Annotated in this window: 52 protein-coding genes and 4 tRNA genes (1 of these 56 running past the window's edge); 32 read left to right on the top strand and 24 right to left on the bottom strand. The window is 61.3% G+C overall.

The annotated features are described in order from the left end of the window. Both H8S23_RS02050 and H8S23_RS02045 read right to left on the bottom strand, forming a co-directional pair. Window positions 1–221, bottom strand: the 5' portion of a protein-coding gene (locus H8S23_RS02050; protein ID WP_186886642.1) for a BlaI/MecI/CopY family transcriptional regulator. Its footprint begins 169 nt before the window's first position; 221 of the gene's 390 nt are visible here — the first part of the coding sequence; the start codon lies at window positions 219–221; the stop codon falls past the left edge of the window. A 284-nt stretch (window positions 222–505) separates the two neighbouring features. Continuing rightward, the gene (locus H8S23_RS02045) at window positions 506–1093 is read right to left on the bottom strand and encodes a TetR/AcrR family transcriptional regulator (RefSeq protein WP_243165804.1); all 588 of its coding nucleotides are present in this window, start codon (window positions 1091–1093) and stop codon (window positions 506–508) included. A 151-nt stretch (window positions 1094–1244) separates the two neighbouring features. On the opposite strand from H8S23_RS02045, the gene H8S23_RS02040 reads away from it, so the two are divergent. Further along, complete coding sequence (locus tag H8S23_RS02040; RefSeq protein ID WP_186886641.1) at window positions 1245–2309, top strand: NAD-dependent epimerase/dehydratase family protein; 1065 nt, start codon at window positions 1245–1247, stop codon at window positions 2307–2309. Window positions 2310–2647: 338 nt separating this feature from the next. After that, window positions 2648–2734, top strand: a tRNA-Leu gene (locus H8S23_RS02035). Between the two features lie 242 nt (window positions 2735–2976). On the opposite strand, the gene pnuC is transcribed toward H8S23_RS02035, so the two are convergent. The 6 genes from pnuC to H8S23_RS02005 form a co-directional block, all read right to left on the bottom strand. Continuing rightward, on the bottom strand, window positions 2977–3603 hold the full coding sequence (pnuC, locus tag H8S23_RS02030; protein ID WP_279289054.1) for a nicotinamide riboside transporter PnuC: 627 nt from the start codon (window positions 3601–3603) through the stop codon (window positions 2977–2979). 128 nt (window positions 3604–3731) lie between these two features. Continuing rightward, window positions 3732–4565: an amidohydrolase family protein gene (locus tag H8S23_RS02025; RefSeq protein ID WP_186886639.1), complete on the bottom strand. Its 834-nt coding sequence runs from the start codon at window positions 4563–4565 to the stop codon at window positions 3732–3734. A gap of 353 nt (window positions 4566–4918) precedes the next feature. After that, complete coding sequence (locus H8S23_RS02020; protein ID WP_186886638.1) at window positions 4919–5521, bottom strand: thymidine kinase; 603 nt, start codon at window positions 5519–5521, stop codon at window positions 4919–4921. A 93-nt stretch (window positions 5522–5614) separates the two neighbouring features. Further along, window positions 5615–6250, bottom strand: coding sequence for a redox-sensing transcriptional repressor Rex (locus tag H8S23_RS02015; RefSeq protein ID WP_186886637.1), 636 nt, complete (start codon window positions 6248–6250; stop codon window positions 5615–5617). Window positions 6251–6295: 45 nt separating this feature from the next. Then, the gene (locus tag H8S23_RS02010; protein WP_186886636.1) at window positions 6296–7453 is read right to left on the bottom strand and encodes an isocitrate/isopropylmalate family dehydrogenase; all 1158 of its coding nucleotides are present in this window, start codon (window positions 7451–7453) and stop codon (window positions 6296–6298) included. A gap of 2 nt (window positions 7454–7455) precedes the next feature. After that, window positions 7456–9390 (bottom strand): aconitate hydratase, encoded by a 1935-nt coding sequence (locus H8S23_RS02005; protein ID WP_186886635.1) that lies wholly within the window; start codon window positions 9388–9390, stop codon window positions 7456–7458. Between the two features lie 200 nt (window positions 9391–9590). On the opposite strand from H8S23_RS02005, the gene H8S23_RS02000 reads away from it, so the two are divergent. The 8 genes from H8S23_RS02000 to H8S23_RS01965 all read left to right on the top strand — a co-directional run bounded on the left by H8S23_RS02000 (window position 9591) and on the right by H8S23_RS01965 (window position 18742). After that, window positions 9591–10418, top strand: a complete 828-nt coding sequence (locus tag H8S23_RS02000; protein ID WP_186886634.1) for a ClpP family protease — start codon at window positions 9591–9593, stop codon at window positions 10416–10418. Between the two features lie 239 nt (window positions 10419–10657). Beyond that, window positions 10658–11536: an undecaprenyl-diphosphate phosphatase gene (locus H8S23_RS01995; protein ID WP_186886633.1), complete on the top strand. Its 879-nt coding sequence runs from the start codon at window positions 10658–10660 to the stop codon at window positions 11534–11536. Between the two features lie 110 nt (window positions 11537–11646). Next, entirely contained in the window at window positions 11647–14238 is a 2592-nt protein-coding gene (locus H8S23_RS01990) for an FtsK/SpoIIIE family DNA translocase (RefSeq protein WP_186886632.1), read from the top strand. A gap of 172 nt (window positions 14239–14410) precedes the next feature. After that, complete coding sequence (locus H8S23_RS01985; RefSeq protein ID WP_186886631.1) at window positions 14411–16354, top strand: YgiQ family radical SAM protein; 1944 nt, start codon at window positions 14411–14413, stop codon at window positions 16352–16354. Continuing rightward, window positions 16309–17295 carry a ComEC/Rec2 family competence protein gene (locus tag H8S23_RS01980; protein WP_186886630.1) on the top strand — a complete coding sequence of 329 codons (987 nt, stop codon included), beginning with the start codon at window positions 16309–16311 and terminating at the stop codon, window positions 17293–17295. Before H8S23_RS01985 ends, H8S23_RS01980 begins: the two co-directional genes overlap by 46 nt. 3 nt (window positions 17296–17298) lie before the next feature. Then, window positions 17299–17511, top strand: a complete 213-nt coding sequence (locus tag H8S23_RS01975; protein WP_186886629.1) for a DUF3006 domain-containing protein — start codon at window positions 17299–17301, stop codon at window positions 17509–17511. Window positions 17512–17667: 156 nt separating this feature from the next. After that, window positions 17668–18006, top strand: coding sequence for a helix-turn-helix transcriptional regulator (locus H8S23_RS01970; RefSeq protein WP_186886628.1), 339 nt, complete (start codon window positions 17668–17670; stop codon window positions 18004–18006). Between the two features lie 205 nt (window positions 18007–18211). Then, entirely contained in the window at window positions 18212–18742 is a 531-nt protein-coding gene (locus H8S23_RS01965; protein WP_186886627.1) for a GNAT family N-acetyltransferase, read from the top strand. A 255-nt stretch (window positions 18743–18997) separates the two neighbouring features. Here H8S23_RS01965 and H8S23_RS01960 read toward each other — a convergent pair whose 3' ends face one another. The 7 genes from H8S23_RS01960 to H8S23_RS01930 all read right to left on the bottom strand — a co-directional run bounded on the left by H8S23_RS01960 (window position 18998) and on the right by H8S23_RS01930 (window position 24538). Then, entirely contained in the window at window positions 18998–19582 is a 585-nt protein-coding gene (locus tag H8S23_RS01960) for a P-loop nucleotide/nucleoside kinase family protein (protein ID WP_186886626.1), read from the bottom strand. Between the two features lie 123 nt (window positions 19583–19705). Then, window positions 19706–20053, bottom strand: a complete 348-nt coding sequence (locus H8S23_RS01955; protein WP_186886625.1) for a YqfO family protein — start codon at window positions 20051–20053, stop codon at window positions 19706–19708. A gap of 61 nt (window positions 20054–20114) precedes the next feature. Further along, window positions 20115–20798: a Crp/Fnr family transcriptional regulator gene (locus H8S23_RS01950; RefSeq protein WP_186886624.1), complete on the bottom strand. Its 684-nt coding sequence runs from the start codon at window positions 20796–20798 to the stop codon at window positions 20115–20117. Window positions 20799–21276: 478 nt separating this feature from the next. Further along, a complete protein-coding gene (locus H8S23_RS01945) occupies window positions 21277–21777 on the bottom strand; it encodes a hypothetical protein (protein ID WP_186886623.1) in 501 nt (166 codons plus the stop codon). 14 nt (window positions 21778–21791) lie between these two features. Then, entirely contained in the window at window positions 21792–22490 is a 699-nt protein-coding gene (locus H8S23_RS01940; protein ID WP_186886622.1) for an ATP-binding protein, read from the bottom strand. Between the two features lie 150 nt (window positions 22491–22640). Then, complete coding sequence (locus tag H8S23_RS01935) at window positions 22641–23168, bottom strand: CarD family transcriptional regulator (RefSeq protein ID WP_186886621.1); 528 nt, start codon at window positions 23166–23168, stop codon at window positions 22641–22643. Between the two features lie 476 nt (window positions 23169–23644). Then, window positions 23645–24538, bottom strand: coding sequence for an AraC family transcriptional regulator (locus H8S23_RS01930; RefSeq protein WP_186886620.1), 894 nt, complete (start codon window positions 24536–24538; stop codon window positions 23645–23647). A gap of 279 nt (window positions 24539–24817) precedes the next feature. Between H8S23_RS01930 and H8S23_RS01925 the strand changes: the two genes are divergently transcribed. Next, window positions 24818–25993 carry an MFS transporter gene (locus H8S23_RS01925; protein WP_186886619.1) on the top strand — a complete coding sequence of 392 codons (1176 nt, stop codon included), beginning with the start codon at window positions 24818–24820 and terminating at the stop codon, window positions 25991–25993. A 481-nt stretch (window positions 25994–26474) separates the two neighbouring features. On the opposite strand, the gene H8S23_RS01920 is transcribed toward H8S23_RS01925, so the two are convergent. The 3 genes from H8S23_RS01920 to H8S23_RS01910 all read right to left on the bottom strand — a co-directional run bounded on the left by H8S23_RS01920 (window position 26475) and on the right by H8S23_RS01910 (window position 26776). Further along, window positions 26475–26549: transfer RNA gene (locus H8S23_RS01920), tRNA-Gln, on the bottom strand. Window positions 26550–26616: 67 nt separating this feature from the next. Next, window positions 26617–26693, bottom strand: a tRNA-His gene (locus H8S23_RS01915). A gap of 6 nt (window positions 26694–26699) precedes the next feature. After that, window positions 26700–26776 (bottom strand) — tRNA-Arg (locus H8S23_RS01910). Window positions 26777–26989: 213 nt separating this feature from the next. Between H8S23_RS01910 and H8S23_RS01905 the strand changes: the two genes are divergently transcribed. From H8S23_RS01905 to H8S23_RS01840, 15 genes are all read left to right on the top strand, one after another. Further along, window positions 26990–27268, top strand: a complete 279-nt coding sequence (locus tag H8S23_RS01905; RefSeq protein WP_186886618.1) for a DUF1294 domain-containing protein — start codon at window positions 26990–26992, stop codon at window positions 27266–27268. 91 nt (window positions 27269–27359) lie between these two features. Then, window positions 27360–28382: a LacI family DNA-binding transcriptional regulator gene (locus tag H8S23_RS01900; RefSeq protein ID WP_186886617.1), complete on the top strand. Its 1023-nt coding sequence runs from the start codon at window positions 27360–27362 to the stop codon at window positions 28380–28382. A 138-nt stretch (window positions 28383–28520) separates the two neighbouring features. Then, window positions 28521–30167 (top strand): hypothetical protein, encoded by a 1647-nt coding sequence (locus H8S23_RS01895; RefSeq protein ID WP_243165802.1) that lies wholly within the window; start codon window positions 28521–28523, stop codon window positions 30165–30167. A 285-nt stretch (window positions 30168–30452) separates the two neighbouring features. After that, entirely contained in the window at window positions 30453–30866 is a 414-nt protein-coding gene (locus H8S23_RS01890) for a cytidine deaminase (protein WP_186886616.1), read from the top strand. Between the two features lie 597 nt (window positions 30867–31463). Then, window positions 31464–32111, top strand: coding sequence for an HAD hydrolase-like protein (locus H8S23_RS01885; protein WP_186886615.1), 648 nt, complete (start codon window positions 31464–31466; stop codon window positions 32109–32111). 124 nt (window positions 32112–32235) lie between these two features. Then, entirely contained in the window at window positions 32236–33411 is a 1176-nt protein-coding gene (locus tag H8S23_RS01880; RefSeq protein ID WP_186886614.1) for an SGNH/GDSL hydrolase family protein, read from the top strand. Between the two features lie 15 nt (window positions 33412–33426). Next, window positions 33427–34389: an NAD(P)H-dependent glycerol-3-phosphate dehydrogenase gene (locus tag H8S23_RS01875; RefSeq protein ID WP_186886613.1), complete on the top strand. Its 963-nt coding sequence runs from the start codon at window positions 33427–33429 to the stop codon at window positions 34387–34389. A 164-nt stretch (window positions 34390–34553) separates the two neighbouring features. After that, window positions 34554–35288, top strand: a complete 735-nt coding sequence (locus tag H8S23_RS01870) for a YjjG family noncanonical pyrimidine nucleotidase (RefSeq protein ID WP_186886612.1) — start codon at window positions 34554–34556, stop codon at window positions 35286–35288. Further along, complete coding sequence (locus tag H8S23_RS01865) at window positions 35257–36207, top strand: alpha/beta hydrolase (protein WP_186886611.1); 951 nt, start codon at window positions 35257–35259, stop codon at window positions 36205–36207. Before H8S23_RS01870 ends, H8S23_RS01865 begins: the two co-directional genes overlap by 32 nt. Before the next feature lie 194 nt (window positions 36208–36401). Beyond that, window positions 36402–37520, top strand: coding sequence for a sodium ion-translocating decarboxylase subunit beta (locus H8S23_RS01860; protein WP_243165861.1), 1119 nt, complete (start codon window positions 36402–36404; stop codon window positions 37518–37520). A gap of 13 nt (window positions 37521–37533) precedes the next feature. Beyond that, the gene (locus tag H8S23_RS14080) at window positions 37534–37656 is read left to right on the top strand and encodes an OadG-related small transporter subunit (protein ID WP_279289044.1); all 123 of its coding nucleotides are present in this window, start codon (window positions 37534–37536) and stop codon (window positions 37654–37656) included. Window positions 37657–37790: 134 nt separating this feature from the next. After that, window positions 37791–39866: a hypothetical protein gene (locus H8S23_RS01855; protein ID WP_186886609.1), complete on the top strand. Its 2076-nt coding sequence runs from the start codon at window positions 37791–37793 to the stop codon at window positions 39864–39866. 24 nt (window positions 39867–39890) lie between these two features. Beyond that, entirely contained in the window at window positions 39891–41786 is a 1896-nt protein-coding gene (locus H8S23_RS01850) for an ABC-F family ATP-binding cassette domain-containing protein (protein ID WP_186886608.1), read from the top strand. Window positions 41787–42225: 439 nt separating this feature from the next. Then, window positions 42226–42750, top strand: a complete 525-nt coding sequence (locus H8S23_RS01845) for a PadR family transcriptional regulator (RefSeq protein WP_186886607.1) — start codon at window positions 42226–42228, stop codon at window positions 42748–42750. Window positions 42751–42761: 11 nt separating this feature from the next. Then, window positions 42762–43178 (top strand): YjdF family protein, encoded by a 417-nt coding sequence (locus H8S23_RS01840; protein WP_186886606.1) that lies wholly within the window; start codon window positions 42762–42764, stop codon window positions 43176–43178. Between the two features lie 835 nt (window positions 43179–44013). Here the strand turns inward: H8S23_RS01840 and H8S23_RS01835 are convergent. The 5 genes from H8S23_RS01835 to H8S23_RS01815 all read right to left on the bottom strand — a co-directional run bounded on the left by H8S23_RS01835 (window position 44014) and on the right by H8S23_RS01815 (window position 48628). Beyond that, the gene (locus H8S23_RS01835; RefSeq protein ID WP_186886605.1) at window positions 44014–45255 is read right to left on the bottom strand and encodes a DHHW family protein; all 1242 of its coding nucleotides are present in this window, start codon (window positions 45253–45255) and stop codon (window positions 44014–44016) included. A gap of 15 nt (window positions 45256–45270) precedes the next feature. After that, window positions 45271–46659 carry an MBOAT family O-acyltransferase gene (locus H8S23_RS01830; protein ID WP_186886604.1) on the bottom strand — a complete coding sequence of 463 codons (1389 nt, stop codon included), beginning with the start codon at window positions 46657–46659 and terminating at the stop codon, window positions 45271–45273. Between the two features lie 137 nt (window positions 46660–46796). Continuing rightward, the gene (locus H8S23_RS01825; RefSeq protein ID WP_186886603.1) at window positions 46797–47300 is read right to left on the bottom strand and encodes a DUF4358 domain-containing protein; all 504 of its coding nucleotides are present in this window, start codon (window positions 47298–47300) and stop codon (window positions 46797–46799) included. Between the two features lie 94 nt (window positions 47301–47394). After that, a complete protein-coding gene (locus H8S23_RS01820) occupies window positions 47395–47898 on the bottom strand; it encodes a DUF4358 domain-containing protein (RefSeq protein WP_186886602.1) in 504 nt (167 codons plus the stop codon). Window positions 47899–48178: 280 nt separating this feature from the next. Further along, on the bottom strand, window positions 48179–48628 hold the full coding sequence (locus H8S23_RS01815; protein ID WP_186886601.1) for an FMN-binding protein: 450 nt from the start codon (window positions 48626–48628) through the stop codon (window positions 48179–48181). Between the two features lie 249 nt (window positions 48629–48877). Between H8S23_RS01815 and H8S23_RS01810 the strand changes: the two genes are divergently transcribed. The 3 genes from H8S23_RS01810 (at window position 48878) to H8S23_RS01800 (ending at window position 51407) form a co-directional block, all read left to right on the top strand. Further along, window positions 48878–49930, top strand: a complete 1053-nt coding sequence (locus H8S23_RS01810; RefSeq protein ID WP_186886600.1) for an FAD:protein FMN transferase — start codon at window positions 48878–48880, stop codon at window positions 49928–49930. 129 nt (window positions 49931–50059) lie between these two features. Next, window positions 50060–50602, top strand: coding sequence for a Gx transporter family protein (locus H8S23_RS01805; protein WP_341479875.1), 543 nt, complete (start codon window positions 50060–50062; stop codon window positions 50600–50602). A gap of 262 nt (window positions 50603–50864) precedes the next feature. Further along, a complete protein-coding gene (locus H8S23_RS01800) occupies window positions 50865–51407 on the top strand; it encodes an NADH peroxidase (RefSeq protein ID WP_186886599.1) in 543 nt (180 codons plus the stop codon). Window positions 51408–51520: 113 nt separating this feature from the next. On the opposite strand, the gene H8S23_RS01795 is transcribed toward H8S23_RS01800, so the two are convergent. Then, window positions 51521–52228 carry a YetF domain-containing protein gene (locus tag H8S23_RS01795; RefSeq protein WP_186886598.1) on the bottom strand — a complete coding sequence of 236 codons (708 nt, stop codon included), beginning with the start codon at window positions 52226–52228 and terminating at the stop codon, window positions 51521–51523. 234 nt (window positions 52229–52462) lie between these two features. Here H8S23_RS01795 and H8S23_RS01790 point away from each other — a divergent pair, with 234 nt between their 5' ends. The 3 genes from H8S23_RS01790 to groL all read left to right on the top strand — a co-directional run bounded on the left by H8S23_RS01790 (window position 52463) and on the right by groL (window position 56157). Continuing rightward, window positions 52463–53425, top strand: coding sequence for a diacylglycerol/lipid kinase family protein (locus H8S23_RS01790; RefSeq protein ID WP_186886597.1), 963 nt, complete (start codon window positions 52463–52465; stop codon window positions 53423–53425). Window positions 53426–54184: 759 nt separating this feature from the next. After that, a complete protein-coding gene (locus H8S23_RS01785) occupies window positions 54185–54469 on the top strand; it encodes a co-chaperone GroES (RefSeq protein WP_186886596.1) in 285 nt (94 codons plus the stop codon). A 53-nt stretch (window positions 54470–54522) separates the two neighbouring features. Beyond that, window positions 54523–56157 (top strand): chaperonin GroEL, encoded by a 1635-nt coding sequence (gene groL, locus H8S23_RS01780; RefSeq protein ID WP_186886595.1) that lies wholly within the window; start codon window positions 54523–54525, stop codon window positions 56155–56157. Window positions 56158–56201 lie beyond the last annotated feature (44 nt).

Raw genomic sequence — 56201 nt, 5'->3', positions numbered from 1 at the left:
ACAAGAGGGCGGTAAAGATAGCCGCGTCCCTGCTTTTCATGGGAGACGAAGCCCCGGTTTTCCAGGCGGATCAGCAGCGCCACGACCGTGCTCACCGTCCAGTTTTTCTGTCCGGCCAGCCCCGCGTCGATCTCAGGGCGGGTAAGCGGTTTCCCGGCCCTCCAAAACACCTGCATGACCGCCAGTTCAGAGTCCGGCAGATGGGCGATGGGTGATCTCACAGAACATCCCTCCTTTTATCTATGACAAATGTAATTGCTTTTTGTGTTTATATTACAATTGTCATAAGTAAAAGTCAAGACCTCTGTCCCTATCTTTTTGCGTATGCCGCGGCCGACCTCTTTTCCGGGAGGCCGGGGAGCGGAAAACAGGAGCTTCGCCCCGCTGCTTTCCCCGAGATCCTGGTGCCTTTCCCGGAAAGCCGGAGTGCAAAAAAACGCCTGTCCCCAAGGGCGCATCCGTTTTTTGCGGAGGAAAAGCGCGCCGTCAGGACTGCGCGGGTCCCTCAGCGCTCCTCCTGCAGAAAGGAAAGGCCGCGCATCATGATGTTTTCCGCCATCTCGGCCAGTTCGCCTGCGGGCAGCAGCATGCCGTCGTCCAGCCAGCGCCGCAGCAGCCCGATGCAGCCCGCGCTGACAAAGGCGTAGTAATATTCCACCTGCCGCGGTGAGGCGCCCTTGAAATACTGCAGATAATTTTCCACACAGCACTCCCGCCCGCGCTGCAGCAGCTTGAGCGCGAAAGCTTTGTCCCCGTAATCGCTGAGGGTGACGGTGCACAGGTCGGAGTTGTCCTTGAGACACTGAAAGACCTCGGTGGTGACGGCCACCGGCTCGGGACCTGCCGTGCCCGGCTGATACAGGGTCTCCAGCGCCTTTTCGAAGTCGGCGAACATCTCGTCCTCGATCTGCTGCAGCAGGTCGTGCAGGTCGGTGTAGTGGGCGTAAAAGGTGCTGCGGTTGATCCCCGCCAGCTCGCAGAGCTCTTTCACCGAAATGCTCTGGATCGGTTTTTGCGCAAGCAGGGACATCAGCGCGCGGCGGATGAGCATCCGGGTCACGCGGGTGCGGTGGTCATTTGTTAATTTTTTCAAAACAGGCCTCGCTTTCCCACAAAGTCTGTGGTTTGTGTCGGTTTGCCGGGCATCAGGCGGCAGAGTGTTCGTTGTATCAGTATGCCTGTTTATATTATAATACAGAGGGGTAAGTAAAACAACATGGTGTCGGAAATTGGAGATGAAAAAGATGAATGAACTTTATATCGTGACCGGCGCCACAGGCCATTTGGGGGGCTCGATCGTCCGTTTGCTGCGCGCGCAGGGGGAAGAAGTGCGGGGTCTGGTACTGCCGGGCGAGCAGCCCCCACAGGGGGACGGAACGACCTATTGCCACGGGGACGTGCTGGACCCACAGAGTTTGCAGGCGCTGTTCAGCGGCGCCGAGGGACGGCGGGTGATCGTGTTCCACACGGCGGGGGTGGTGGATATTTCTTCCGACCGGGTGACCGAGGCGATGGAACAGGTCAATGTGCAGGGGACGAAGAACATCCTGCAGTTGTGTGAAAAATACCGGGTGGCGCGCCTGGTGCACGTCAGCTCGGTGCATGCCATCCCGGAGGGAGATCCTCTGGGCGTGATCGCCGAGACAAGAAACTTTTCGGCGGACGCGGTGGTGGGCGGTTATGCCAAGACCAAAGCGGAGGCCACCTGCGCCGTGCTGGCGACTGAAGATGTGGATGCGGTGGTGGTCCACCCCTCGGGCATCCTGGGGCCGTATGCGGCAAAAGGCAATCATCTGGTGCAGATGGTCGCGGATTATCTGGGCGGGCGGCTGCCCACCTGTGTGCGCGGAGGATATGACTTCGTGGATGTGCGGGACGTGGCGGAAGGCTGTCTCGCGGCGGCGCGCCGGGGCCGCAGGGGAGAGTGCTATATCCTTTCCGGGCGGCACTATGCGGTGCGCGAGGTGCTGGACATGGCGCGGCGCGAGGGCGGGGCACGGCGTCTGCCCGTGCTGCCGCTCTGGCTGGCGCGCGCAGCCGCACCTTTGTTGGAATGGTACGCACGCCGGCGTGGCAGGCGGCCGCTGTACACCCGGTATTCCCTTTATACGCTGTCCAGCAACGACCGCTTCAGCCATGACAAGGCGACGGCCGAACTGGGATACCGCCCGCGGGACCTGCGCGAAACAGTCCATGACACGGTGCTCTGGCTGCGCGGGCATGACGAACGGCTGAGAGAAAAACAGGCACGCCAAAAAACGCGAAGAAAACACCGCCGCGTGGGAAAGACACTGCCTGCGGCGGGATAAGCCCAGGGGGCAACAGAGGGACATAGGAAAAAGGTGGTTCTGGCCGCCGCTGCCGCAAAAGCGAACTGTTTTTGACGGGGAGCGCAGGCCGCCTTTCCCCCGGGCAGCGCGGCGGTGCTGAGATGTTGGGCCGGTCAAGCGCTGCACGCGTCCTGAAAAAGCGATCGGCGGCCGGATCGCGGCCGCCGGTTTTACCTCTCCTGCAAACGCGCAAAGGAGCCGGCAAAATCGTCTTTCAAAAAATTTAAAAATTTTGGAATTTACTGTTGACATTTTGAGTTGCCTTTGGTAAAATAAATAACGTCGCCGAGAGAGAAACCTCTCACAAACGACCACATGCGGATGTGGCGGAATTGGCAGACGCGCTAGATTCAGGTTCTAGTGAGGGCAACTTCATATGGGTTCAAGTCCCTTCATCCGCACCAAAGTGAAAAAGCTCCCAGAATGACTTTTAAAGTCATTCCGGGAGCTTTTTTTATGCCTGTAAAAATCTGCAGAGACCACACTTTTGACCACACTCTCAGGCGTGAGTAAGAATTCTGTCAAAAACGTCTCCCAGGTCCTCGGCGGTCTGCTGGACTTCGCCGGTGAGAAGATGACCGTTATGTGCATCGATAACGGCAGACCGCAAACCAATGGAAATGGGCGATGCGCTGCCTTTCTTTAACTAAAACACGATCTTATCCTGGATCGTATTGTGTACTTTGGTATAGGTGAACCATTTATATACGCCGTAAAAGGTCACCGCCAACATGGCAAAATCGTCAATCAAAAGGCCATAGGCGCCGGCGGAAATATCCATCACCAGATATAAAGTGGTGGTGATGATCCATGCATACCAGTGTTCACTGTAGCGCAGCATGAGCAATACCCCGTTCACCATCCCCATAGCGGTAGCGAAAGCTTCCAGGTAAGAGTCCTGAGAGCCGGGGATGCTGGACATGATGCTGCCCATAACAATGCTGAAAATTACCACAATGGTCAAAAGTACAAACGACTTTCTCCAGGATAAGCGCTTGACCACTGTGATGTTTTCGTCCTCGCGGTCTATATTTTTGCTCCATTTTATAAAACTGAAAACATCGACAGGGATCCAAAAGAAGATACAGCTCAGCATAAGAGTATACCATCCCAAATTCCAGGCCAGGATGATATAGGTCAGTTCAATGGCAAATATATCGAATATAAAGTTGCCGCGAAACTGTTTTGATACCATGATCTCACACATTGGATTGGCGATCACGTTGATGACCGAGCAAGACAGCAATAAGGTGCTGCTGGTATTTGTCAGCATAAGTTCGGGGAACAGTATCACCATTCCAAGCGCTACGACAATGACGAAAGCCATGTAACAGGACTCCAGCTTTGTAAACGATCTGAAAAATCGTACGATGTTTGGCAATTTTATTCGGGACATCAGGATCAGCCTTTCTTCTTCAGATATTCTGCTACTTTGGGATAAGCACGCAGAGGGGTGTGCCAATATATATCTCTAAACTGTTTTTCTTCAAATATTTTTTTGATCGTATCATCGTATTTTTCAATTTCGCTTAAAAGTATCGGCGGACAGAAGTCCGTGCCGTAGATGATCTGTTTATAGCTGTCTGGAAACTGGTGGATGGCATGAGAGAATTCAGCTATTGTTCCCTCTTCGTCCTCGGCCACTTTTGTACCCGGCTCAAAGGCGCCGGAAAAATCTGTAAACATATTCGGTACATCGTGCATCAGCTGCAGGCAGGCGTCATAACGCGGGTCATCCATATGGGCGACAATAAAGTTGACCGCAGGATATTTCAGAGCCACATTTTTTACATACCGGGCATTCGAACCATCCATATCATAATCATTGGGCAGGTGCAGAGAGGGCAGACCCGTATGAAAGGTAACAGAAAACCCGTGTTTTTCTGCAAAATCATAAATGGGTGACATCCTTTCGTCATCGGCCCTGCCCGCCTGATAGGTGAGAAAGATCTTCAGCCCTACGACCCGGGAACCGGGATGTGCCAGCATCTTCTTTTCTATTTCTTTTAGTTGTTTGGGGATATCGCCATGGATATCCACAGAGGGGCAGAGAAATAGGCGTTCGCTGCCGTCGCATAGAGACCAGGATTTATCGGGCATATTTTCTTTGGCCATATGGGGCAGAAATTCCATGACCAAGGCATAGTCGCCACATCCGGACGACCGGCAATATTGCGAGTAGATCTCACGGTTAACAATATGAGTGTGGCAATCAATTTTTTGCAGTTCAGACATTCGCATATTCCAACTTTCATGGTAGTGATACGCACAAAGTCGACTTTTGCGCGCTTATTGAGTATAGCATATTTTTTGAGTATTGGGTATGCCGCCGATATTTCAAAATAGAAGATCTTATCAGTCCCCACCGTCCCGCCTTTCTGCGTCCGCAGCCGCGGGTGCGGAGGAGAGCCTGCGGCCCTCCATTACAAAGAAGCGCCGCCGGAGACGGGCCCCAGGGCCAATCTCCGGCGGCGCTTTTCTGCACACGGCAACGGAAAAGGACGCGGCGTCCCCAAGGCGCCGTCTATCCGTTTTGCTTTGCGCGCGGCGGCAAAGCACGGGGCGGGGCGGCAGCTGCGCGCCCCGCTTTACGGTTCTCCCCCCAGCGCTTTTTTTCGCGCCGCATAGTAGCAGCTGGCGCAGAGGGATTCATATTCCACCGCGTCGCCCTCGTCGATGACGATCTGGTCGCCCTCAAACACGTATTCGCCGTTTACTCTGCGCGCGTTGAACACCGCCTTGCGGCCGCAGGCGCAGATGGTTTTCATCTCTTCAATGGTGTGCGCCAGTTCCAGCAGGCGGGTGCTGCCCTCAAAGCCCCGGGTGGCAAAGTCGGCGCGCAGCCCATAGGCGAGCACCGGGACTTCCAGCTCCACCGTCACCGCCATCAGCTGGTCCACCTGGGCGCGGCGCAAAAACTGGCTCTCGTCCACCAGCACGCAGGCAAGCGCGCCGTTTTGGGCAATGTCCCGGCGGACCTCCGCCAGCAGGTCCATCTCAGGGATCACCAGCAGGTCGGCCGTGCGGCTGACCCCCAGCCGGCTCACGATGCGGCCGCCGCCCCGGGTGTCCACCCGGGGTTTGAGCACCAGTACCCGCATGCCGCGCTCTTCATAGTTGTGGGCCGCCTGCATCAGCGCGGTGGACTTGCCGCTGTTCATCGCCCCATATCGAAAAAAGAGTTTTGCCATCTGTAAAGACCCTCCTTTTGCCGCCTGGACGCGGCCGGAATAAAAAGGCGGCCCTGTCAAAAACCAAGGCCGCCGCGGCGTGCCGTGACGCCGTCACAAATTGTTGTTCACCTCGTAGCTCAGCGTGGCTAGGCTGTCGCCCAGATGCACGTTTTCCACGATGATGTCGGGGTACTCAATGGAAAAATCATAGTGGCTGAAATTCCAGAAAGCGCGGATCCCCAGGTCGATCAGCTTTTGGGCCACCTGCTTTGCCGCCTCGCGGGGCACGCAGATGACTGCGACCTTTGGCTTGTGCTCGGCGCAGTAGGATTCCAGCTCCGCCATATCCCGGATCGCCACCCCGCACAGGGTCAGGCCGATCATCTCCGGCTTCACGTCAAAGGCGGCCAGCAGTTCAAAGCCCTGGGTGTCCTGGCGGAAATAGTTTGCCATCGCATGCCCCAGGTTGCCCGCGCCGATGAGGATCGTGGGCACGGGATGGCGCGCAAAGATCAGTTTGCCGAGTTCTTCGTGCAGCAGCTTGACATTGTAGCCGATGCCCTGTTGGCCGAAGCCGCCAAAGCAGTTGAAATCCTGCCGCACTTGGGAAGCCGTCGTTCCCATCACCCGCGCCAGTTCGGAAGAGGAGACCTTGGTCACGCCCTCTTTTTCCATCTCGCCCAGATAACGGTAATACTTTGGCAGCCGCTTGATGACCGGCAGGGAGGGCTTGTTCTGAGTGGGCATTGCTTTTGTCACCTTGTATCCTTAAATTTTACGGAAAGGGCGGGATCATTCCGCCGCTTTCACGGTCGCCATCACATAATCGCCGAATTCCTCGCAGGTGCAGCCGGTGTCGCGGCCGGTGATCGTCAGGCGCTTTTCGGTGAACATGCAGGTGTCCAGCGCTTTTTCCAGCGCGTCCGCCTGCTTTTGGCGGCCGATATGGGACAGCAGCAGCACCGTGGCCCGCAGCATGCTGCAGGGGTCGGCGTATTTGGCGCGGCCCTCGGCCACCATGCGCGGCGCAGAGCCGTGGATGGCTTCAAACATGGCGTACTTTTTGCCGATGTTGGCGCTGCCGGCCGTGCCGACGCCGCCCTGCATCTCTGCGGCCTCGTCGGTGACGATGTCCCCGTACAGGTTGGGCAGGACCAGCACCTGAAAATCCCCGCGGCGCTGCTTGTCGATGAGCTTTGCCGTCAGGATATCAATGTACCAGTCGTCGGTGACAATGTCGGGGTAGCGCTTGCCCACCTCCTGGCAGAGCTTTAAAAACTTGCCGTCGGTGGTCTTGATGACGTTGGCCTTGGTGATGATGGAGACCCGGTTTTTGCCGTTCTTTTTGGCGTAATCATAGGCGAGCTCCGCAATGCGCTGGGTGCCCTCGGTGGTGGTGACGGTGAAGTCGAAAGCGACGCCGTCGTCCAGCTCCAGCCCCTGGCTGCCCAGGGCATAGCCGCCCTCGGTGTTCTCGCGGAAAAAGGTCCAGTCGATGCCCTCCTCGGGGATCTTCACCGGCCGCACATTGGCGAACAGGTCCAGCGCTTTGCGCATGGCCACGTTGGCGCTTTCGATGTTGGGCCAGCCGTCGCCGGCGCGCGGGGTGGTGGTGGGGCCTTTCAGGATGACGTGGCAGGCTTTCAGCTCGGCCATGACGTCGTCGGGGATGGCCTTGCCGCAGGCGGCACGGTTTTCAATGGTCAAGCCGCCGATCTCTTTGAACTCCACCTTGCCGGCCGCGACTTCGTCCGCCAGCAGAAAGCGCAGCACCCGCTCGGCTTCCTGCGTGATCACAGGGCCGATGCCGTCGCCGCCGCAGATGCCGATGACGATCTTGGGCAGGCGGGCATAGTCCACGAAATCGCCCTGGGCGCGCATCTCAGCCGCGCGCCGCTCCTGGCTCTCCAATACCTTTTTAAAATGTTCGACAGCGGTGTTGATCTCCATTTTTATCCCTCGCTTTTCATTTTGGTGTAGCCCAGCAGGCCGCCGGCGGCGATCATGCCGCACTGGCGCTCAGAGAGCGCGCAGATCAGCGGATAGCATTCGTCCCGGGTCAGGTTTTTCAGGGTCATGCGGCCCTCGCGGATGCCGGCCAGCACGCCGTCCAGTTCGATCTCGTCCCCCTGCTGGAGCCGGTCATAGTCGGCGGCGTCGGCGAACTCCAGCGGCAGGATGCCGGCGTTGACCAGATTGGCCTTGTGGATGCGGGCAAAGCTGACCGCGATGACGGCGCGGATGCCCAGATACAGCGGCACCAGGGCCGCGTGCTCCCGGCTGGAACCCTGGCCGTAGTTGGAGCCGCCCACGATGACGCCCCCGTCTGCGGCCAGCGCCCGGTCGTGAAAGGTCGGGTCGCATTTTTCAAAACAGAAGTTGGCGATCTTGGGGATATTGCTGCGGAAAGGCAGCACCTTGGCGCCGGCGGGCATGATGTGGTCGGTGGAGATGTTGTCGCCCACTTTCAGCAGCACCGGCAGCGCCATGCGGTCCTCCGGCACCATGGCCTTGGGCAAAGGCTGGATATTGGGGCCGCGCAGGATCTCCACCTGCTCGTATTCCGCCTCCGGGGCGGGCATCGAGATCATGTTGTCGTGCAGCAGATAGCGCTGCGGCAGCGCCGGTTTTTCGATGGGGGGCAGGGTGGTGGGGTCGGTGAAATAGCCCGACAGCGCGCTGGCGGCCGCGGTCTCCGGGCTGACCAGATAGACGCTGGCGTCCTGCGTGCCGCTGCGGCCCTCGAAATTGCGGTTAAAGGTGCGCAGCGACACCCCCTTGCTGTTGGGGGAGAAGCCCATGCCGATACAGGGGCCGCAGGCGGATTCCAGGATGCGGGCGCCCGCGTCGATGAGGTCGGCCAGCGCGCCGTTTTCCGCCAGCATGGTCAGCACCTGCTTGGAGCCCGGGCTGATGGACAGCTCCACATCCGGGGCGATGGTCCTGCCGCGGAGCATCGCGGCCACGGTCAAAAGGTCCGCCAGGCTGGAGTTGGTGCAGCTGCCGATGCAGACCTGGTCCACCTTCATCAGGCCAAGTGAGCGCACCGGCTTGACGTTGTCGGGGCTGTGCGGGCAGGCGGCCAGCGGCTCCAGGGCGGACAGGTCGATCTCGATGACACGGCTGTACTCGGCGTCCGGGTCCGCGTCCAGCGGCACCCAGTCCGCCTCGCGGCCCTGCGCCGCCAAAAAGGTGCGGGTGGCCTCGTCAGAGGGGAAGATGCTGCTGGTGGCGCCCAGCTCGGCGCCCATGTTGGTGATGGTGGCGCGCTCGGGCACCGAGAGGGTCTTGACGCCCTCGCCGCCGTATTCGACCACCTTGCCCACGCCGCCCTTGACCGACAGGATGCGCAGCAGTTCCAGGATGACGTCTTTGGCGCTCACATAAGGCCGCAGCCGGCCGGTCAGGTTGACCCGGATGATCTCGGGGCAGGGGATGTAATAGGCACCGCCGCCCATGGCCACCGCCACGTCAAGGCCGCCGGCCCCGATGGCAAGGCAGCCGATGCCGCCCGCCGTGGGGGTGTGGCTGTCGCTGCCGATCAGCGTTTTGCCGGGGACGGCGAAACGCTCCAGATGGACCTGATGGCAGATGCCGTTGCCGGGGCGGGAATAGCGCACCCCGATGCGCTTTGCGATGGAGCGGATGAAATTGTGATCATCCGCATTTTCAAAGCCGTTCTGCAGCGTGTTGTGGTCGATGTAGGCCACCGAGAGCTCGGTCTTGACCCGGGGGATGCCCATGGCCTCAAATTCCAGATAAGCCATGGTGCCGGTGGCGTCCTGGGTCAGGGTCTGGTCGATCCGCAGGCCGACCTCCCTGCCCGGGGCCATCTCGCCGTCCACCAGATGGGCGGCGATGATCTTTTGCGCGATGCTTTTTCCCATTGTGTTCCCCTCGCTTGTGCCGGCGGCGCGCGGCCGGGGCCAAAAACGCCGGCGGCTTGGGCCGCGCGCGCAGCCGGATAGATTTATACCACTTAATACTATCTATTTTCACTGCGCTTGTCAATGTTTTAACAGGTTGCGGAGGGGGGAATAATTCCCCCAAAACCGTTGAAACTAAAGGGGTAGAAAGGCGGTGCGGCATGTTGCAGGAAAATCTTCAAAGCGCTGGACAGGAAGAAGAGAAGAAAAAGGGCGGGGGCGAGGCCCCGGACGGGGCCGAGATCGACCGCGCCCAGCTGGAAAAGGACTATATCCTGGAGACTGGGTCGGTGCTCAAAACGCGGGGGCGGCACGCCATCCACTGCCTCACCGTGATCGGGCAGATCGAGGGGCATGTGGTGTCTCCCCCTACCCAGAAAACCACAAAATACGAGCACGTTATCCCGCAGCTGGTGGCGGTACAGGAGGACCCGGAGATCGAGGGGCTGCTGATCATCCTGAACACGGTGGGAGGCGACGTGGAAGCGGGCCTGGCCCTGGCGGAGCTGATCGCGGGGGTGGCTAAACCCACCGCCTCGCTGGTGCTGGGGGGCGGGCATTCCATCGGCATCCCGCTGGCCGTTTCTGCGCGGCGCAGCTTTATCGTGCCCACGGCGACCATGACCGTGCACCCGGTGCGCCACTCGGGGATGATGCTGGGGGTGCCCCAGACCATGAGCTACTTTGAGCGCATGCAGCAGCGGATCACCGGCTTTGTCACCGGCCATTCGCGCATCCCCGAGGCCCGCTTTACCGAGCTGATGATGAAGACGGGCGAGATGGTGATGGACGTGGGCTCGGTGCTGGACGGCGAGATGGCCGTGCGCGAGGGACTGATCGACGAGCTGGGGTCGCTGGAAAACGCCCTGCGCTGGCTGTACGCCGAGATCGAGGGCCGCGCCGCAGGCAGCGCCGGGGCGCCGGGACAGAAAAAGCAGGCGGGCGGCAGTGCGGGCCGGCGGACCACGGGCAAGGGAAAAGGAAAATGATCCCTTTTGCCGGCAGCGGCAGAGGCCATAGATCAAAAAAAGCGCGGTTTTACCGGCAACCAGCCGGAGGCCGCGCTTTTTTTCGTCCCCTGCCCGTGGGGGCGTCGACGCTTTTTGTTTTACAAGGGCTGGTTTTGGTGGTAAAATAAGATATCTGGGCCCACCCGGGCAAAGAAATGGCGGGAGGGGCCGTTTTCATCCTGCGAGAGGGAGAAAAAATATCAGCCGGAGGCGCGTATATGTCGATTTGGGACGGACTTTTTCAAGGCATCATCCAGGGGGCGACCGAATTTTTGCCCATTTCCAGCGACGGCCATCTCACCCTTTACCAGCACCTTACCGGCAACTCGGGCGAGGGCGCGCTCTTTTTCAACCTGATGCTGCATCTGGGCACCCTGGTGGCGGTCTTTGTGGCCTATCGCAAGGATATCTGGGCGCTGATCAAGACCTTTTTCTCCATGGTGGGGGATGTTTTCCGGGGAAAATTCAGCTTTAAAACCAAAGACGAAAACCGTCGCATGATCTTTATGTTTGTGATGGCCTGTGTGCCGCTGCTGGCCTTTTTGCTGGTAAAGGACTGGGTCACCGCCATCACCGAGGACGACGACATCGTGGTGGAGGGGTTCTGTTTTCTCTGGACGGCGGCGCTGCTTTTTCTCGCCTCAAAATGTGTCAAGGGCCGCAAGACCGCCCGTGAGATGAAAGTGCGGGACGCCTTGATCGTCGGCGTGTTTCAGGGCACGGCCATCATGCCGGGCATCTCCCGCTCCGGCTCCACCATTTCCAGCGGGCTGCTGCTGGGCTTTTCCAAAGAGTACTGCGTCAAATTCAGCTTTATCCTGGGCATCCCGGCCATTTTGGGCGCCAGCGTGCTGGAGGCCAGGGACGCCTTTGCCGCGGGGCTGGAGATCGAATGGGCGCCGGTGCTGGTGGGCATCATCACCGCCGCGGTGGTGGGTTATCTCTGCATCCGGCTCATCCAATACCTGGTGGCCAGCGATAAATTCATCATCTTTTCCTATTACACCGCCGCACTGGGCCTGGTCACCCTTGCAGCGGGTATTCTGGAGCATGTGTGGGGCAGCAACATCGTAGAGCTGGTCTCGCGGCTTTTTTAAGCGTTGGGCGCGGGCACAGCGGCGTCACGGCCGGCGGCCCGCGGACCGGAAAGGCCGCTCAAAAGGGACGAAACAAAAAACAGAAGTAAAACTACAGGAGTAATCAGCGAATGGCAGCGAAGAGTCAAAACGGCAGGACGGCGACCAAAAAACGGGGAAGGCCCTCAAAAAAACAGCAGCCCGAGGTGAACAAATCCTGGAGCATCCTGCTTTTCGGCGTCGGGGCGGTGCTGCTGGCGCTCACTTTTATCAAAGGGGCGCCGGCCTGGAACGCGCTGTCCGGCTGGCTGTTCGGTCTGTTCGGCGTCATTACATATGCGGTGGCCCCGGTGGTGCTGTACCTGGCGGTCCTCATCGCGGCGGGGCGGCCCGCCAAGGCCAAACTCTGGCAGGGGGCGCTTCTGCTCTGCTTCGCCTCGGCACTGGCGCTGATCTTTTCCCGCCTTGACCTCTCCGGCGGCAAGCTGTGGGAGACCTTTCTCTCACTGGGCGCGGCCGGGCAGGAGCTGCGGGGCGGCGGGCTGCTGTCCGCGCTGATCGGCTGGCCGCTGCTGGCCCTCTGCGGCCGCCCGGCGGCAAACGTGATCATCGTGGTGGTGGTGGTGATGTTCTTCATGCTGCTCACCAGCACCACACCCGTGGACATCTACCGCTTTTTCCGGGAAAAGGCTTCGGGCGCAAGGGGGCGCTTTGACGAGTACGAGCGCAATGCGGCCGCAGCCCGCGCCGCGCGGGAGGAGCGCCGCCGCCGGGAATTGGCGGAGGCGGCGGCGGAGCTGGAAGCCGAGGAGGCCGCGCGCACGGCGGCCCGCAGCGCAGAGATCGATATCCCGCTGGGCGGCGGGGCGGCCGTGCCGGGCGCGTCCCTCTTCGGCGGCGACGGCATCGACATCCCACTGGACGGCGAAAAGCCGGGCCCCAGGGATTACGGCTCCGCCCCGCCGCCGCCGGGCATCGACATGAGCGCGCCCTTTGACCCCGGCCCCGCTGCGGCGGGCCAGGGGAGCGGAAAAGAGGCCGGCGGCGCGCCCTTTGACCTGGAAAGCGGGCCCGCTGCCCCCGGGCCGGAGAAAGGGCCGGACGGCCTGTTTGAGCATGCCGCGCCCGACGTGGAGCAGCTCATCAAAAAAGCGGTCGCCCCCAGGGCGGCCGAGCCCGCAAGACCCGCGATCGACCCCAGCGGGCAGGTGCTGCTGTCCCCCGGCGCGCCGGGGCAGAACGCCTATCGCTATCCGCCGCTGGAGCTGTTTGAGAGAAGCGGCCCGGCGCGGGGCGGCGCCGATGAGACGGAACTCAAGCGCAACGCGGACCTGCTGGTAAACACGCTGGCCAGCTTCGGCGTACAGACCAAGCTGATGGATATCAGCCGCGGCCCCTCGGTCACCCGCTATGAACTGCAGCCCGCGGCGGGGGTCAAGATCAGCCGCATCACCGGCCTGGCCGACGATATCGCCCTGAATCTGGCGGCGGCGGGGGTGCGCATCGAGGCCCCCATCCCCGGCAAGGCGGCAGTGGGCATCGAGGTGCCCAACAAGCACGCCAGCGCGGTGGACATGCACAGCATCCTCAGCTCGGCGGAGTTTAAAAACAGCAAAAGCCCCATCGTCATCCCGCTGGGCAAGGATATTGCGGGCAGCGTGCAGGTGGCGGACCTCACCAAAATGCCCCATCTGCTGATCGCCGGCTCTACCGGCAGCGGCAAATCGGTCTGCATCAACGCCATCATCATCAGCATCGTCTACCGCTGCAGCCCGGAGGACGTGAAGATGATCCTCATCGACCCCAAAGTGGTGGAGCTGTCCGACTATAACGGTATCCCCCACCTGCTGATGCCGGTGGTCACCGAACCGCGCAAGGCCAGCGGCGCGCTGGGCAGCGCGGTGGCGGAGATGGAGCGCCGCTACCAGCTCTTCGCCCAGAACAATGTGCGCGATATCAAAAGCTATAACAAACTGGCGGCGGAGAGCGGCGAGCTGGAGCATCTGCCCTATATCGCCATCGTCATCGACGAGCTGGCCGACCTGATGATGGTCGCGGGCAAAGAGGTGGAGGACTATATCTGCCGCATCGCCCAGAAAGCGCGCGCGGCGGGCATGCATCTGATCGTCGCCACCCAGCGCCCCAGCGTGGACGTGATCACCGGCCTGATCAAGGCCAACATTCCCAGCCGCATCGCTTTTGCGGTCTCCAGCCAGATCGATAGCCGCACCATCCTGGACGGCGCAGGCGCTGAAAAGCTGCTGGGCATGGGCGACATGCTGTTTATGCCGGTGGGCGCGAACAAGCCGGTGCGCATCCAGGGCACCTATGTCAAGGACGGCGAGATCACGGCGGTGATCGATTACGTCAAGCAGGACAATGCCGCCCAGTACGACGAGAACATGATCTCGGATATGGAAAAATATGCCTCCGCAGCCTCCGGCAAGGGGACGGCGGCCGGGGATGGGGAGGACAGCGACGCCCACGACCCCATGCTGCAGGCCGCCATCGAGACGGTCATCGAGGCGAATATGGCCTCCACCTCGCTGCTGCAGCGCAGGCTGAAACTGGGCTATGCCCGCGCGGCGCGCATTATGGATACCATGGAGGAGCTGCACGTCATCGGCCCCTATGAGGGCTCCAAGCCGCGGGAGGTGCTCATCAGCCGCCAGCAGTTCATCGAGATGTTCACAAACGGCTCGTCCGAGGAGATCAGCGGGTAGGCCGGGGCAAAAAAACAGGGCTCCCGGCCGGCAGGGCCGGGAGTCCTGCGCCGTTGCGGGGCGCGGGGGGACCGGGGCGGGCGACCGCCGGGACCGCGCCGGGGCCGGAGCGCCCGCGGCGGCCCCGGGACGCCGCAGACGCGGAAAAAAGGCACGTCACAGGAGGAGGACTATGAACGATTTTCTGCCCATCACGGGCGATGAGATGCGGGCGCGGGGCTGGCAGTACTGCGATTTTGTGGTGGTATCCGGCGACGCATACGTAGATCACCCCAGTTTTGGCCCGGCCATCATCTCCCGTCTGCTGGAGAGCCAGGGCTACCGGGTGGGCTTTTTGTCCCAGCCGGATTTCACCACCCCGGAGAGCTTCCGGGAGTTTGGGCCGCCCCGTTATGCCTTTCTCATCGGGGCAGGCAACGTGGACAGCATGGTGGCCCACTACTCGGTGGCAAAGGTGCGGCGCGCGGAGGATGAATACACCCCGGGCGGCAGGGCGGGCAGGCGGCCGGATCGGGCCGCCACCGTGTACGCCCGGCTGGCAAAGCGGGCGTATCCCGCTGTGCCGGTGGTGCTGGGGGGGCTGGAAGCGTCCTTGCGCCGGTTTGCCCATTACGATTACTGGTCCGACACGGTGATGCCCTCGATCCTGGAAGATTCCGGCGCGGACCTGCTCACGTTCGGCATGGGCGAGCACCAGACCACCGAGATCGCGCGGCGGCTGGCGGCTGGCGAGCGGCCCGACGCCCTCACCGACATCCCGGGTACCTGTTATCTCACCGACAGCCTGGGGCTGCCGGCGGGCTATGCGGAGTGTGCCGGCTTTGCCAGGGTGGCGGCGGACAAGACCGCCTACGCCAGGGCGTGCCGCATCCAGATGGACAACCAGGACCCGCTGACCGGCAAACCGGTGGTGCAGAAGCAGCGGGAAAAATATCTGGTGCAGAACCCGCCCAGCAGGCCCCTTTACCGGCCGGAACTGGACAGGGTCTACGCGCTGCCGTTCACCCGTACCTGGCACCCCAGCTATGATGCGCTGGGGGGCGTGCCGGGCCTTGCGGAGGTGGAGTTTTCCATCGCCCAGAACCGCGGCTGCTTCGGCGGCTGCAATTTTTGCGCCATTACGCTGCATCAGGGGCGGCAGGTCACCAGCCGCAGCGCAGAGTCCATTTTGGCAGAGGGGGAGCGCATCACCCGCAGCCCCAATTTTAAGGGGTATATCCATGACGTGGGCGGCCCCACGGCGGATTTCCGCTTGCCCAGCTGCCGGGAACAGATGACCCGCGGCACCTGCGCCGACCGCAAGTGTCTGGCGCCCACGCCCTGCCCCAGGCTGCTGGTGGACCACACCGAGTACGTCTCGATCCTGCGGCGGCTGCGGGCGCTGCCAGGCGTAAAAAAGGTCTTTATCCGCAGCGGCATCCGCTATGATTACCTGATGCTGGACAAAGACGAGACCTTTTTCAAAGAACTGGTACGGCACCATATCTCCGGCCAGCTGAAAGTCGCGCCGGAGCACTGTGCCCCCGCGACCCTGGCCGCCATGGGCAAGCCGCGCATCGAGGTCTTTGACCGCTTTGTCAAACGGTTTTACGAGCTGACGAAAGAGGCGGGCAAAAAGCAGTATCTGGTGCCCTATTTGATGAGCAGCCACCCGGGCTGTACGCTGAACGACGCGGTGCTTCTGGCGGAGTATCTGTGCGACCACCACATGCGGCCCGAGCAGGTGCAGGATTTTTACCCCACGCCGGGCACGGTGTCCACCTGTATATTTTACACCGGGCTGGACCCCGCCACCATGAAGCCCGTCTATGTGGCGAGATCGGCGCAGGAAAAGGCGCTGCAGCGGGCGCTGCTGCAGTATTATGAGCCGCGCAACCGGGCAAAGGTGCGCCAGGCGCTGGAGCTGACCGGGAGACGCGACCTGATGGCGAAGCTGCTGCCCCATGGCCCCGGGGCGCGGGCGGAGGGGGACGCTGCCCGCAAAGCCGGGGCGCCGGCGCGGGGCCCCCGTCCCGGCGGGCGGAAGCCGGCGGCGAAATATAACAGTGGGAGAGGGAGAGAGAAAAAGCAATGGCGAGACGGCGCGGCAGGCGCACAAAAAAGCAGGAGAGGGTGAGCCGGTACGCCGGCCTGGCGCTGGCGGCGCTGCTGTTCGCTTTTTGCTGTGTCGTGACAGCGGGCGAGCACTACGGCTGGCCCACCCCGCGCTGGAGCGAGGTGGAGGCCTGGTTCGGCGTGGCGGACGCCCCGGCGGCGGTGACCGACGGGGACACCGAGCTCCATTTCATCGACGTGGGCCAGGCGGACGCCACGCTGATCCGGCAGGGGGACGAATACGCCCTGATCGACGCGGGAGACCTGGGCGGCGGGGACCGGCTGGTGGAATACCTGAAAACGGCCGGGGTGCAGCGGCTGCGCTGCGTGGTGATGACCCATCCCCACGCGGACCACATCGGCGGCATGCCCGAGGTGCTGCAGAACTTTCCGGTGGACGAATTTATCCTGCCGGATCTTGGCCTGATGAAAAACCTGTCCACCAGCGACGTGCTGGCGCGCACGCTGGAGGCGCTGAAAGACCAGCAGGAAAACGGCTGTACCGTGACCGCCGCGGCGCGCGGGCAGGAGATAAAGGTGGGCGCGGGGACGCTGAAAGTGCTGCTGGCAGGGGTGGAGACCGACAACGCCAACGATCTTTCCGTCTGCGTAAAATTTTCCGCAGACGGGCTGTCCTGCCTGTTTACCGGGGACGGCGAGGGCCCGGTGGAAAAAGAGCTGCTGGCGGTGGAACCAAACCTGCGGGCAGACATTTTTCAGGCCGGCCATCACGGCAGCACCACCAGCAACGGCAAAAAACTGCTGGCGGCGGTGCGGCCGCAGTATATCGTGATCTCCTGCGGCCAGGACAACAGTTACGGACACCCCCATGCCGAGGTGCTGCGCCGGTTTGAGCAGACCGGCGCTGAGATCTGCCGCACCGATCAGCAGGGCAGCGTGGTCTTTTCGGTGGCAAAAAACGGCGAGGTCAGCGTGCGGACAGCGCGGGAAAGCGGGGACTGATGAATGCTCTGGAACATTGACCGCATAGAGGAGGGCACGGCGGTGCTGCTGTGCGAGGATGGCCGCCGCAGCGCGCTGCCCACAGAGCGGCTGCCCGCCGGCGCGGCGGAGGGCGACTGGGGGCGCCTGGTGGACGGCGTTTTTCTGCCCGATGCCGCCGAGACCGAAAAACGCAGACAGAAGATCCGCGGCCTGCTGGAGGACCTGCTGGGGTGATCTCCCGCGCGGCACTTCCCCGCGCGGCGGGGCCTGTTTTTGGGCTTTCTGCAGGGCTGTGCAACCGGAATGCAACCCGTTTTTACGCGATAGTTGGTGGGCGCAACCGGCCGGATGTGATAAAGTAAAGTCAGCACCAGGAAAGGAGTGGATAACATGCAGGTGACCATCCTCATGTCCATCTTCAGCATCCTTTTTCTCGCGCTCTTTGCCGTCCTGCTCACCCTCGTTGTGCGGGCACTTTTAAAGTATCTGCACTCGGGGGAGACGCGCAGGGAAAAGGCCGCGGTAAAAAGATCGCTGGGGGAAGCGCTGCGGGAGCATCGCATGCGCTGTAAAATGACACAGGAGTTTGTGGCCGAGGCAGTGGGGGTCAGCAGACAGGCGGTGTCCAAATGGGAGAACGGCGATTCCGACCCCAGCACCTCGAACCTGTGCGTGCTGGCAAAGCTGTACGGCGTGCCGCCGGAGGAACTGCTGCGGGCCGCGGAATGATCTTTCCCGGGCCGGGACGGCGGCAGAAAAAGCGGCAGGGAAATGGGCAAAAGGCCTTTGCGCCCGGGGCGCTTCCTCCCAAAAGGCAGGGGGCGCCGTTTTGTCTGCAAAACGGCAAAGCCGGAAAATGGCTCTCCCGTCCGCAAAAAGCCGTGCGTGAACGGCAGCTCGGCCGCGCGCGCCTGAGGGCAAGGGGGGGAATGCAGTGTGTGAACTGGCGCTGGTCAGACCGTCGGCGCTTTATGCGGGGCAGGTCATGTCCTATAAGGAGGAAATGACGCGGTGCAAAGAATCCTTTGATGGCTGCGCAGGCCTGGAAGAGGTGCAGTCGTTTGACGAGTGGATCGATTTTGAAGAGAGACTGAAGAAAAAGTACAAGGGCGGATATGTGCCCTCGGAAGTGTTTTTGGCAGTGAGGCGAAGCGATGGGGCCGTTGTCGGCATGATCGATTTTCGGCACCCGCTGTCAGAGTTCCTTGAAAACTTTGGGGGCAATATCGGGTACAGCGTCCGCCCGTCGGAAAGGCGGAAAAAATATGCGTCGGAGATGCTGGGGCTGATGCTGCCCATCTGCCGCGCGTTTGGGGAAACCAGGGTCTTGTTGACCTGCGACAAGTGGAACACGGCTTCTCAAAAGACGATCGTCAAAAACGGCGGGGTATTGGAAAACGAGGTCCCCGACCCGGTGGGGCTGAGCAAAAGCGGCGTCATCCAGCGGTACTGGATCTCCCTCTAGCGCCGCTTTGCGGCTGCGCCCCGTCTATCCAGGAAACTTCTGCCGGTGCGCCGGAGGGGGCGGAGGGGAAGCTGCAGACAGAACGCGGGCAGAGCCTTTCCCGGTGAAAGGCCGCCGGCAGCCTCATCTGAAACCGCGCGGAAAACAAAGGCGGCGGACCTTTTTCAAGGTCCGCCGCCTTTGTTTGGCCTGCACAGAAAAGAAGAAATATGCCGCCCCTTTCCCGCAGCCGGGCGCGAAAGGGGGCGATGCGGCTCAGTCCTCCAGCAGGGGCAGGATCCTTGCCAGAGAGGCGTCCGCCATCTCGTCGGTAGAGTTGTGGTAGAGCAGGAGATTTTCGCTGGTCTCGGGATCTCCCAGCGTGTCCGGGATGCTGAAATCCACCCCGGCGATATATTCGTCCCAATGGGTCAGCTTCCAGGTGTCCCGGTCGGAATTGCGCTGGATCATCCGCTGATGACAGACCTCAGGGTCGGTGACGATCCAGACGACCACCAGCTTTGCCCCCTGCGCGGCGAGTTTCTCTTTGAGAGCCTGCATATAGGCCGCGTCCCGCACTTCGCGGCTGAAAGGCGCGTTGATGAGGACGGTGTCGTCGTAACTGAGCGCCTCAAAGCCCAACACCAGGATGACGTCGTATTCATAATCGCGGATATTCTCTTCAAAAAAATCCGAACTGCGGTCATAGGGCTGCCCCGCGACCGCAAAGATACGCTTGGAGAGCGGGATCAGCGTGTCCTTATCCAGATAGACCACATGGTGCAGGGCGGCCGCGAGCCGTTTTGAAAGGCGGGTCTTGCCGCAGCCGGGCGGCGAGGTGACCAGGATCATTTTTTTCATTGAGAACCTCCTCAAAGGCCTGTTTTCGGTTTTTTACATCCCTGCTTCCGGCTGCTGAGAGCCTGTCCCGGAAATCATTTCCCTTATTTTACCATGGGAAAAGACAAAAGTCGAATTTTTTCCTCAGGACGTGTGCAAAATCTGCAGGCTGGTACTGCACAGGGGCAGCACGTTGATCACCGGCTCCTCGTAAGGGTGCGCTTTTTTGACAAGCAGCAGGGTCTCCTCCAGCCGCTCTGCGCGGCAGCAGACCTCGACTTTCAGCTCTTCGGCGCAGCACAGCTCGCCGGCGCGGCCCTGATAGGGGTGCGCGCCCTCCAACGGCCGCCAGAAGCCCGTTGCCCGGCTGACCGACAGGCACTGGTCATAGCGGCCGATATGTCCGGCATCGGCGTCGCTGAGGGCCTGCCGCACCGCCTCAAAATGGCTTTCCGGGACGAAGATCTCCAACTTGTACAGCGTAAACTCCATTGTGTGTTCCTCTCCGGCCGCGCGGCCGCGTGTTTTCGGCGTTTAAACCAGGGCAGGCCCGTTACAAACGCTCCTGGAAGTCCCGGGCAAGCAGGAACCGGCTGCGCCGGAAAGAGATGAGCCCCTCGTCCCGCAGCCGCCCCAGCGCGGCCGACATGGCGCTGCGCTCGACGCAGAGATAGTCCGCCAGCTCCTGGCGGTCAAGCGGGATGGAAAAGCTGAGGCTGCCGCACAGGCGGGCCTGTTCAGCCAGATAGGAGAGCAGCTTTTCCCGGGTAGTGCGTTTGGAGAGATGTTCCAGCCTGCGGTTGAGCAGCAGGTTTTTGTCCGCGAGTACGGCCAGCATGTTGGAGACAAGGGCGCGGGACTCCTCTGCAGGCACACAGGCGGAGAGCGCGCGCCCAAAATCGAGCCACAGCACGGCGCAGGGGCCGGCGGCCCGGGCGCTGACGTGCGGAAGCGCCGCATTGGGGGAGGCGCAGGCAAACGCCTCGCCGAAAAGCTCGCCGGGGGAAAGGCAGGCGAGCAGGGTGCGCGCGCCAGAAAATTCTTCCCGCACGATCTGCGCCCGCCCCTGTAGCAGGACACCGATCCTGCCGCCCTGTTCCGCCGCCAGCAGCAGCTCGTCCCCGCAGTGCGCGGTCCGCCTCGCGTTTAACCCGCAAAGCAGGGCGGGAAGCTCCTCTCCGGGGATGCCGCAGAACAGGCGGCAGCGGGCGAGAAGCTCCAGCTCTGACGAAGTCATAAAAAAGGTCCCCCTCTCCCGCCGAAACGGCGGCCGGCTGCCCGGACCGGGCTGGCAGCGCAGCGCCCCTGCGCTGCGGACCGTTTCTGTTTTGGCCAGGCCTTTGCCCGGACCGGCGAAAAGAGCGGCGGCGCGGCCGCACCGCCCGGCCAAAGGCGTTTCACGCTTTTACTATACACTATTTCCAGAACCGGGGCAAATAAAGCGCGTCCCGCCAAAAAGAGGGCTTCGGGCGGGACGCGCGGAGAAAATTTTTTATTGCTTTGCAATAAAAACGACTTATTTCTATCCGCCGCGGCCTGAGGACAGGCCGCATGGCTATTAAAAAATAGCCATGCGGTTATTTTGATCGGCCCCGCCCTCGACGTTCGCACGGCAACGGGGCGGATGGTCCCAAAATAGTCTCCGGCTATTGCATAATAAAAGAAAAAGGCGCGGACGGCCGGGGCGGGGATGGAGCGCACAGAGGCGGAAAACCTCACTCCAGCTGCTGCAGCGCCAGCTGTCCGCCCTCTTCGATCAGCGCCTGCAGCTGCTGAGGGGAGAACGGATAGCCCAGCGCAAAAAGGCCGCGATAAAAAAAGGCGAGGGTCGCCTGCTGCGGCAGGCCGTCCGAACGCGCGGCGCGCACGCAGCGCGCCAGCCCCTGCAGACTGAAGAGAAGAGAGAGCTTGAGGGCGCGGATGCGCGCGTCCGGCTCTGCCAGCAGATCGCGGAGACCATATTCCGCGGTGCGGCCGCAGGCGGCGGTGCAGGCGGCGCACATGGGCGCCAGCCGGCTTTTTTCCGCCCGGACTGCAGCGACGGCCTTTTCCAGGCTGCCGGCGTCCCCCGCGGCGAATTCATAGGCAAGGCCGCTGAGCATCGCGCGGTGGGCGGAAGCGGGCGGCGTTTCGTTTTCCGCCGCCCGGGCCAGGGCGATCAGCACGCCGGTCAGCTGATCCTCCAGGGCGAAGCGAGCGTTTTTCTCTGTATTCATGACGCGTCCCCTCCTTAGCCAGACACGATGCGGCCGTCGGTGGAGATCACGACCACACGGCAGGGCAGGGCTTTGCCGCTCGCCTCGACGGCGCGCCGGACGGCGTTTTCCAGCCCGCCGCAGCAGGGCACCTCCATGCGCGCCACCGTGACGCTTCGCACGTCATTGCGGGCAAAGATCTCGGCCAATTTTTCCGCATAGTCGGCAGCGTCCAGTTTGGGGCATCCGATCAGGACCACCCGGCCGCGGATCAGGTGCTGATGAAAAGCCCCATAGGCGTAAGCGGTGCAGTCGGCGGCGACGAGCAGGTCCGCGCCGCTGAAAAAGGGCGCTGCCGTCGGCGCAAGCCGGATCTGTACCGGCCACTGTGTCAGCTCGCTGCCGGCGTCCGCCCGCACGGACGAAGAGACGGGCTCACGGCGCAGGGTCTCGCTGCGGCTGCCGGGGCAGCCGCAGGGCGGGGGAGCGGATGTGCGCGCCGTTTTGGCTGCGGCCGCCCCCTTGTGATCGTAGGCGGGCGCTTCCCTTTCCTCAAACGAGATGGCCCCCGCCGGGCAGGCCGGCAGACAATCGCCCAGCCCGTCGCAGTGCTCTTCCCGCAGCAGGCGGGCCTTGCCGCCCTCCATACCGATCGCGCCTTCATGGCAGGCGGCGGCGCACAGGCCGCAGCCGGTACATTTTTCCTCGTCTATTTTGATGATCCTGCGTTTCATATCCCGGTCCATCCTTTCTCATTTGCTGGGCCCTGAGCGGCAAGGGCTTCTGCGACAGCTTCAGCGTATCACAGATCCGGGAAACTGTATGTTGTTTTTCCAACAAAAAAGCAGACGCCGCACAGGGCGTCTGCTTAAGGGTGCCAGCAGTCACGAGAGGGGGGAAGAAGCGCCGCAGGCCTCTACTTGCCGGGAGATGTAGTCGGCTACTTCCTCCGCCGGGATGCCCAGCGCCACGGCCAGCTCGCCGTGCAGCAGCTCCTCGGCGCGCTTCATGAAGCGCTGGTCCATCTGCCCGGGCTTGCGCCCGTTGCTGAGCGAGTCCCGGTTTTTGGAATAGAGCGTCTTGATCAGCTGCAGCAGGTCCTCACAGCTGCAGCTTTCAAAAAAGCCGCGGTAGTGTTCGGACAAAAATTTGGGGTCCCGTATGCAGCACTCGTCCTCGCGGATAGAGGGGATCTGAGAGATCAGCTTTTCCGCGGCCTCTCGGGTGAGGACCGGACGCATCAGGACCGGGGTGTCCAGCGGGGCGTAGATCACGCCGGCGGAATAAAGAGGGGCCAGCGTGTAATAGAGTTTATCTTCCGGGATGCCGGAGATCCCCTGTGGATGCCCCACCGCCTCCACCCGGCAGACCCCTGTGTTGCCGTAAACGATCAGGTCCCCTTGCTGATACATCTCAAAGCCTCCTGTTCCGCCCCCTGTGGGGGCAACGGCCGCCCGGCGGGCGGCAATAAAACGCGCAGACAGGGCGGCGCGTTTTTGGACGCGGCCCTGCTTGCTCTTTTGACGAAAAGACGGCGGCTGCAGTAAAAAAATAGCCGGAGGCTATTTTTTTATAGCCATGTGGCCTGTCCCCAGGCCACGGCGAATCGAAATAAATTATTTTTTATTGCGGAGCGATAAAAAATAGCCGGAGGCTATTTTTTTATAGCCATGTGGCCTGTCCCCAGGCCGCGGCGAATCAAAATAAATTGTTTGCGCAGCAATAAAAAATCTCCGCCGCGGGTAAAGTACCTCCGGCGCTGCCTGCCCACCTCAATTTTACCATTTTGTGCCCGGGCGGCGCAAAGACGGCTGACAGTCGGACAGAAAACTTTGTGCAGCCTGCGCAGCGAACAGGGTAAAATAGTTGTGCAAAGCGCCGAAGCGTTTTATGGCTCCTGACGGCGAAACGCAGAGGGGGAACAGCCGTAAAGCAGTTGAAACTGCCGGGCAAAGTAGCTTGGATGGGAAAAGCCCGCTTCGCTGCAGACCGTGGTGACCGGCAAGCTGGTCTGGCGCAGCAGCCCGGCCGCCTTTTGCAGGCGGTATTGAAGCAGATAGCGGATGGGGGAGACGCCAAGGCAGCGCTGGAAGCAGCGATAGCATTCGCTTTGGCTGATGTTGGCTGCTGCGGCGAGCTGAGAGACCTCCAGTTTTTCCCGATAGTGCCCGGCGATATAGGCGAGCATTTTTTTGATCCGATCCTGCGGGGGCTGACCGCCGGGGCGGGGCGGGACCTCCGCGGGCAGGTTTGCCGTGACGCGCTGCCAGAAAGCCAGCAGGTAAGCCTGTACCAGCAGAGGCTGGCCGTCCTCCGGCTGCGAGCGAAGCTCAAAAGCGCGGCGCAGCAGTTCCAGCGCTTCGGTCTGCCAGGAGACGGCGGGCGACAGGGGCAGTGCGGCAAAGCCCTCGTCCGCCAGCAGGGGCAAAAGGTAACGGCGATAGACCAGGCTCTGCTCGGTGCCGCCCAGCAGCAGGGGGTGAAAGACCAGATTGATGATACGGCAGTCCTCACGGCTGTGCCAGGTGAGCCGGTGAAGAACGTTGGAATTGATGAGGATGCCATCGCCGGGCCCCAGCGGAAACCGCTGGCTGCAGCACTCTGCAAGGGTCCGGCCCTCGCAGACGATCACGGCCTCCAGCTCCTCGTGCCAGTGCCAGGGCACCTCATGCCCGATAAAGGCGCTGAACCGCTCGTCGTAAGCTGCGCAGGGAAAATCCGGGCTGCCGTGCACCATTTTTTCCCGCCTCTGCGCGTCGGTTTGGATGTCGTATACCTGCATTGCCCGCCGCCTTTTTTGGAATCGATCATATCGGTAGCATCGTGATAAAAAATGAGAGGATATTGCTTGGATTTCTTTTTCAGTGATAGTATCATGATAACATGAAAAGCAGGGCAGGTCAAATGAGCACCTGTCCCGCCGCTAAAAAGACCGCGCGGAACAGCGCGCAGGTGGGCGGGGCGCTCTTGACGTGGCCGGGCGGAATTTGTTTTAATGGATACCGAATGTCTTGATTTTGCGGCGCAGCGGTTTACCGCCCGCCGCTCCGGGAGGAATAACGTGGCTTCACTCTTATTGGCCGTCATCTATCTTGCGTTCATCAGCCTTGGGCTGCCGGACGCGCTTCTCGGTTCCGCGTGGCCCCTGATGTACGGGGAGTTCGCGGTGCCGGTGTCCAGCGCAGGCATCATCAGCATGACCATTGCGGGCGGCACCATCGTCTCCAGCCTGTTCAGCGACCGGCTCATCCGCCGCTTCGGCACGGCGGCCGTGACGCTGGTCAGCGTGGGGATGACCGCCCTGGCCCTGTTCGGGTTTTCCATTTCGCACGCGTTCTGGCAGCTCTGCCTGTGGGCCGTTCCCTACGGGCTGGGGGCGGGCAGCGTGGACGCGGCGCTGAACAATTTTGTGGCGCTTCACTACCGCTCGCGCCATATGAGCTGGCTGCACTGTTTCTGGGGCATCGGCGCCACGGCGGGGCCCTACATCATGGGCCTTTGCCTCACCGGCGGCGCCACCTGGCATGCGGGGTACCGTTCCATCGGCGTGATCCAGGTGGTACTGGCGGCCTGTCTGCTGCTTTCGCTCCCTCTCTGGAAAGGGCGGGACAGCGGACGGGACGGGGGCCTTGCCGGCCGCCGGGCCCTCAGCCTGCGTGAAACGGTGCGCCTGCCGCGGGCAAAACCGCTGCTGACCGCTTTTTTCTGTTACTGCGCGCTGGAGGCAACCGCCGGCCTTTGGGCCAGCAGCTATCTGGTGCTGTATCGGGGCGTGGAGGCGGGCCTGGCGGCAAAATATGCGTCTCTCTTTTATCTGGGCATCACGCTGGGGCGCTTTTTCTGCGGCTTTGTGTCCGACCGCCTGGGCGACCACAATATGGTGCGCCTGGGGCAGGGCGTTGCGGGGCTGGGGGCCCTGCTGCTGCTTTTGCCGCTGGGCGGCCCGGTCACGCTGTGCGCCCTGATGGCTTTGGGCATGGGCTGCGCGCCGATCTATCCCAGCCTGCTGCACGCCACCCCGGTCAATTTCGGGGCGGAGAACTCCCAGTCTGTCATGGGGATGCAGATGGCCTGCGCTTATGTGGGCTCCACGTTCATGCCGCCGGTTTTCGGCTGGCTTGCTGGCTGGGCGGGCCTGAGCCTGTATCCGCTTTACCTGCTCGCCTTTGTGCTGCTGATGGTGCTGATGACAGAGCGGGCGGGCAAAGGCCCCGCGGCGGGAGAAGCCCAGCCCTAAGGCGCGGCGCCCGGCGGGCCCGGCGCCGGATCAAACGGCCCCGGACCTCTGCTGCTGCCGGGCAGGCACGGCCTTCGTCCCTCTCGGCTGCCCATCCTTTTGTGGAAGCGGGGCAGAGCAGGTATCTCATGAAAGAGAAAGAAGCGCTCCTTTTGGCAAAAGCATCGCCGCCGGGCGGAACTTTTGCCAAAAGGAGCGCTTGCGTTTTGCCGGGATAGGTCAAAAACGGGGGCCGCAGCTCTCGGGGCAGGTGCGGCCTGAAAACGAAAACACACCCCGTCCGGCATAAAGCCTCGCCGTCCGGCGGGGATTTTGCGCCAAAGCGGGTGTAAACTGTCGATCGGCTGTAAAAAAGATATCTTTCTTTATGCCCACAGGCACTTCACCCGCCAAAGGCATATTTCCCGCACCAAAGATGCATTTGTCGTGATGAAAGGGGCACTTAGTTGAAAAAAGCACTTGCGATGCAAGTGCTTTTTTCTGGTTGGGCTGGCTGGATTCGAACCAGCGGATGCAGGAGTCAAAGTCCTGTGCCTTACCGCTTGGCGACAGCCCAGAATATTGGGAGATCATGTAAAGAAAAAAGCGAACTCAAAGGTTTGAATTCGCTTTCTTTTTTTAAATGGGGTGGGAGATGGGACTCGAACCCACGACACCCAGATCCACAATCTGGTGCTCTAACCAACTGAACTACACCCACCATATTTGGTGCGCCCGAAGGGACTCGAACCCCTGGCCCACTGCTTAGAAGGCAGTTGCTCTATCCACCTGAGCTACGGGCGCATGCCGTGCCCTTCCGAGCTGCGTATTATATGATACTATATCGCCTGGGCAAAAGTCAAGGCCTTTGAAAACTTTTTTTGACAGCGGGGAAAAAAGCGGGCGCGCGGCCCGGGCGCGGCGGCCAATTCCTCAAAACTGGTTGGAAAACCGGCGCTTTTCTGCTATACTTTGCTTGTTTGAAATGAAAATCTGGATGAAAAAAGGGGAACCACTATGGATATCTTCACGATCTCGTTTTTGATCGTCATCAATCTTGTTACCCTGCTGCTCTGCTGGAGCGACAAGCGGGCGGCGGTGAACCACACCCGCCGCATCCCGGAGCGGCTGCTGATGCTTCTCACCATCGCGGGAGGCTCAGCCGGCATGCTGGCGGGCATGCTGATCTTCCGCCACAAGACCCGCGACGCGCGCTTTCGCATCACCGTGCCGGTGGTGCTGGTGGCGGAGACGATCTTCTGCATCCTGTTCTATACGCTGCCGCACAATGCCTGATGCATAAGCAGGGGCCACAGCCGTGGCCCCTTTTTCCGTCGGGGGAGCAAGGCGTCCCCGATGGGGGATAACGGCCGGGGAGGGCTGAGAGATGCAGGGTAAAAAAGTGACCATTGAAGATGTCGCCGCCCGCCTGGGGCTGGCCAAGAGCACTGTCAGCAAGGCGCTCTCAGACGCCACGGACATCAACCAGGAGACGCGGGAGCGGGTGCTGCACTGCGCTTCCGCCATGGGGTATCACATGAAAAAACGCCGCGCCGCATCGGGCGGCGACGTGGCTGTTTTTGTCGAGGGCGTGGACTATGAAAACGTGGACCAGTTTGGGCACGAGATCCTGCTGGGCTTTCAGTCCGAGGCGAGCAAGGCCCGCTTCGGGGTGCGCATCGTGCCCCTTGGCCCGGGGGAGGATTTCCGGGCACGCTATGAAGAGCTTCTGACCGAGCCGCGCTTTTTGGGCAGCTTTTTTATCGGGTTTCGCCCCCACTCTTCTTTTATCAGCGAATTTGAGGCGGCGGGCCGTCCGGCCGTGCTGCTGGACAACGACTATGACTCTGCCCTCACCGCCCATGTGGGCAGCGACAACGCCGCGGGTATGGAAGAGGCGCTGGCGCATCTGGCTTCGCTGGGTCACCGGCGGGTTGGCTTTTTGGGCGGGGAGGAGGAAAGCTGCGTCACCGCAGAGCGGCTGGCCGCCTTTGAGGCCGCTGCTCGCCGGCACGGGATCGAGGCGGAGGGACGGGTCTCCTTTGCCAGCTTTTATCGCGATTACGACCCCTCGCTGGTGCTGCGCCTGGTGGAGGGCGGGGCCACCGCGCTGGTGTGCTGCAGTGACCGCATCGCGCTGGCAGCGCTGAAAAAGCTGGCCGCGGCGCAGGTGGATGTGCCCGGGCAGGTCAGCGTGGTGGGATACGACGGCATCCCGCTGGCGGAATACGCTTCGCCCGCCCTGACCACCATCTCGCAGAACAGCCTGCAGCTGGGCAAAAGCGCTTTCCGGGTGCTGCAGCATCTGACCCAGGGCGTGCCGGTCTCCCGTCTGGCGCTGCGCCCCTCGCTGCTGGTGCGGGAGTCCACCGGCCCGGCGGCCCCACAGGGTGCGCCCGGCAAATCTTAATACAAAATTAATGTCCCTTTTTCTTGTCAGCGGCGGGGGATTTTAGTATAGTAGGTTCCAGGGCCGGGACAGGGTCTCGGCCTTTCAATCCAGCCGTCCTGCGGGGCGGCGCATCGAGGAATGAGGAAAAGAAAAGGCATGAAAAAATTCTTCCGCATCGCGTATCTGGTCGTCACCCTGTTCTTTTTGGGGAATATCCTGCTCAATCATATCAATCTCAACCCCATCTACCCGGAGTCCGCCTTTTTCTACTGTGTGGTCGTCACAGCCTATCTGGCCCTTTACTGCCTGCAGCGCATGGGCGGCTTTATCGTCAGCCGCCAGTCCGGGGCGGTGAGCGTCAACTATGAGCGCAACGGCTCGGCCATCCCCAAATGGGCGCTCATCGTGGCCGGTATTTGCTGGGGCGCTTATCTGGTGGTCAGCCTCGGCTCCACCGTCATCTTCAATGTCAACGCCTACCGCGGCCAGATGCCGGACTTCCGCGAGGGGGAGTTCAACGCCGACGTGCAGCTGGTGGACACCACGCAGCTGCCGGTGGTGGATCTGGAGATGGCAAAAAAGCTGGCCGACAAAAAACTGGGCGAAAACCCCAGCCTGGGCAGCCAGGTGGTGCTGGGCGAGCCCACCGTACAAATGGTGGACGGCGAGCTGGTGTGGGTCGCCCCCACCTACCATTCCGGCTTTTTCAAATGGGTGACCAATCTGTCCGGCTCTCAGGGCTACGTGATCGTGTCGGCCACCAACCCCCAGGATGTGCGCTATGTCGACAGCCACCGCATCAAGATCCAGCCCGGGGCCTATCTGTTCGACGACCTCAGCTTTTACGCGCGCTTTTTCGGCGCGCCGTTTACCGGCCTGACCGATTACAGCTTTGAGCTGGACGACGAGGGCAACCCCTACTGGGTGATCTCCACCTACCGCAATACCTGGGGCTTCCGCCTGCCGGAGGCGACCGGCGCGCTGATCATCAACGCCGAGACGGGAGAGCGGCGGAAATACGACCTCGACGATCTGCCCGAATGGGTGGACCGGGTGCAGCCCGAGGATTTTATTATCCGGCAGATCGACAACAAGGGCGAATACATCAACGGCTTTTTGAATTTTGCCGACAAGGACAAATATAAGACCTCCCCCGGCGACATCATCGTCTACAACAATGGGGACTGCTATCTCTTCACCGGCGTCACATCGGTGGGCGCGGACGAGTCGGCGATCGGCTTTGTGATGGTGGATATGGTCACCAAAGAGCCCACCATCTACCGCATCAGCGGCGCGACCGAGCAGAGCGCTCAAAAATCGGCAGAGGGCAAGGTGCAGCAGTTCGGCTATTACGCCAGCTGGCCCATCATCGTCAACGTCAACGGCACGCCCAGCTATTTTATGACACTGAAAGACGACGAGGGCCTGCTGAAGCAGTACGCCTATGTGTCGGTGAAAGACTATCTGGTGGTCGGCGTGGGCGAAAGCGTGCCTGAGGCGAAGGTGAACTACGAAAAAGCGCTGCGGCAGAACGTGTCCAGCGACACCACCATCACCGAGACCACGGCAAAAACGGTAAGCGGCACAGTGCAGCGCATCGCGGCGGAGTACAGCGCCTCCGGCACCGTCTACCGCTTTGTGCTGGAAAACAGGCCGGACAAGCTTTTTACCGCTGCGGCCTCCCTGTCGGAAGAGCTGGCCATCACCCGCGAGGGGGACAGCATAAGGGTGGAATATCTGGATAACGGCGCGGGCCTGTGCGAGGTCACTGGCTTTGACAATTTGGCCTTTGAACAAAAGTAGTCTCTGCCCGCTGCGCCGGGCATAAGGCCGGGCATAAGATAGAGGGAAAAGGGCGAGGGAGACCGGCAAGGCCGGGCTCTGCCGCCCTTTTCCCTCTTTTGCGGGGCGCGGCCGGCTGCTGTCCCCGCCCGCCTCCGGCGTGCGGAGGCCCTCCGGGCGCCGCATCAGGTCGGCGGCATGATTTCCCCATCTGCCTCTGGCGCGCGGAGGAGCAAAATGCTATACTGAAAACAGAAGAGCAAAAGGCACACGCCGCGGCGCAAAACGCCGGAAAGGAGCAGCGGAATGGACAGAAAAGCACTGATCGAGCAGGCATTTGCCGCAAGGGAAAACGCTTACACCCCTTATTCCCACTTCAAGGTAGGTGCAGCGTTGCTGGGCAAAAGCGGCCGCGTCTACACCGGCTGCAATGTGGAAAATGCGGGATATACCCCCACCAACTGTGCAGAGCGCACCGCCCTGTTCAAGGCGGTGAGCGAGGGGGAACGCGAGTTTGAGGCCATTGCCATCGTCGGCAGCATGGAGGGCGAGAAAAACAAGCTGGTGACCGGTCCCTGCGGCGTCTGCAGGCAGGCCCTTTACGAGTTTGGCGGCGACGATCTCATCGTTTTGATGGCGAAAAGCCCGGAGGACTATGTGGAACGCACGCTGGGCGAGCTGCTGCCGTTCGGGTTTGGACCTGCCAACCTGGAAAAATAGACGGCAGAAATTGCAGGCGGCAAGTTTGTCCGCCTGCTCTGGCTGAGGAAAGAGACTGTCGCGCCCCGGCTTTGTCCTATGCCGGGGAAGCGGGCCTGTCTGGTTTTGTGACGTCCTGGCATGCCGCAGGGGGGCGGCCGCCTCTGTCTGGCAGCCGCCGACCGGCTGCCTCCGGCGCAGGGCCGTTAGAGGGCGTGCTTTTGCGGGGCGGCCCCCCTGCCGTTGGTTTTGCGCACTGCCTGATCTTTTGACGCGGGATGCTCACGGGGGCGGCCGGGAGGAGAAAACGGCGCGCCCGCTCAACGCGGCCGGGCCCTTTCGGCGAGATCAAACAAGAAAAGCTGCTATCCATGCTTCTCCGCGGGTCTTTTCGCTTGTCGCAGACTAAAAATGCGCGTCTGATCCTTCGCGGCTGCTGCGGGCCGGGGCCGGGCGGATCGAGATGCAGGGGAGGGGGATGCCCGCGGGCGGCTGCGTGCGGGCGTCCTGCGGTCCAATTTGCCATCCGGGGCAAAAAGTGGTATACTGAACCATCTGTGAGGCCGCACATCAGGGCGGCAGGATGGGACGGGCAAGATGGGACAGGAAGGTGTAATAATGAGATATCGCGCGGCTTTTTTTGATCTGGACGGCACCATTGCCGATTCCGCCCCGGGCATATTGGGGTCGATGCAGTATGCGCTGGGCCGGTTCGGTCTGCATCCGACAAAGGAGCAGCTGCGAAAATATCTCGGCCCGCCGCTGCAGCTGATGTTCGCGGATTTCCTGCCGCCGGAACAGGTGGCGGAGGGCGTGCGCATTTACCGGGAGTACTACGGCGGGGGCGGCCTTTTTGATGCGGAGATCTACGAGGGCATCCCCGAAGCGCTGCGCCGCCTGAAAGAGGCGGGGGTCGCGGTGTGCCTGGCCACGGCAAAGCCGCGGGACACTGCGCTGCGCGTGCTGGATCATTTCGAGCTGACCCGCTGGTTCGCCCTGGTGGGCGGGACTGACGAGGCGGCGGGCGTCATGGATAAAACCGCTGTGATCCGCAAGAATATGAGGGATGGGGGCTTTGCCCCGGAGGATTGTCTGATGGTGGGGGACCGGCGGGACGACCTGCTGGGCGCCAGGGCGGCGGGAGTCGACGGCCTGGGCGTGCTGTACGGCTATGGCAGCCGGGAAGAGCTGGAGAGCCATCCCCATATCGCGCTGGCGGACAGCCCGCTGGCAGTGATGGAGTTTGTTCTGCACGCGGAGGATTGACCTTTTTTGCAAATGCGGCAAAATCGTGTTTGGAAAGCGGTGTTGTGAGAGATTGAAGCCAAAAAAGAAAAAAAGCCCCGGGCTTTTTGCGCGCCTGCGGCGTTGGCTGGGGGGCCTGTGGGCGATGCTGCGCAATTTTGGCCGGCTTGCGCCGGCGCAAAAGCGCCGCGCCGTACTGCTGTGCGCCCTGCCGCTGCTATGTCTGGCCGCAGCGGGCGCCGCCGTGGCAGCGGCCTTTTCCGCCGGCCGGGCGCAGGCGCCGCAGCAGGTGCCCGCCGCCCCGCAGCAGACCTATGAGCAGCGCCAATATGAGCAGCAGGTCGCCGAATTTTCGGACGCGTTTTTGCGGGAGACCGAGGACGCGGGCGAGGAATATCTGCAGGAGAGCCTCTTTGTGGGGGATTCCAATACGGTGCGCCTGGCGGGGTTCGGCGAGATCGAGATGAATAATATGGCGGGGTCGGTCGGCCTGGGGGTGCAGAGCGTCCCGACAAAAGCGTGCATCTGGTTCAGGGAGTATGCCGAGCCCGTCACCATGGCCAAAGCCGCCGCCCTGCTGCAGCCGCGCCGCATGATCGTCATGTTCGGCACCAACAACACCGATATGCAGCCCGAGGCGTTTCTCGAAGCCTATGAACAGGCGCTGGAGTCGCTGGAAGCCGGATATCCCTATGCGGACATCATCATCGCGGCGGTGCCGCCGGTGGGGGCGGGCAAGACCGATGCGGCAAAGGTCCAGAAAAGGATCGACGCTTTCAACCTGGCGCTGGCGGCCTTTGCCGAGGAGAACGGTTATCCCTTTCTCAACAGCGCCGAAGCGCTCAAAGGGTCGGACGGCTATATGAAGACCGCCTATGTGGAAGAGGACGGCATGCATTTTACCGCCCGGGGAGCGGCGGCTTTTGTGCAGTATGTGCGCACCCACAGCTATGACGCACAGGACCGGCGGCCGGAGCTGAAGCCGCAGCCGACCCGCAGAAACGAGCCCTATGCGCCCAGCTCTTCGTCTCAGGGGGAAGCGGAGGAGGCCCCGCAGCCCACCGAGACGCCGGAGCCCACGGAAACGCCGCAGCCCACCGAGACTCCGCAGCCCGCGGAAACGCCGCTGCCCGCCGAGACGCCGCCCGCCTCGGCGCCCCCGCAGCAGGACGTCCCTGCCGCGACGGACTCTTCCCAGCCCCCGGCGCCGGGACAGACTGCGGCGCCCGGCCCGGAGGGGACAGCGGCGCCGGAGAGCGCGCCGGCTTCTTCCGCACAGCCTTCCCCGCTGCCGGGGGAGAGCGGCGGATCTCTTACATAACAGGGGGACATCCAGATGAATTGTACCGTATTGGGCTGCGGCCGCTGGGGCTCTTTTCTGGCCAGCTTTCACAGCCGGCGCGGCCGCGTCGTGCTTTGGGGGCGCAGCGGCTCGCGCAGCTTTGAGACACTGCGGGAGAGCCGGAAAAACGATTATCTCACCCTGCCGGAGGCGGTCGTCCTGGAGGAGGATCTGGGCAGGGCGCTGGCCGCCAGCGAGACCGTGATCATCTCGATCTCCGCCCAGCAGCTGCGCGGCTTTGCCGCCCGTCTCAACGGTCATCCCATCGCGGGCAAGACCTTTATCCTGTGCATGAAAGGGCTGGAGGAGGAGACCGGCAAACGCCTGACCCAGGTGATGCGGGAGAGCCTGACCCAGCCCGTGGGGCTCGCCGTCTGGGTCGGCCCCGGGCATGTCCAGGATTTTCTGGCCGGCGTGCCCAACTGCATGGTCGTCGACTCGGACGACCGGGCGCTGACACGGCGCATTGTGGAGCAGTTCCAGAGCGAGCTGCTGCGGCTGTATATCGGCACCGACCTGATCGGCACCGAGATCGGCGCCGCGGCAAAAAACGTGATGGGCATCGCGGCGGGCCTGCTGGATGGAAAAGGGCTTTCCAGCCTGAAAGGGGCGCTGATGGCGCGCGGCGCACGTGAGATCGCCCGCCTCATCCGCGCCATGGGCGGCAACGAGCTGTCCGCCTATGGGCTGTGCCATCTGGGGGACTACGAGGCCACGCTGTTCAGCCCGCACAGCCACAACCGGCGCTTTGGCGAGGCGGTGGCAAGGGGGGAGCAGTATACGCTGCTGGCGGAGGGCGTGCCCACGACCCAGGCGCTGGTGCGCCTGGGCGAAGCGCACGGCGTGGAGCTGCCCATCTGCGAGACGGTGTATGCGATCCTCTACAGGGGCGTCCCAGCGGAGGAGGCGTTTCAAAGGCTTTTCTTCCGCAGCGCGAAAGAAGAATTTTACGTCTGAGCACGCCGCCCGGCAAAGGGGCGGCCCGGCCGGGCAGGGGGGCGCTCCTGTCCGGTTTTTCATTGACAGAAGCCGTCAAATAACCGATAATGATAGAGACATCGAAGGAACGGCGCGCCGCCCCGGCATGCGGGCGCGGCGCGTGAAAAAAGGAGAATCCGTCAATGGCGCATTACAATTGCATGCTCATCGACCTGGACAACACGCTGCTGGACTTTGACGCCGCCGAGGCATCGGCCATCGCGGCCACGCTGGCGCATTTCGAGCTGCCGGGCGACGCGCAGACCATCGCGGAATACCGCGCAATCAACGAAAAGCTCTGGCGGGAATTCGAGCGCGGCAGCATCAAAAAAGAGCGGCTGCTGACGCTGCGCTTTTCCAAGCTGCTGAACCATCTGGGCAGGCAGGGCAGCCCGGCAAAGATCAACGACTACTACCTCGGCGAGCTGGCAAAAGGGGCCCAGATCCTGCCCGGAGCGGATGAATTCCTGGCCGACGTGGAAGACTATGTGACGGTGGGCATCATCACCAACGGGGCGCAGAAAGCGCAGATGGGCCGGCTGGAGGCCTCGGGCATCGGGGCGTTCGCCGACGGGGTCTTTATCTCGGAAAAGCTGGGGGTGGCAAAGCCCGACAAGCGCTTTGTCAACATTGCCCTGGAAAAGCTGGGTGTGAGCAACCGCAAAAAGGTGCTGGTGGTGGGCGACAGCCTGGCCGCGGACATCAAATGCGGCGCGGCGGCGGGGCTGGACACCTGCTGGTGCAATTTCCGGGAGCAGGAGAATGACACGGGGATCCAGCCCACCTACACGGTGCGGGGGTTTGAAGAACTCAAAACGGTGATTTTGGAACAGGAGGAATTGGACCATGTCGGTGAAAAAAAGAAATATCAGCTTTAACTCCGCCAATGGCGAGGACACGGTCGTGGGCTATTTTTACACCGACAGCGAGACGGCGCCGCGCGCCGTGGTGCAGCTGTCGCACGGCATGTGCGAGTACATCGGGCGCTACGACGATTTTGCCGCCTATCTCTGCGCCAGGGGATATGCGGTGTGCGGCAACGACCATCTGGGACACGGCGCCACCGGCGACAGCGGCACCGACGGCTATTTTGCCGAGCGCGACGGGCGCAAATATGTGCTGGAGGACCTGCACACCATGAACCGCCTTGCCCACGAGGCGTTTCCGGAGCTGCCGCTGGTACTGTTTGGGCACAGCATGGGCAGCTTTTTTGCGCGGCAGTACGCCGCGTCCTGGCCCGACACCATCGACGGCCTGGTGATCTGCGGCACCGGCGGCCCCAACCCGCTGGGCGGGGTGGGGCTTGCGCTGACCAGTGTGCTGAGTGCGGTGCGCGGCGGAAAGCATCGCTCGGCGTTCATCAACCGGCTCGCGTTCGGCGCTTATCTCAAGCGCATCCCATCGCCGGATACGCCCTATGACTGGATCAGCCGGGACAAAGAGATCGTGGCCGCTTATGCGCGGGACTCCAAATGCACTTTCATCTTCACGGTCAGCGCTTTTCATGAGCTGATGGCCATCCTGCGGGACGTGAGCAGCCCGGCCTGGGCGGCAAAATTGAAAAAATCCACGCCGATGCTGATGATCTCGGGCGACATGGACCCGGTGGGGGACTACGGCGCGGGGGTCAAAAAGGTGTTCGGCTGGCTCAGGGAGGCGGGCGTCGGGGACGTGCAGCTCAAGCTGTACCCGGGCGCGCGGCACGAAGTGCTCAACGAGACCAACCGCGCCGAGGTCTACGCCGATGTGGCCGCCTGGCTGGACGAGAAGATCCCCGCCGGCGGTGCGGCGGACTGACCCGCTTTTGCGGCGGTGCGGCGCAGGCGATTTTACAGGGATTTTACATTCGCTTCTTTCAAAAGGGGAGCGGACATGGTAAGATATCCTTACTGCGCCCAAACGGGCGCCGGACAAGTTGAAAAGGAAACGGAGAATCAAGAATGGACGCACTTTCCCAGTTTGTACAGTCGCTGCTGGGCAGCCTGCTCTCCATGAACGGCATTGAGATCGCGAAGATGCTGGTCATGTGGGTCATCGGCGGCGCGCTGATCTATCTGGCGATCAAAAAGGACATGGAACCCACCCTGCTGCTGCCCATGGGCTTTGGCGCGATCCTGGTCAATCTGCCGCTGTCCGGCGTGATCGACCAGGGCATCGACGCGGCCACCGGCATCGCGGCGGAACCGGGGGCCCTCAGCGAGCTGTTCCGCGCGGGCATCGACAACGAGCTGTTCCCTCTGCTGCTTTTTATCGGGATCGGGGCGATGATCGATTTTGGCCCGCTGCTGCAAAACCCCAAGCTGCTGCTGTTTGGGGCCGCGGCGCAGTTCGGCATCTTTTTCACCATCACAGCGGCCACCCTGCTGGGCTTTTCCATCACTGACGCCGCCTCGATCGGTATCATCGGCGCGGCGGACGGCCCCACGTCCATCTTTGTGGGCACCTATTACGGCACAAAATATATCGGCGCCATCATCGTGGCCGCCTACAGCTATATGGCGCTGGTGCCCATCATACAGCCGCCCTGCATCAAGCTGGTCACCACCCGGAAAGAGCGCTGCATCCGCATGCCCTACGAGGCAAAGCAGACCAGCAAAACGGTGCGCATCCTCTTCCCGATCATGGTCACCGTGATCGCCGGCATCGTGGCGCCCCGCAGCGTAGCACTGGTCGGTTTTCTGATGTTCGGCAACCTGCTGCGGGAATGCGGCGTGCTGGGCAGCCTGTCGGAAGCCGCGCAGAACGTGCTGGCAAACCTGATCACGCTGCTGCTGGGCATCACGGTCGCAACCAAAATGCAGGCGGAGCTGTTTCTCACCTGGCAGACCCTGATGATCCTGGCGCTGGGCCTGGTGGCGTTCATTTTTGACACCATCGGCGGCGTGCTGTTCGCCAAGCTGATCAACCTGTTCAGCAAGAAAAAGGTCAACCCCATGATCGGCGCCTGCGGCATCTCCGCGTTCCCCATGAGCAGCCGCGTGGTGGCCAAGATGGCGCTGAAAGAGGACCCGCAGAACTTTATCCTCATGCAGGCGGCGGGCGTCAACGTGGGCGGCCAGATCGCCTCGGTCATCGCGGGCGGCCTGATCCTCAACCTTATCGCGCGCTAAGGAGGAAAACAAGATGGATATGAGCGCAGTTTTACAGTCGCTGAACACCATGCTCTTCGGCATGTGCGGCATTTTTATCGTTATGGGGGTCATTAGTGTGGCCATTGCGCTGCTCAACCGCCTGTTCAAAAAGTAAACGGAACGGCTCTTTGCAAAACGGCCGGTATGTGATAAAATCAAAAAGGACCGCCGCGTCCAAGGCCCTTGACTGGCTTGGGGCGCGGCATTTTTGCGCTTATCAGCGTTTAAAAAGAGGAGGACCGTGCGGGCGTGAAGAAAATATGGGAACAAGCCTATAACGGCCTGGTACGCACAAAGAAAACGCTTATTTTCTTTTGCCTGACGATCTATCTGCTGCTGGTGCTGCTCTCCGGCGGCGCACTGATGGGGGCCTTTCGCTTCTGGCTCTGTGTGCTGGGTTATCTCTATCTCCCCGGCCTGCTGCTGACGCGGGCCGCAGGGCTGGAACGGGCTTTGCCGGGTGCGCGGGCGCCGCTCGCCATCTTGTTGGGGACAGGCTTTCTTTGCGTGCTGTATTGCTTTTGTATGCGGCTGGGATTTTTGTGGGCGCTGCGTTTGCTGCCTCCGCTGCTGGCCGTCAGTTGGCTGCTTCTATGCTGGAGGCCGGCAGATGCACGCGTCCGTCTAAAAAGGCTGTGGCACAACGGCCCGGCGCTGTTCTATGGTTTATTGACTGCAGGGCTGGTGGTCCTGTTCGCTTTTTCCGTGGTGGTAAAAAATGCCCGCCCTTCTGCGGTGGGAGCGATCCTGCCCAATCAGGATCTGCTGTGGAACATCGGCAACGCCAACTCTTTTAAGATCGCGTTTCCCCCGCAGGATATCCGCTTTTCACAGGTGCGGCTCACATACCACTATCTCACCGAGATGGTAGAGGGCATTCTCTCGCTGGTGAGCGGTCTTTCCGCATACAACGTGGTGGCATTTTATATGGGGCCGGCTGTGCTGGCGGCCCTTGTCTGCTGTCTGCGGGCGCTGGGAGACGGCTTTTATAAGGGGGACAGGAATAAGACTGCAGCATTTATTTGTGGGCTTTTTCTGTTTAACTGCGCCAGCATGTGTGCGGCATTGCCGGACGGGCGAGGCCTGTTTTGGAACTACAACCTGAGTTATCTGGTCACCAATCTGAATGCCCAGGGGACGGCGCTGATCTTCGCCTCGATCTTTTTTCTTCTTTTTACCCTCATGGCCCGCAGGGGATTTGCCGTCACCTGGCGTTATCTCGCAGCTTTTTTGGGCAGTTTTACACTGCTCTGTTTTGCCAAGGGGCCGGTGGCGGCGATCGCAGCCTGCAGCTTCGGGATCACCATGGTTTTCGTGCTTTTTCGGCGGCCGCATTACGGCAAGGCGCTGACGGCTCTGGCCGGTGTGCCGTGTATTTTTGCTGTGATATATACGACTTTTTATGCCTCAGGAGCCAATACCAGCATGAGGCTGGGAGACCGGACTTTTCAGATGAGCGCTTTTTCCCATTACTTCAACGCTGTGCTGCTGAACAATCGCTATCTCTGGTATTTGTCGCTCCCTCTTTTTGCGCTGCTGATCCTGTTTTGTATGCAGCCGCTGCAATTCCCCCTCTATCTGCGGGGGATGTGGGATGATGTGCGCGGCCTTTTCCGGCTGCCTGCAGAACGTCTGCTGGCCAACGGAGTGGTCTGCGGCGGGGCGATCGCTTATTTTGCTTTCTGGCACCCCTCCTACAGCCAGATCTATTTTGTGCTGTTCGCCATCTTTTGCGTCAACCTGCTGGCAGCAGACCGTGTGGGGCGCCCGGCAAGCAGGCCTTTCAAGGCGGCGGTGGTTCTGCTGGGAGGCGTCGGGCTGCTGACCACGCTGATGCTCTGTATCAACTTTGTGGGCAGCGGCGGGCGGCAGTTGCTGCGCAATCTCGATATCATTCCAAAATATCCGTATGCTGCAGTCGCCTGTGCAGAGGATGAGGCGGCAATGGAATGGCTGGCGGCAAACGCCGCGCCGGACGAGCTGTTCGCGACCAATCGCATCGACGCTCAGCCGGGTACGGGAGGAGGGGTCTCGTGTATTTATACGGCCCTTTCCGGGCGGCAGGCATATATGGAGGGATACACCTATGCCGTCACCAATATGGGGGTCTCAGAAGCTGTGGTCAGGGAAAAGAAAGATGTGAACGCCGCATTTTTCAGTGAGAATACCACGCCGCAGGAAGTCGTTCGTCTGGCCCGGGAGAATGGGGTGCGCTATCTGGTCTTTTCGCTCCAGTTTCCCGGAGACACAGCACAACTCGCACAGTTTCCGCTGGTGTATGAAAATGCAAAAGTGCAGATCTATCGGATAGAGGACGCTCCCTGAGAGAAATAGACAAAGGAATCATTTATGCTTATCACATTACAGAAAACAGGAAAAAGCTTTGGCGCCGAGCGGGTGCTGCGGGACGTGACCGCCGCGGTCGACCGGCAGGACCGCATCGGCATCATCGGTGAAAACGGCACGGGCAAGACCACGCTGCTGCGCATCATCACCGGCGAGCTGCAGCCGGACGAGGGGGAAGTCACCTACAGCCATAATCTGACCTGGGGTTATCTGGAGCAAAACGCCGCGCTGGACACCACCCGCACCGTCTGGCAGGAGATGGAGGACGCCTACGCCCCGGCACTGGCCGCAATGGCGGAGCTGGAAGAGGTGAACCGCACCCTTGCGCTGCGCCCGGGCGATGCGGCCCTGCTGGAGCGGCACGCCGCGGCCAGCGCGGTCATCGACGCCCAGGACGCCTACAACCGGGACGTGCAGATCAAAAAGGTGCTGGCGGGCATGGCCTTTCCCCCCGACACCCACGACAAGCCGGTAAAGGTGCTGTCCGGGGGCGAGCGCACCCGGCTGCAGCTGGCAAAGCTGCTGCTGCAGAACCCCGACGTGCTTATTTTGGACGAGCCCACCAACCATCTGGACTTTGAGACGCTGGAATGGCTGGAAGCTTACCTCAAGACCTATGCCGGCGCGATCCTCACCGTGTCCCACGACCGGTACTTTCTGGACGCCGTCACCAACCGCACCTGGGAGCTGGAGCAGAACACCATCACCTGCTACAAGGGCAACTATTCCGCCTATCTGCCGCAGAAAGAGCTGGCCGTGGCCGTGCAGCAAAAACAGCACGACGCCGATGTGGCCCGCGCCAAAAAGCTGCAGGAGTATGTGGACAAAAATCTGGTGCGCGCCAGCACCACCCGCATGGCCCAAAGCCGCCGGCGGCAGCTGGAAAAGATGGAGATCACCGAACAGCCCCACCGCGCGGGGTATGAACTGAAATTCCGCTTTGAGTATGATCTGGACCCCTATGAGGACGTGCTCACCACCAAAAAACTCTGCGTTTCCGCGGGGGGCGGCCGGCTGGTGAGCGATCTGGACCTGAACGTGCTGCGGGGCGACCGGCTGGTCATCGCCGGGCCCAACGGCACCGGCAAGTCCACGCTGCTGCGGGTGCTGGCGGGCCGCTTAAAGCCCGACAGCGGGGCCGTGCGGCTGGGCAGCGGCGTCAAGCTCTCCACGTTTGAACAGCAGCAGCACCGCGCAGGCGGGCGGGTCATCGACGCCATCTGGAACAAATACCCCCGCATGACCGAGCTGGAGGTGCGCAGCCATCTGGCGCGGCTGGGCTTTAAAGGCGAGGAGGTCTTTAAAGAGGTGCCCACCCTGTCGGGCGGCGAGCTGTCGCGGCTGCGCTTTGCCGAAATTTTGCTGGAGCGGCCCAACCTACTTTTTCTCGACGAGCCGACCAACCATCTGGACATCTATATGCGCGAGAGCCTGAGCCAGGCGCTGGCCGCCTTTACCGGCACTCTGCTGCTGGTCACCCACGACCGCTATCTCATGAACAGCCTCGCCTGCCCGATCCTCTACCTGGAAAACGGCGGCGCGACCTTTTACGCGGGTTACCGGCAGCTGCTGGCCCGCACGACCATGGAGGCCCCGCAGGGCGCGGGGAGGCGCAAAGCGGCGGCGGAGGCGGGCGAAAGACCGCAGCGCAGCCAGAAAGAAGAGCGCCGCCTGAAAGCGGAGGTGCGCAGCCGCGCCAAAGAACTGGAGCGGGAGATCGAGGCCCTGGGGGCGGATATCCTGGAGATGGAGCAGAGCCTCTCGGTGCCGGAGATCGCCAGCGACCACCTGCGCCTGACCGAACTGTGCGACGATCTGGACGATGCGCGCTTTCGCCAGAACGAGCTTTATGCAGAATGGGAGCGCCTGCTGGAAGAACACGGGGAATATCTGGAATAAAAGCAGACAAAAGGGCGGGAGCACCTCTCGGTGTGTTCCCGCCCTTTTGCTGTCCCGCCCCGGGGGCCGCTGTGCTGCGTCCGCCGCTTTGCTGAAAGCGCCCCCCTGACCCAGAACCCGGAGCTCAAAAAGGCCCGCTGAAAAAGGCCGAGAGGGGGAGGGGGCAGGAATCTCGGGGGGATGCCGCGTCTTTTTCTACCGGCACCGCTTTGCCCGGCGGCCCGCATATAGGCGCTTTTTGCGCGGACAAAACCGCTCTGCTGTGATAAAAGGGCGTTGAGACGCTGGCTTCCCGCCCCGCCCGGCCTGCCCGATGCGCAGGCGCGTTGCCGAGGGCTTGGCCAGATGGCGCAAAGCAGAGCTCCCGGCGCAAATAAAGGTTGATTTTTACTATAATATATAGTATTATAAATTATAGTAAAAAGAGGAGGAGAAGCGCATGTCTTCGATCGACCTGATCGTTCTGGGCATGGTGATGGAACGGCCCCAAAGCGCCTATGAGCTTCAAAAGGACGTGCAGGCGCATCATTTTTCCCGCTGGACCCGGGTCAGCGTGCCGTCCGTCTATAAAAAGGTGCTGCAGCTGCGGGCGGCGGGGTATCTGGAGAGCGGGACGGCCGCGGGAAAACGCCCCGGCGGCAGGACTGTTTATACGGTCACCGAAAAGGGCAGGCGCTATTTTGCGCAGCTCATGGAGGAGTGCGCCTCCCGGCAGATCTCTTTTCTGCTGGACCTGAATGTGATGGTGACCAACCTCAACAAGCTGGAAAAAGACGAGGGGCTGAAACTGTTGGCGCGGCTGCGGCAAAGCCTCACGGCCTCCGCCGGCGAAAACCGGCAATACGCGCGCGAATTTAAGGATATCCCGCTGGTGGGACGGACAGTTTTTGAACAGCAGGACGCACTCTACGCCGCGCTGGAAAGCTGGCTGGACGATTTTGAGCGCCGCTTTGCGGCGGAGTGAGGGGATGCAGGATGACGGCGCGCGGAAGCCTGACCGTGCTGTTTGAGCCACCTTTCTGGATCGGCCTGTGCGAGCGCAGCGAGCAGGGCCGCTATGAGGTGTGCAGGGTCGTCTTTGGCGCTCAGCCCCGGGAGGCGGAGGTCTATGCATTTGTGCTGCGATGCTGGGATAAGCTGCGGTTCGGACCGGCAGTCCGGGAGGAGCAGCATGAAGAGAAAAGGGCAAACCCCAAGCGGGTGCAGCGGCAGGTCAGCGCTCTTCTGCAGCAGCGGGGGATGAGCACCAGGGCACAGCAGGCCCTGCAGCGGCAGCGGGAGGAAGAAAAGAGCGAGAGAAAGGCAGGTTCCCGGCAGCGGCGGCAGGCGGAGCAGGAACGGCGGTATGCGCTGCGGACCGAAAAGAAAAAGGCAAGGCACCGGGGCCGGTAAAACCGGAGGCGCCCGGGGCGCTCCCCCAAGGAGCTGTTTTTCGGGCCAGGCCCTGCCGCGGGCAGAGCAGAGGCCGGAAACGGAGACGGGGAGAGGGCGGCCGGGCTGCTAAGGCCCCCGCTGCGCAGGCATGTTTAAAACTTCCGGCGGTCTTTTGTCCGCCCCCCTGCGCCCCACCGCCCGCAAGGGGGCGCGCGGCCGCGCAGCCCGCGCTTTCGCGCCTGCGCGGGCCTGTTTGGGAAAACTGTCCCCGCGTCTTAGCCGGATCCGAATAAGGAAACGTGACCGCAAAGGGGAAAATTGGGACGCGCTGCGGGGCCGGCCATCAGCGCAGCCCACGCTGATGGAAAGCGGCCGGCCCGGCAAGCCCGGCAAAGCCGGGCTTTGCAAGACATGGCAAAGCGCTTTTGAAGCCACTTTGCCAGCCATACAGGATGCCTGCAGTGGTTTGCCTTGCACTGCATCCCCAATTGTCGCCTTTGCGGCGCTGCGCGGTCGCGTCCCGCGATCTTGGATGCAGCGTGGGCGAAAACCAAGGGTGTTATCCTGCATGGAGCGCCCCGCGGGTTTGGACCTGCGCTGCGCCAAAATCGAATGGCTCGGCTCCTGTTTTCCTGTCCCACTCCGGCTTTGGGCGGCGAACGTTTTCACTGGCGGCGTCTGCCCGCAGTGCCGGCGCGGGGCCCTGCTCAAAGAAACGCCCCCCGTTTGGCTGGAAAAACCACACGGAGGGCGTTTTTTAAATGGGCGGAGAAGCGCTCCCCGGCCGGGGATGTCTCTGCCTTGAAGCTGTTTTGCGGCAGGTCTTTCGGGGGAGACCGCCGGCGGGGGCGCCTCAGTTCCCGCTGCCCCTGTTGAGCAGCACCAGATTGGTATCGCTGGAAAAACTCTGGAAGTTGTACAGCACCAGCACGTCGTCGTAGCTGTTTTCAGCGATCAGGGCGTCCACCGTGGTCCCCTTGAGGCTGCGCAGGTCCACCACGTCGATCTGGGCATAATCGGCGGTGAGAAAAGGCACAAAACAGTTGGCGTAGCTGTCTTTGATGACCAGCACCTTGCCCTTGCCCTCGCCCTCGATGCGGGAGAAACCGTTGTTGCCGTACAGGAACATGGCGTATTTGTCCCGGGTGGAGAGCTTATCGGTCTCGTACAGGTCCACTACCCGATCCGCGACCTGCGCATAGGCCTCCTCCGACATCTGTCCCGCCTCGTAAGCCTGCTGCACCGCGTCCCGGTCGGCCTTGTCCAGCAGCTGCACGATGGTCATCTGTCCATCCAGCTGCGGGTAATAGCTGAGCAGGTCGGCCTGGGCGTTGTAGAGCTTGGTCTTGCTGTACAGGGTCCCCAGAAAATCCCCGACCTGGGTGGGGACAAGACCGGCGGCGGACGCCGCGTCCCTGCCCGCCGCGCCGGCGTACTGGAGATAGGCGTAATAGGCGCCCAGCGTGGTCCAGTGGTGATCGGTGCGGTAAAAGAGATATTCGTCCGCATGCCCGCGCAGCGTCTGGGTGGGGTCCAGAAAGACCGCGTCGCCGGCAAAGACCTGCGCCATCTGCGCCATCCAGGGCGCTTCGTCCACAAAGGGGGCTGCAAGCGGCAGTTTGTCGGTGACCACCATGTCGGCGGAGGGCACGATCATCACCTTGACCAGACCGGGATGGCGGGCGATGAACTGGCGCACGTTTTCGATATTGGTCTCCAGCTGGGTGCCGCCGCCGGCCGCCGTGTCCAGCACGAAGAATTTTTGATACATGGTGCCGTCTTTCCCATAGAGCACGCCGTTATTTTCCGTTTTGAGCAGTACGCTCTCCGCCCGGCTCTTCAGGCTGATCCAGCCGTCCCGCCCGAGAAACTGGTCGTTGATGTACTGCTCGTACAGATAAGAGAACTTTTCCGTCTCTTTGGCGGCGAGCAGGTTTTTGACCGTCATCGCCGGTTTCTGGGCCAGCTTGCGGTTTTCCAGCTCGCTCTCTCTGCGGTCGTTGACCATGCTGTCCGCCACGGAATACAGCAGGATAAAGGCGAAGAAGAGCAGGATGGCAGGATATTTCAAAATGGCCTTGAGTTTGTTTTTCATTGTGCTGCCTCCCCTCTAAAACCGGAAATAGATGAACGGGTTGTAGGTGCTGTCCACAAGGTAAGCCACCGAGACCAGCAGCACCGCCGCCAGCATCAGGATGCGCAGCAGCTCGCTTTTTTTACAGGCCCAGGCGTAGAACCTGCGCGGCCACGGGGTGCTGCAAAGCATGCCCACCAGCAGGGCCACGCCGTAGTTGCGGGCAAAATAAAGGGCCGAGACGCCGCCCTGGGGCCAGAACAGGCGCGAAAAGAAGGCGGCGATGTCCCCCATGCCGCTGTCCACTGCGAAAAGCCCCCAGCCCACCACGATGAAAAACAGCGCATAAAGATGGGGCCAGACCCGGCCGCGCTGCAGTTTGTCGTAGAGAAAAAGCTTTTCCACGGCCAGCAGCACAAAATAATAGAAGCCCCACAGCAAAAAGTTCCAGTTTGCGCCGTGCCAGAAACCGGTGAGGGTCCACACCACAAAAAGATTGAAGATCTGGCGCGGCAGGCCCCGGCGGTTGCCTCCCAGCGGGATGTAGACGTATTCGCGGAACCAGCCGGAAAGGGTCATGTGCCAGCGGCGCCAGAACTCGGTGATGCTGCGGCTGATATAGGGCAGGTTGAAGTTTTCGGGGAAATTGAACCCCAGCATTTTGCCAAGGCCGATGGCCATGGTGGAATAACCGGAAAAGTCAAAGTAGATCTGCAGCGTGAAAGCCACCAGCCCAAGCCAGGCCAGGGGGGTGGAAACGCTGCTGTAGCCCAGCAGCTTGATATCCTCCCACAAGGCGCCGATGTTGTTGGCCAGCAGCACTTTTTTGCCCAGGCCCAAAATAAACAGGCCGATGCCCTCGTTGATGCCCGCCAGCGTATAGCGGCCTTTTTTTACCTTGAGCTGGGCGGCCACGTCTTTGTATAGGACGATGGGCCCTGCGATCAGCTGGGGAAACATCACCACGTAGGCGCCCAGGTCGATGATGTTGCGCTCCGGCTGCACCGTGCCCTTGTACACGTCCAGCGTGTAGCTCATGGTCTGGAAAGTGTAAAAGCTGATGCCCAGCGGCAGGGTCAGGCGCAGCAGCGGGATGGAGGTGCCAAGCAGCGCGTTGAGATTGCTGATGAAGAAATCACTGTATTTGAAGAAAAACAGCATGCCGATATTGAACACGACGACCAGCACCAGCACTGCCCGCCGGGCGCGGCGCCTGTCCTGCAGCCGGCCGAGCCAGAGCGCCAGCAGGTAGTTTCCCAGGATACAGGCCGCCATGACGGGAAAATAGCGCACCTCGCCCCAGGAGTAAAAGAACAGACTGATCAAAAACAGGGCCAGATTTTTGAGCCGCGGTGGCGCCAGGTAGTAGACCGCCAGCGCGATGGGCAGAAAACGGAAGATGAACAGCAGACTGCTGAAGACCAAAACACATCACCAACCCTGCGGGCGGCTTGCCGCCCGGATATTTGCGGAAAAAGACCAAAAGGGCCGGCGCCTCATGACGCCGGCCCCGGGTCCAGTATAAAGGAAAAACAGGCGCCGCACAAGCGGTTTTTGAGAAATCAGGCCAGCGCGTCGTCAATGGCCTTGTCGATCTCCTGATAGACCGCGTCCACCTCGCCGTCCGCGATGCGGACCGAGTCTCCGGCGATGACAAAGATCACATAGTCGCCCTTGACCACGATGCGCCCGTTCTGCGCCTTGATGGCCTGGTCCTCAAGATACATGGCGAACTGGTCGGCCTTTGCTTTCTGGCGGGCCTCGCAGGCTTCCTTGACGGCATCGGTCTTGCCCTTGGCGGCTTTGAGGATCAGGATCTCGTCGGTGGAGATGTTGACGTTGGAATATTTGCCCTTGTATTCCTCCACGTCCGCCATGTCCAGGCCGTACATGCTGGTGAGAAATTCGTCGTCCATATCAGCGGGCATGGCCACGGGGGCCACGGCCTCGATCGCGTCCATCACGTCGCCCAGGTTATACTGTTTGGTTTCGGCGTCCTTGCCGCAGCCGGTGGCGAGCACCGCCAGAGTACAGAGTGCGAGCAGAAGAGAACAGAGTTTTTTCATGTTGCTGAAAAGTCCTTTCCGATTTTTTCATTCTACAGCTTTGCGCTTATGGTAAAAGCGGGAGCGCCGGGGCGGACGCCACTTTTATCACCTTTTATGCCAGGGCATCTTCAATGGCCTTGTCGATCTCCTGATAGACCTCGTTCACCTCGCCGTCGGCAATGCGGCCGTCGTCGCCGGCCACCACAAAGATCACATAGTCGCCCCTGACGACGACGCGGCCGTTTTGGGCCTTTTGCGCCTGCACCTCGTCGTACATGGCGGCCTGCTCCTGCTTTGCGGCCCGGCGGGCCTCGCAGGCCTCGCAGACCGCGTCCGCTTTGCCCTCGGCGGCCCGGACAAGCAGCAGCTCGTCCGTGAACGTGTTGGTGTTGGAGTATTGCCCGCGGTATTCCTCGACGTCGGCGGGGTCGAGGCCGTACATGCCGGTGAGATACTCGTCGTCCATGTCGGCGGGATAGGGGACGGGCGCGACGGCGGAGATCGCCGCGGCCACCTGGTCAAGGTCGTAAGTCTTGTCCTGCCCGGAAGCCCCGCAGCCGCAGAGCAGGCAGGAAAACAGAGAAAAAGCGGCGAAGAGCAAAACAGTCTTTTTCATAAACAACCTCTCCAGAATTTTCATCTCATACCAGTATATCCTAACTGAAATAAGGTGTTTTTTCAAGAGGCATCCTTAGTGTTCGCACAAAAGTTACCAATTATTCACGGTTTCGCCCGCGGGGAAGAAAGGGGCAAAAGCGCCGCGGCCGAAAACAGGCAGTAAAAAAGCCCGCGGACCTGCGCGGGCTTGAAAACCGGGATGCTCCGGTCTGTGCGGTTGAATGCCAGAAGCCCGCGGCGCAAAGGCCGGGGCACAGAACGGCGGCAGAGAGCTGCCGTTATTTCTGCGAAGCGGAAGAGTCCACGATCACCGGGTCGGTGACGCCGTCTTTCATGTTGGACTCCAGCGCGGTCATCAGCGCTTTGAAGTTGTCGGTGGACAGGGTGGCGCCCGCCACGGTGGCGACGTCTTTCAAATCGCCTTTTTCCAGATACTGGTTGGTGATATCGGCGTAAAATTTGGCCGGATAGGTGCCCTTGACCGGCTCCATCGACGCGCGGTAGTCCTCATCCTCCGACTTTTTGTCCCCGTCGGCATTCACGCCGTCAAAGGTGAGGATGGTGACCTTGTTGTCCTGCACCTGTACGTCGACATATTCTTTCCAGCCGTGGCTGTCGTAATCTTTGAATTCGGCATGGTAGACGCCGTCCTGATAGGAGGCGCCGCAGCCGGCAAACAGTGAGAGCGCCATCAGCAGCGCCGCAATAACAGACGCCGTTTTTTTCATTCGCATTTCACCTCCCATCCGCATATGCGCAACTCATTATAATAAAATTTGGCCATGCTGTCAAATTTGGCGGGATTTTGTCACAGGACGGAGCATTTGTGACGGCAAGTACACATTATAAAGGGGCGGCATAAGGGGCGGCGCTTGACAAAGGGGCGCTTTCCTCCTAAAATTGAACTCTCAGAGCGCCGCTCCGCCGATGACTGGCAGGCTTGCGGGCCGCATCACTTTTAACGACAGGATGGGACGATGAAAAGAAAAAACAGGATCCTTTTGGTGGCGGGGGGCCTGGCGGCCGCGGCGCTCGTCGCGGTGGGCGTGCTGCGCGGGCTGGAGCGCACGCCGCATAACGCCAGCACCTATGTGATGAGCACCGTCGTGACCCAGCGGGTCTACGGCCTGCGGGCCGAACAGGCGATGCGGGAGGTGGAGGCCGCTCTGCGGGAGTTTGAGGGGAGACTTTCCCTGTTTGACCCGGACAGCGAGATCGCGGCGATCAACGCCGCGGCCGGGGACCATCCGGTGGAGGTGAGCGCGGCCACCTTTGAACTGCTGCAGCAAAGCCTGGCGCTCTCCGCTGCCTCGGAAGGCGCTTTCGACATCACCATCGCCCCGCTCACCCAGCTGTGGGGCGTCACCACCGACCATCCGCGGGTGCCCTCCCAGCAGGAGATCGACGACGCCCTGCTGCTGATCGGCGACGCGGAGGTGCAGCTTGACCCGCAGGCCCGCACCGTTTTTCTGCCCCGGGCAGGGCAGGCCATCGACCTGGGCGGCATCGCCAAGGGCAACGCCTGCAGCCTGGCGCAGAAGATCTATGAGGAGCGCGGCGTGCGGGCGGCGGTGCTCAGCATCGGCGGCAACGTGTATGTGCTGGGCAGGAACCCGGACGGAGCGCAGTTCCGGGTCGGGTTCCGCACCCCTAAAAAGGCCGACGAATCCTATATTGCCTCGGTGGCGCTGGAGGATCAGGTCATGGCGGTGTCGGGCGGCTACGAGCGGTATTTTGAAGCGGAGGACGGCACGCGCTACCACCACATCCTGTCCGGCAGCACCGGGTATCCCGCCCAAAGCGACATCGTCTCGGTGGGGGTCATCTGTAAAGACGGCACCCGGGCGGATTTTCTGTCCACGACCCTTTTTGTGTGGGGGAGCGAAAAGACCAAGGCGTTCATGCGCAGCCACGACGATGTGGCGGTCATCCTGCTCACGGAGGAGGACGAACTGCTGGTCTCCCGCGCCCTGGAGGACAGTTTCCGCCTCAGCGAACAGGGAGGGGGCTATCGCGTTACCTTTATATAAGCTTGTAGACCGGCAGGCGGCGGACGGCCCGCGGGGCGCGAACAGGGCGCTGTGCGCGGGAAATACTGGCAGGATTAGTATGGCCGGCGGCCGCGCCGGATATCCACTGCCAAAAGAGGGGGCGGAGAAGTGAAAAATGGAAAAGCGCGCGCGGTGGCCATGGGCGGCATGCTATTTGCCCTGGCCGTCCTGCTCAGCTTTGTAGAGGGCATGGCGGCCCCGGCGCTGGGCCTGCCGCCGGGGGTCAAGCCCGGGCTTGCCAATATCGTGGTGATGTACGCGCTGTTCTTTCTCGGCAGGGGGCAGGCGCTGACGCTGGTGCTGCTGAAAAGCTTTTTCGCCATGCTGACCCGCGGCCTCTCCGCGGGCGCGCTGAGCCTGGCCGGAGGGCTGCTGAGCCTGGCTGTGATGCTGCTGCTTCTGCTGCCAAAAGAAAAGCCCTCTTATCTTGTGCTGTCGGTGGCCGGGGCGGTGGCCCACAATATGGGTCAGCTGCTGATGGCCTCTCTGTGGCTGAAGACCGCCTTTTCCCTTGCTTATGCCCCGGTGCTGATCGTGTCGGGCATCGGCATGGGGGCGGTGACCTCGATCTCGCTGCGCCTGCTGCTGCCAGCGCTGCAGCGCGCAGGCCTCATGCGCCAAAAAGAGAGGGACGACCCGGACCGGCGCTGAAAGCAGCGGTGATCTTGCGGGGCATCCAGGCAGGGCGGCCGGAAAAGAGGGAAGCGCGCGGCTGCGGCCGCGCGTTTTTGCGCAAAAAAACGCCGCAGCATTTTTCGCGTTGAGGCAGGGCTGGAAATATTTTTTAAAAAGGGAAAATCTAGAAAAAAGGTGTTGACAAAACTACACCGATATGGTATAGTTTAAACGTCGAAAAAACCAAACAAAAACAAAAAGACCTGTAAAAAAACATAAAAGATAAGGAGTTATGAACATGAAAAAGTTTGTTTGCACCGTCTGCGGTTATGTCCACGAGGGGGATTCCGCCCCTGAGTTCTGCCCGGTCTGCAAGGCTCCTGCCTCCAAATTCAAGGAGCAGAGCGGCGAGAAGAGTTGGGCCGCCGAGCATGTGGTGGGCGTCGCTCAGGGCGTTGACCCCGAGATCATCCAGGGCCTGCGCGAGAACTTCAACGGCGAGTGCAGCGAAGTGGGCATGTACCTGGCCATGGCCCGTGTGGCGCATCGCGAGGGCTACCCCGAGATCGGCCTTTACTGGGAGAAAGCCGCCTATGAAGAGGCGGAGCATGCGGCCAAGTTTGCCGAGCTGCTGGGCGAAGTGCTGACCGACTCCACCAAGAAGAACCTCGAGATGCGTGTGGACGCCGAGAACGGCGCGACCGCCGGCAAGTTTGAGCTGGCAAAGAAAGCGAAAGAGCTGGGCCTGGACGCCATCCACGACACCGTACATGAGATGGCCCGCGACGAGGCCCGTCACGGCAAGGCTTTTGAGGGCCTGCTGGCCCGCTATTTCGGCTGAGCAAAGCATAGTTTCTACCTCCAATAGATTCAGACAAAAAAGGCGGCGGCGTCCAGACAGGTTGATACCTGCCGGGCGCCGTCGCCTTTTTGGGACAGCGGTGCGCAGAAGTGCTATTCAAAGATCTCGTGAGAAACTTTTTTGTCCAGGATGCGATAGGCGGCCAGCTGGCCCTGCGCATCCACGGTGGCGAGAAAGACGTCCTTGATCTGGCCGATATCCTGCGCATGCAGCTGGGTCATCAGCCATTTCTGATCCCTGCCGGTGTATTTGAGGTTTTCCTCCAGCACCTTTCCGTCCAGGATGACGTTGACGGTGAGGGTCTCCGGCGGGGGCGTGACGCCCAGGTCGTGCGGGGTGACGGGACGCTGTTCGGACAGGGGCAAAAAGCTTACCTGGCCGTTGGTCTCCAGCACGGCGGCCTCCAGCTGGCTCAGGTCAAAGTACCCCGCGCCCCGGCATTGGGTCAAAAATTCGTTGATGTCCATTTTTGCGGAAAAGAGGTTTTTCTTGTACAGCTTGCCGTGCTCAAACAGCACCAGCGGCTTGCCGTTGAAAAACTTGCGCAGTGCCATCGAGCGGCAGGTGCACAGCGAGATGCAGACCGCGATCAGGGCATAGATCACCATTGCGGTCAGCGGCTTGAGAAAATCGTCCTCCAGGCTGGTGGCCATTTCCGCCGCGATCGAGCCGATGGTGATGCCGTTGATGTAATCGAACAGGCTCATCTGGCTCATCTGCCGGTTGCCGATCAGTTTGGTCAGAAGAAACAGGGCCACGACAGAGCCCAGGCTGGTAAGGGTGATGTGAAGTATTTCCACGGGGGGACCTCCTTTAAGGTGATGGCATGCGCCTTTACGGCATTAGTCTGCCAAGGCGGATGCCGCTTATGCGCGCCCGGTCGGTCCGCCGCTGCGGCAGATGCGGGTCAGAACAGCGGAACTGCGCGAAATAAACAAAACAAATCGTCTCCAAAGCAGGATTTTGTTGTATCTCACAGGGAAATGAGGTATGATGAGAGAGGACCAAACTTCCCCCAGCGAGGTGGCATCAGGATGAAACATGTTTTTATCGTCAACCCAAAATCAGGCAAGGCCGACGCCAGCCAGTTTTTTGTGCCGGCCCTGATCGAGCGCGTCGCCCCCCTGAAGCTCGATTATGCCGTGGAGATCACCGCGTATCCCGGTCATGCCACCGAGATCGCAAAGCAGTATGCCATGGCGCGCGAGCCGGTGCGCTTTTACGCCTGCGGCGGCGACGGCACCCTCAACGAGGTGCTGACCGGGGCGTTCCGCTATCCAGAGGCGGAGGTCGCCTGCGTGCCTTTGGGCTCGGGCAACGATTTTTTGAAAAACTTCGGCACTGCGGAGGATTTTCTCGATCTGGAGGACAATATCTCCGGTTGGGCGGTGCCCGTTGACCTGATGCAGGTGGGGGAGGACCAGATCTCGGCCGCGATCTGTTCAGCGGGCCTGGACGCCGCGGTCGCTTACAACATCCCCAAATACCGGCGCATCCCCTTTTGCGGGGGGAAGATGGCGTATAACATCTCCATTGTGGAGAATATCTGCAAACCCATGGGCAACCGCATGACCGTGTCGGTGGACGGCAAGGCCTTTACGGGCAACTTTCTGCTGGCGGCCGTGGCGAACGGCACTACCTATGGGGGCGGTTTTCGCGCCGCGCCGCGGGCGCGCATGGACGACGGCCTGCTGGACGTGCTGCTGGTAAACAAGGTGAGCCGCTTGAAAGTGGCGGGCGTGATCGCAAAATATCAGGCGGGCCGGCATTTCAGCGGCGACGAGATCATCCCGGAGCTGCGGCAGATCATCACGTTTGTGCGCGGCCGGGAGGTCCAGATCGTCCCGGAAAAAGAGATCGTCACCAACATTGACGGCGAATGTGACCTGCGCCCGCAGGTCTCCATCCGGGTACTGCCCGCGGCCGCGCGCTTTGTGCTGCCCGCCCGGCTCGCGGAGGCATATACCCCGCTGGTGGGGCTGGCAGGATCGGTTTAGCACTCATCCCCCTGTGGAGAAAGGCGGCGTTCATGCCTAAAGGCGCGTTTTCCGCGTCTGCCGACGCGCCGGGGAGCACCCGAACAAAAGGACAAAAGGGACGGCCGCCCGGCCGCCTCTTTTTTGTATCACGATCTCTCGCGGCTGACAGGCCGTACCAACGCAGTAGGACGCGTGTGCAGGTATTCCAGGGCTTTACCCGTTCGTGAACCCCCCGGCTTTGCTGGAGGATATTTTTTGGACGCCCCCCTGTCTGCAGCGGGATACCGTTTTTAAACCGTGGAGGCGGGCGCGGGCACAGCGGGGACACGGGACACAGTACACAGTACGGGACACATAGTACGGGACACGGGCGAAAGGAGCTTCCTCCCACCGTGCTCTTTCACCTCTTGCGCCCGGCGCCCGCGGACCGGGCGCTTTTTCTTCAAAACCGTCCGGCAGGCGGCGGTCTCCGGCGGACGGCGGCCCCGCAAAACAGAGGGTGAGGGGAAAATTGCAGTACCGATGCTGCGCTGCCGCACGGCGGGCCTTTTTTGCGCGCCCGCCACGGCTGCTGTTTGCTGCGGACGGCTGAAAGGCAGGGATTTTGCAGAGAACGCGGTTTCAAAATCGTAAAAAATCCTTTTGTTCATAAAATTTTTTCAATTGGGCTATTGCATTTCGGAAAAAATGCGCTAAAATAGTATTAGCACTCAAGAATAAAGAGTGCTAAACATAAAAACGTCAACGAATAAAATTTTTGTAAAGGGGATATCACGTATGAAGATCGTACCTTTGGCAGACAGAGTCGTCATCAAGGCCGAACAGGCGGAAGAGACCACAAAAGGCGGCATCATCCTGACCGGCTCCGCGAAAGAGAAGCCGCAGGTCGCGGTGGTCGTAGCGGTCGGCCCCGGCGGCATGGTGGACGGCAATGAGGTCAAGATGACCCTGAAGGTCGGCGACCGGGTCATCGCCGCAAAATATGCGGGCACCGAGGTCAAGGTCGACGGCGAAGAGTGCCAGATCGTCCGTCAAAGCGATATTCTCGCAACTGTCGAGTAAGAGCGTTTTTACAAGAGCAGTAAAATCAAGATAATAAAAGGAGCAGATCAGTTATGGCTAAACAGATCATCTATGGCGAGGACGCCCGCAAGGCTCTGGAAAAAGGCATTGACCAGCTCGCCGATACCGTCAAGATCACCCTGGGCCCCAAGGGCCGCAACGTGGTGCTGGACAAAAAGTTCGGCTCTCCGCTCATCACCAACGACGGCGTGACCATCGCCAAGGAGATCGAGCTGAAAGACCCGTTTGAGAACATGGGCGCACAGCTTGTCAAGGAAGTCGCCACCAAGACCAACGACGCGGCGGGCGACGGCACCACCACCGCCACTGTGCTGGCGCAGGCGCTGGTGCATGAGGGCATGAAGAACGTGGCGGCCGGCGCAAACCCGATGGATCTCAAGCGCGGCATGAAAAAGGCAGTGGACGCCGCCGTCGCCGCCATCCAGGCCAACAGCCAGAAAGTCAGCGGCAGCGCCGACATCGCCAAGGTCGCCACCATCTCTGCCAGCGACGCGGAGATCGGCACCCTGATCTCTGAGGCGATGGAAAAGGTCACCGCCGACGGCGTGATCACCATTGAGGAGTCCAAGACCGCGGACACCTATTCTGAGGTGGTCGAGGGCATGATGTTCGACCGCGGCTATATCACCCCGTATATGGCCACCGATACCGAGAAGATGGAAGCTGTCATGGATGAGCCCTATATCCTCATCACCGACAAGAAGATCTCCTCCATCCAGGACCTGCTGCCCATTCTCGAGCAGATCGTCAAGATGGGCAAAAAGCTGGTCATCATCGCCGAGGACGTGGAGGGCGAGGCCCTGTCCACCCTGATCGTCAACAAGCTGCGCGGCGCCTTGAACTGCGTTGCCGTCAAGGCCCCGGGCTTCGGCGACCGCCGCAAGGAGATGCTGCAGGATATCGCCATCCTCACCGGCGGCCAGGTCATCAGCGAAGAGCTGGGCCTTGAGCTGAAAGACGCCACCATTGACATGCTGGGCAACGCCAAGCAGGTCAAGGTCACCAAAGAGAACACCGTTATCGTGGACGGCGCCGGCGACAAGGGCGCTATCTCCGACCGCGTGGCGCAGATCCGCGCCCAGATCGAGGAGACCACCTCTGACTTTGACCGTGAGAAGCTGCAGGAGCGGCTGGCCAAGCTGGCCGGCGGCGTGGCGGTCATCCGTGTCGGCGCTGCCACCGAGGTGGAGATGAAAGAGAAGAAGCTGCGCATCGAGGACGCGCTCTCCGCGACCAAGGCGGCCGTGGAAGAGGGCATCGTCCCGGGCGGCGGCACCATCCTGGTGGACGTTATCCCCGACGTCATGAAAGCCACCGAGGCGCTGGAGGGCGACGAAAAGACCGGCGCCAAGATCGTCATCAACGCCCTGCGCGAGCCGCTGCGTCAGATCGTCAAAAACGCGGGCCTGGAGGGCAGCGTGGTGGTCGACAAGATCGAGAACAGCGGCAAGGTGGGCTACGGCTTCAATGCCCAGACCGAGGCCTACGGCATGATGCTGGAGGACTTTGGCGTCGTTGACCCGACCAAGGTCACCCGCAGCGCGCTGCAGAACGCCTCCTCCGTGGCCGAGATGGTGCTGACCACCGAGAGCCTGGTCGCCGATATCCCCGAGAAAGAGCCCCCGATGCCGGCCGGCGGCGACCCCTCCATGGGCGGCATGTACTAAAAAAGGATCCTATCCAGAAAATAGATCGACTTTAAAAGGGACCG

This window comes from Anaerofilum hominis (assembly GCF_014287275.1).
Taxonomy (GTDB): Bacteria; Bacillota; Clostridia; order Oscillospirales; family Ruminococcaceae; genus Pygmaiobacter; species Pygmaiobacter hominis.
This window is presented reverse-complemented; position numbering and strand designations above follow the sequence as displayed.

Bases quoted from the DNA above. Each gene is read 5' to 3' on its own strand.
- H8S23_RS02040 (WP_186886641.1), top strand. From the start codon at position 1,245: ATGAATGAACTTTATATCGTGACCGGCGCCACAGGCCATTTGGGGGGC.
- pnuC (WP_279289054.1), bottom strand. From the start codon at position 3,603: ATGCTGACAAATACCAGCAGCACCTTATTGCTGTCTTGCTCGGTCATC.
- H8S23_RS02025 (WP_186886639.1), bottom strand. From the start codon at position 4,565: ATGTCTGAACTGCAAAAAATTGATTGCCACACTCATATTGTTAACCGT.
- H8S23_RS02020 (WP_186886638.1), bottom strand. From the start codon at position 5,521: ATGGCAAAACTCTTTTTTCGATATGGGGCGATGAACAGCGGCAAGTCC.
- H8S23_RS02015 (WP_186886637.1), bottom strand. From the start codon at position 6,250: ATGCCCACTCAGAACAAGCCCTCCCTGCCGGTCATCAAGCGGCTGCCA.
- H8S23_RS02010 (WP_186886636.1), bottom strand. From the start codon at position 7,453: ATGGAGATCAACACCGCTGTCGAACATTTTAAAAAGGTATTGGAGAGC.
- H8S23_RS02005 (WP_186886635.1), bottom strand. From the start codon at position 9,390: ATGGGAAAAAGCATCGCGCAAAAGATCATCGCCGCCCATCTGGTGGAC.
- H8S23_RS02000 (WP_186886634.1), top strand. From the start codon at position 9,591: ATGTTGCAGGAAAATCTTCAAAGCGCTGGACAGGAAGAAGAGAAGAAA.
- H8S23_RS01995 (WP_186886633.1), top strand. From the start codon at position 10,658: ATGTCGATTTGGGACGGACTTTTTCAAGGCATCATCCAGGGGGCGACC.
- H8S23_RS01990 (WP_186886632.1), top strand. From the start codon at position 11,647: ATGGCAGCGAAGAGTCAAAACGGCAGGACGGCGACCAAAAAACGGGGA.
- H8S23_RS01985 (WP_186886631.1), top strand. From the start codon at position 14,411: ATGAACGATTTTCTGCCCATCACGGGCGATGAGATGCGGGCGCGGGGC.
- H8S23_RS01980 (WP_186886630.1), top strand. From the start codon at position 16,309: ATGGCGAGACGGCGCGGCAGGCGCACAAAAAAGCAGGAGAGGGTGAGC.
- H8S23_RS01975 (WP_186886629.1), top strand. From the start codon at position 17,299: ATGCTCTGGAACATTGACCGCATAGAGGAGGGCACGGCGGTGCTGCTG.
- H8S23_RS01970 (WP_186886628.1), top strand. From the start codon at position 17,668: ATGCAGGTGACCATCCTCATGTCCATCTTCAGCATCCTTTTTCTCGCG.
- H8S23_RS01960 (WP_186886626.1), bottom strand. From the start codon at position 19,582: ATGAAAAAAATGATCCTGGTCACCTCGCCGCCCGGCTGCGGCAAGACC.
- H8S23_RS01955 (WP_186886625.1), bottom strand. From the start codon at position 20,053: ATGGAGTTTACGCTGTACAAGTTGGAGATCTTCGTCCCGGAAAGCCAT.
- H8S23_RS01950 (WP_186886624.1), bottom strand. From the start codon at position 20,798: ATGACTTCGTCAGAGCTGGAGCTTCTCGCCCGCTGCCGCCTGTTCTGC.
- H8S23_RS01945 (WP_186886623.1), bottom strand. From the start codon at position 21,777: ATGAATACAGAGAAAAACGCTCGCTTCGCCCTGGAGGATCAGCTGACC.
- H8S23_RS01940 (WP_186886622.1), bottom strand. From the start codon at position 22,490: ATGAAACGCAGGATCATCAAAATAGACGAGGAAAAATGTACCGGCTGC.
- H8S23_RS01935 (WP_186886621.1), bottom strand. From the start codon at position 23,168: ATGTATCAGCAAGGGGACCTGATCGTTTACGGCAACACAGGGGTCTGC.
- H8S23_RS01930 (WP_186886620.1), bottom strand. From the start codon at position 24,538: ATGCAGGTATACGACATCCAAACCGACGCGCAGAGGCGGGAAAAAATG.
- H8S23_RS01905 (WP_186886618.1), top strand. From the start codon at position 26,990: ATGGATATCTTCACGATCTCGTTTTTGATCGTCATCAATCTTGTTACC.
- H8S23_RS01900 (WP_186886617.1), top strand. From the start codon at position 27,360: ATGCAGGGTAAAAAAGTGACCATTGAAGATGTCGCCGCCCGCCTGGGG.
- H8S23_RS01895 (WP_243165802.1), top strand. From the start codon at position 28,521: ATGAAAAAATTCTTCCGCATCGCGTATCTGGTCGTCACCCTGTTCTTT.
- H8S23_RS01890 (WP_186886616.1), top strand. From the start codon at position 30,453: ATGGACAGAAAAGCACTGATCGAGCAGGCATTTGCCGCAAGGGAAAAC.
- H8S23_RS01885 (WP_186886615.1), top strand. From the start codon at position 31,464: ATGAGATATCGCGCGGCTTTTTTTGATCTGGACGGCACCATTGCCGAT.
- H8S23_RS01880 (WP_186886614.1), top strand. From the start codon at position 32,236: ATGCTGCGCAATTTTGGCCGGCTTGCGCCGGCGCAAAAGCGCCGCGCC.
- H8S23_RS01875 (WP_186886613.1), top strand. From the start codon at position 33,427: ATGAATTGTACCGTATTGGGCTGCGGCCGCTGGGGCTCTTTTCTGGCC.
- H8S23_RS01870 (WP_186886612.1), top strand. From the start codon at position 34,554: ATGGCGCATTACAATTGCATGCTCATCGACCTGGACAACACGCTGCTG.
- H8S23_RS01865 (WP_186886611.1), top strand. From the start codon at position 35,257: ATGTCGGTGAAAAAAAGAAATATCAGCTTTAACTCCGCCAATGGCGAG.
- H8S23_RS01860 (WP_243165861.1), top strand. From the start codon at position 36,402: ATGAACGGCATTGAGATCGCGAAGATGCTGGTCATGTGGGTCATCGGC.
- H8S23_RS14080 (WP_279289044.1), top strand. From the start codon at position 37,534: ATGGATATGAGCGCAGTTTTACAGTCGCTGAACACCATGCTCTTCGGC.
- H8S23_RS01850 (WP_186886608.1), top strand. From the start codon at position 39,891: ATGCTTATCACATTACAGAAAACAGGAAAAAGCTTTGGCGCCGAGCGG.
- H8S23_RS01845 (WP_186886607.1), top strand. From the start codon at position 42,226: ATGTCTTCGATCGACCTGATCGTTCTGGGCATGGTGATGGAACGGCCC.
- H8S23_RS01840 (WP_186886606.1), top strand. From the start codon at position 42,762: ATGACGGCGCGCGGAAGCCTGACCGTGCTGTTTGAGCCACCTTTCTGG.
- H8S23_RS01835 (WP_186886605.1), bottom strand. From the start codon at position 45,255: ATGAAAAACAAACTCAAGGCCATTTTGAAATATCCTGCCATCCTGCTC.
- H8S23_RS01825 (WP_186886603.1), bottom strand. From the start codon at position 47,300: ATGAAAAAACTCTGTTCTCTTCTGCTCGCACTCTGTACTCTGGCGGTG.
- H8S23_RS01820 (WP_186886602.1), bottom strand. From the start codon at position 47,898: ATGAAAAAGACTGTTTTGCTCTTCGCCGCTTTTTCTCTGTTTTCCTGC.
- H8S23_RS01815 (WP_186886601.1), bottom strand. From the start codon at position 48,628: ATGAAAAAAACGGCGTCTGTTATTGCGGCGCTGCTGATGGCGCTCTCA.
- H8S23_RS01810 (WP_186886600.1), top strand. From the start codon at position 48,878: ATGAAAAGAAAAAACAGGATCCTTTTGGTGGCGGGGGGCCTGGCGGCC.
- H8S23_RS01800 (WP_186886599.1), top strand. From the start codon at position 50,865: ATGAAAAAGTTTGTTTGCACCGTCTGCGGTTATGTCCACGAGGGGGAT.
- H8S23_RS01790 (WP_186886597.1), top strand. From the start codon at position 52,463: ATGAAACATGTTTTTATCGTCAACCCAAAATCAGGCAAGGCCGACGCC.
- H8S23_RS01785 (WP_186886596.1), top strand. From the start codon at position 54,185: ATGAAGATCGTACCTTTGGCAGACAGAGTCGTCATCAAGGCCGAACAG.
- groL (WP_186886595.1), top strand. From the start codon at position 54,523: ATGGCTAAACAGATCATCTATGGCGAGGACGCCCGCAAGGCTCTGGAA.